This is a genomic window from Burkholderia cepacia (assembly GCF_001039005.1).
GTDB lineage: Bacteria > Pseudomonadota > Gammaproteobacteria > Burkholderiales > Burkholderiaceae > Burkholderia > Burkholderia theae.
This window is the reverse complement of sequence record NZ_LDWR01000046.1, coordinates 1-57,671: the sequence shown is the minus strand read 5'-3', so window position 1 is coordinate 57,671 and position 57,671 is coordinate 1. Positions and strand designations below refer to the sequence as shown.

Here is a 57,671-nt window from a genome sequence, read left to right as displayed (position 1 = left end):
CGTCCGTCGAAGATCTGGGAAATCGTCCGCGAGATGCTGACGAGCTGGGACATGATGAAGCGCCGCCTGCGCGAAGGTGTCGAGTTCTTCCGCTTCCTGCGTGCACACGAGGCCTGATTCGTGGCGACGCAGCGGGCGGCGCGGGCGCTGATCTTCACCGCGGACGACTTCGGGCTGCACCCGCGCGTCAACGCGGCGGTCGAGCGTGCGCACCGCGACGGCGTGCTGAACGCCGCGAGCCTGATGGTCGGCGCGCCCGCCGCGCAGGATGCGATCGAACGCGCGCGGCGGCTGCCGTCGCTCGCGGTCGGCCTGCATCTCGTCCTCGCGGACGGGCCGGCCACGCTGCCCGCGCATGAGATTCCCGCGCTCGTCGGCCCCGGCGGGCGCTTCGGCGACGCGATGGCGAAGGATGGCTGTCGCTTTTTCTTCCTGCCGCACGTGCGTGCGCAGTTGCGCCGCGAAATCCGCGCGCAGTTCGACGCGTTCGCGGCGAGCGGTTTGCCGCTCGACCACGTGAACGCGCACAAGCATTTCCACCTGCATCCGACCGTGCTGTCGCTGATCATCGAGATCGGCCGCGACTACGGGCTGCGCGCGGTGCGGCTGCCGTACGAGACGACCGCGCCCGCGCTGCTCAAGCCGTGGATCGCGCTGGTGCGCGCGCGGCTCGACCGTGCGGGGCTCGCGCACAACGACTACGTGGTCGGGATCGAACACACGGGCGCGATGGACGAGGCCGTGCTGCTCGACGCGCTCGCGTCGCTGCCGCCGGGTGTCGGCGAGATCTATTGCCATCCGGCCGAGGCCGGCGACGGCCCGATCACGCCGACGATGGCCGGCTACCGTCCGGTCGACGAACTGGATGCGCTGCTGTCGCCGCGCGTCGCGGCCGCGCTGAAGTCTTCGGGCGTCGCGACCGGCGGTTTTGCCGACGTGTTCGGCCAGCCCGCGGCACGGCGGGGCGCGCATGCGCCGCGCGCACCGGGAGCGCAGCCGTCATGACCAAGTGGATCAAGTGGCTCGGCTGGCCGATCGGCATCGGCATCCTGCTCGCGCTGGGGCTGCACGAAGGCGTCGGCGACGTGTCGCAGATGCTCGCGCGCGCCGGTTACGCGCTGCTGTGGCTCGTGCCGTTCCATGCGCTGCCGTTGCTGCTCGATGCGTACGCGTGGCACCTGCTGCTCGACCGGCGCAGTTCGCTGCCGTTCCTGTGGTGGATCGCGACCGTGCGCGAGGCCGTGAACCGGCTGCTGCCCGTGGTCGGGATCGGCGGCGAGCTGGTCGGCATCCGGCTCGCGCGCTGGCAGGTGCCCGACGCGAGCCGCGTGACGGCGTCGGTGATCGTCGAGGTGCTCGTGACGATCGTCGTCCAGTATGCGTTCGCCGCGCTCGGCCTCGTGCTGCTGCTCGCGACGACGGACAACATGGGCGGCGGCACGATCGGCCTCGCGCTGCTGCTGACGCTGCCGCTGCCCGTGCTCGGCGTCGTGCTGATGCGCCGCGGCGGCATCTTCCACGCGATCGAGCGTTTCGCGGGCCGCCTGCTCGGCGATTCGCACCGGCTGCTGCAGGGCGTCGACGGCCGCCGGCTCGACGCCGACATCGACGGGCTGATGTCGCGCACGGGCCTGCTGTTCAGCGCGTTCTTCTGGCAACTGGCCGGTTATGTGCTCGGCGCGCTCGAGATCTACTGGGCGCTCGCGCTGCTCGGCCATCCGGTGTCGATCGGCGGCGCGATCGCGATCGAGGCAATGACGCAGGCCGTGCGGCATGCGGCGTTCATGGTGCCGGGCGGCCTCGGCGTGCAGGAGGCGACCGTCGTGCTGCTCGCGCAGATGTTCGGCGTCGACCGCGAGACCGCGCTGTCGCTTGCGCTGGTCAAGCGCGGCCGCGAGGTGCTGTTCGGCTGCCTGGCGCTTGGTTCGTGGCAGCTCGCCGAACTTGTGCGCACGCGCCGCCGCGTCAATGTGCCGCCGGCCGTGCCGCGCGCGCCGCACGCGGCGAGCCGCGTGACCGAATCCGAAACTGAAACCGAAACGACGCATTGAACACGAGACGGGCCGCGCGCCCGTCTCGCGCTTTTGGCGCCGCACGGGTATGCTTGCCGCGTGTTTTCTCGACGTGCATTTCTTCCGATGATTTTCCGTTTCCGGCTGCTTCCCATGACGATGCTGGCCGCCGCGCTGGCGCTGACTGGCTGCGACGACAAGCAAGGTAACCTCGACGTGCAACGCATCAGGGACTTCTTCAATGCGATCAAGCCCGCGCCGCTGCTGCTGAAGGGGCTGAAGGTCGGCGAATCGACCGAGGCCGACGTGCGCGGCACGATGGGCAAGCCCGAGACCGAGCGCGAGTTCACCGACGGCTCGAAGCGCCTCGAATATCCGCGCGGCCCGATGGGCAACCAGACGTGGTTCGTCGATCTCGATGCGAACGGGCGCTATACGGGCGCGACGCAGGTGCTGACCGCCGAGAATTTCGCGAAGGTGCGCCCCGGGATGAACGAGGACGAGGTGCGGCGCCTGCTCGGCAAGCCCGGCGACATCGCGCAGTACCCGCTGAAGCCCGAGACGGTCTGGAGCTGGCGCTGGCTCGAGGACGGCGTCAACACCGACGCGTTCTTCAATGTCCATTTCGGCCCGGACGGGCTTGTCTATACGACCTCGCGCTCCGACATCCTGAAGGGACGGTAAACCGTCGCCGGCGCTATATCGAAAAAGCGACCGGAAAATTGCAAAAAGTCCGCTTCCCTGAGTGTCATCCGACTGTCAGGAAGCGGCTTTTTTCCTTTTGAAACAGCGGAGTAGATTGCGTCGCAAATGATGGGACGGGTTGTTGCGATGCAGCAATCGCGCGCAAGGTGATTTGAGGCAATCAATTTCGCTTGCGACTATCCGCGTCAACCCGGCGCGGGACAGGCATACGCGCCGGCATCCATTCCAACTCTGGAGACGCGCGTGTTCCTTTACGGCTTTGGTCCTGTCCTCTGGGCTGGCACCGTGCAGACCATCGAGCTGTCGGTGCTGTCGCTCGCCACTGCGGTGGTGCTGGGGCTGATCGGCGCGGTGGCGAAGCTGTCGCCCAACCGGGTGCTGCGAGCGATCGCGACCGGTTATACGACGCTGATCCGCTCGGTGCCCGATCTTGTCCTGATGCTGCTGCTGTTCTACAGCATCCAGATCTGGCTGAACCAGTTCACCGACCTCGTCGGCTGGGACCAGATCGACATCGACCCGTTCGTGGCCGGCGTGCTGACGCTCGGCTTCATTTACGGCGCGTATTTCACCGAGACCTTTCGCGGCGCGTTCCTGTCGGTGCCGCGCGGCCAGCTCGAGGCGGGTGCCGCGTACGGGATGAGCGGCGCGCGCGTGTTCGCGCGGATCATGTTTCCTCAGATGATGCGCTTTGCTCTGCCCGGGATCGGGAACAACTGGCAGGTGCTCGTGAAGGCCACCGCGCTGGTGTCGATCATCGGCCTTGCGGACGTCGTGAAGGCCGCGCAGGACGCCGGCAAGAGCACGTTCAACATGTTCTTCTTCATCCTCGTCGCGGCGCTGATCTATCTCGCGATCACGACCGTTTCCAACCTCGTGCTGATTCAGCTCGAGAAGCGTTATTCCATGGGCGTGCGGCACGCAGAACTATGATCGAGATCCTCCAGGAATTCGGCAAGGCGTTCCTTTACTGGGACGGCCAGCGCCTCTCCGGCCTCACGGTGACGCTGTGGCTGCTCGTTGCGTCGATTTCGCTCGGCTTCGTGTGCGCGGTGCCGCTCGCGGTCGCGCGCGTGTCGAGGAAGAAGTGGGTGTCGATGCCCGTGCGGTTCTACACGTACGTGTTCCGCGGTACGCCGCTCTACGTGCAGTTGCTGCTGATGTACACGGGCATGTACAGCCTCGAGTTCGTGCGTTCGCACTCGCTGCTCGACGCGTTCTTCCGCAGCGGCTTCAACTGCGCGATTCTCGCGTTCGCGCTGAACACCTGCGCGTACACGACCGAGATCTTCGCGGGGGCGATCCGCGCGATCCCGCACGGCGAGGTCGAGGCTGCGCGTGCGTACGGGATGACGCCGTTCACGATGTATCGCCGCGTGATCCTGCCGTCGGCGCTGCGTCGTGCGCTGCCGCTGTACAGCAACGAGGTGATCCTGATGCTGCACGCGACGACCGTGGCGTTCACGGCGACCGTGCCCGACATCCTGAAGGTCGCCCGCGACGCCAATTCCGCGACCTACATGGCGTTCCAGTCGTTCGGAATCGCCGCGCTGATCTATCTTGCGGTATCTTTCGCACTCGTCGCGGCGTTTCGCCGTGCGGAGCGCCACTGGCTTGCGTATCTCGCAGCCGGCCGTCATTGATTTCACTTCGAGGAGAGCCAGTTGGCCGAGATCACTCAAACGAGCGCTTCCGCTTCCACCAAGCTTGCGGCGGTCGATATCCACAAGCGCTACGGCGACAACGAGGTGCTCAAGGGCGTGTCGCTGAACGCGAAGGCCGGTGACGTCATCAGCATCATCGGCGCGAGCGGCTCGGGCAAGAGCACGTTCCTGCGCTGCATCAATTTTCTCGAGCGGCCGAATGCGGGGCAGATCGTCGTCGACGGCGAGACCGTGCGCACCAAGACCGACCGGGCTGGCGCGCTCGAAGTCGCCGATCACAAGCAATTGCAGCGCATCCGCACGAAGCTCGCGATGGTGTTCCAGCACTTCAACCTCTGGGCGCACATGAACGTGCTCGAGAACGTGATGGAAGCGCCGTTGCACGTGCTCGGCATTTCGAAGAAGGAAGCCGAGGATCGTGCGCGCGAGTACCTGGAGAAGGTCGGCTTGCCGCCGCGCGTCGAGAAGCAGTATCCGTCGCACCTGTCGGGCGGCCAGCAGCAGCGTGTCGCGATTGCGCGCGCGCTCGCGATGCATCCGGACGTGATGCTGTTCGACGAACCGACGTCGGCGCTCGACCCGGAGCTCGTGGGCGAAGTGCTGAAGGTGATGCAGAAGCTCGCCGAGGAAGGCCGCACGATGATCGTCGTCACGCACGAGATGGGCTTCGCGCGCAACGTGTCGAACCACGTGATGTTCCTGCATCAGGGGCGGACCGAGGAAGAGGGCGATCCGAAGGAGGTGCTGGTGCGCCCGCAGAGCGAGCGGCTGAAGCAGTTCCTGTCGGGCAGTCTCAAGTAACGCGACAGGGCGGGTTTCATACGTGGTACCGGTGTCTCGTCCCGCAGGCGCCACCCGCACGACGCAGGTGGCGATCGTTGCATTGCCGCCCGTGTCGATGTCGGGCGTGGGCCCGATCGTCGATGCGTTGAATCTTGCGAACGAGATCGACGGGCGGTTGCTGTATCGCTGGCAGGTCTGTTCGTGGGACGGGCGGCCGGTGCCGCTCGCGGGCGGTGCGCAGTGGCATGCCGATGCGGCGTTCAACGATGCGATCGCGTGCGACTGGCTGATCGTCGTCTCCGAGCGGTTCCAGCAGTTTGCCGATTACCGGCTCTTTCTCGCGAGTCTCGCGCGGGTCGGGCAGCGTACGCCGCTCGTCACCGGCATTCACCACGGCGTGTGGTGGCTCGCGATGGCCGGGCAGCTTTCAGGGTATCGCGTGAGCGTGAACTGGGAGACGTATCAGCAGTTCGCCGAGCAGTTCGAGCGGTCGATCGTCACGCAGCAGATCTTCGAGATCGATCGCGATCGGGCGACCTGTGCCGGCGGGCAGACCACCGTTGATTTCATGCTGGCCGTGATTGGCCGGGAACATGGTGTCGATCTCGCCGAGAGAATTGCCGATGCGCTCGGTGCGGGGACGTTGCGGAGCGGTGAGGAACGCCAGCGGATTCCTTTTGTGACCGCGCCCGGCGAGCGGCATCCTCAGTTGAACGATGCGTTGCTGCTGATGGAAGCCAATGTCGAGGATCCGTTGACGACCGATGAGATCGCCGAATTGGTCGGCGTTTCGCGCCGACAGTTGGAGCGGTTGTTTCGGCAGTATCTTGGGGCGATGCCGTCGAAGTATTACCTCAATCTTCGGTTGCTCAAGGCTCGGACGCAGTTGCAGCGCACGAGCAAATCCGTCGTGCAGGTGAGTCTTGCATGTGGGTTCTCTTCTGCTGCGCATTTTTCCAATGCTTATCGGGAGAGGTTCGGGGTGACGCCTCGGGAAGATCGGCGAGCCTGGCTCGAGAAGCAGACCGGGAGTGAGCCTCGCGGGGGCGCGCTGGTTGAGAGGGGGGGGAAGGATTGATTCGTGGTTCGCTTGCGTTTGTCGTGAAGCACCTGTGATCGTGTCGGTCTATTAGCGTCGCCCCTGCGCGGGGCGGCGGTTACTTTTCTTTGTCTTGCCAAAGAAAAGTAACCAAAAGAAAGGCGCTCGGACAACGCATGACTTCCCGGTGCCATGGCCTTCTGAGTGGCCACCGCCTAAGTGTCCGCGCCAGGCCAGAACCCGGAGTGGTTCGAGCAATGGTTCTGACACCACTCACCACCCAACAGAGCGGTATACCTCCCGCTAGCTCCATCCTCGCTACGCTCGGCTGCAAGGTGCTTCAGATTGTGCTGCATGCCTTCTTGCTCCTGCCGAGACATCATGCCGCCGGACACTCCCAGAATCCCCATGCTGGCCAGCTACCTTCATCGGCATTGGCTCAAGGCTGCTCCTTATTCTTTGTGATCACTCATTCATTGCTTCATTGGATTGGGGTGGGGTTGTTTCGTCAGTGGTGCTGGAGGGATGTGTCCCTGTCGGCCGAGCGAAGCGAGGGCGGAGCTAGCGGGCGGTATACCGCTTTGTTGGGTGGTGAGTGGTGTCAGAACCATTGCTCGGACCACTCCGGTTTCGTGACTGGCGCGGACACTTAGGCGAGGACCACTCAGAGGGCCACGGCACCGGGAAGTCATGCGTTGTCCGAGCGCCTTTCTTTTGGTTACTTTTCTTTGGCAAGACAAAGAAAAGTAACCGCTGCCCCGCGCAGGGGCGACGCTAATAGACCGACACGATCACAGGTGCTTCACGACAAACGCAAGCAATCAACCCAAACCCCCAAAAATACCGACACACCAAACAAGAACCCCCGCCGGGAGGGCAAAATAAAGCGGCCTATCCGCTTCCGATAGAACCCGTCGCAATTCCGCAAGACGCTTGCGTCACCCTTACCTAAACTTGATCCTGTTGAACCCTCTTACGAAACCGAAAGGAACGACCATGACGACCTCGACCGTGAACCGCCAGACATTCGACGAAGTGATGGTGCCGGTATTTTCCCCCGCCCCGTTCGTGCCGGATCGCGCAGAGGGCTCCCGCGTGTGGGACACGGCCGGCCGCGAATACGTGGATTTCGCATGCGGCATCGCGGTGACGTCCCTTGGTCACAGCCACCCGGAACTGCTGAAGGTCCTCGATGAACAAAGCCGCAAGCTCTGGCACATCGGCAACGGCTACACGAACGAGCCGGTGCTGCGCCTCGCGAAGCGCCTCGAATCGCTGACGTTCGCCGACCGCGCATTCTTCGCGAACTCGGGCGCGGAAGCGAACGAAGCCGCACTGAAGCTCGCGCGCCGAGTCGCGTTCGATCGCCACGGCGCCGATAAAGCCGAAATCATCTCGTTCGTGCAGTCGTTCCACGGCCGCACGTTCTTCACGGTCAGCGTCGGCGGCCAGCCGAAATACTCGGAAGGCTTCGGCCCCGTGCCGGCCGGCATCACGCACCTGCCGTACAACGACATCGAAGCCGCGAAGGCGGCGATCGGTCCGCAAACCTGCGCGGTGATCGTCGAACCGGTGCAGGGCGAAGGCGGCGTGATCCCGGCCGATCCGGCGTTCCTGAAGGCGCTGCGCGAAGCGTGCGACGCCAACGGCGCACTGCTGATTTTCGACGAAGTGCAAACGGGCGTCGGCCGCACGGGCCAGTTCTACGCGTACATGGACACGGGCGTCACGCCGGACATCCTGACGACCGCGAAGGCGCTCGGCAACGGCTTCCCGATCGGCGCGATGCTGACGACGAACGAACTGGCCGCGCACTTCAAGGTCGGCGTGCACGGCACGACCTACGGCGGCAACCCGCTCGCGTCGGCGATCGCCGACAAGGTCGTCGAACTGATCGGCGACCCGGAACTGCTCGAAGGCGTGCGCGAACGTAGCGTGCGCCTGAAGGGCGCGCTCGAACGCGTCAACGCACGCTTCGGCATCTTCAAGGACATCCGCGGCAAGGGCCTGCTCGTCGGTGCCGAACTCACGGCCGCGTTCGACGGCCGCGCGAAGGACTTCGTCAATGCGGCAGCCGAGCAAGGCCTGATCATGCTGATCGCCGGCCCGAACGTGCTGCGCTTCGTCCCGTCGCTGGTGATCCCGTTCGACCTGCTCGACGAAGGCGTCAAGCGCTTCGAGAAGGCAGTCGAACAAGTGCTCGCCGCGCAGGAAGCCACCGCGCGCTGATCGGCGCACCCATCGCAGACAGGAACGACGATGCTATTTGTTCGCCCCGGCAAACTCACGGATCTCGATGCGCTCGCGCACATGGCGCGCACGGCGCAGCCGGTCCTGCACTCGCTGCCGCACGACCGCGCGGCGCTCGAAGCGCGTGTGGCGCTCTCCGAGGATTCGTTTCGCGCGGACGTCGACTTCGCCGGCGAGGAGTTCTACCTCTTCGTGCTGGAAGATTCGTCGACGGGCAAGCTGCTCGGCACGGCGAGCATCGTGGCCGCGGCCGGCTACTCGGAACCGTTCTACGCGTTCCGCAACGACGCACTGATCCACGCGTCGCGCGAGCTGCACGTGAACCGCAAGATCCACGCGCTCACGATGTCGCACGAGCTGACCGGCAAGAGCCGGCTCGCCGGCTTCTATGTCGATCCGTCGCTGCGCGGCGACGCGGCCGCGCACCTGATCTCGCGCGCACGGATGATGTACATCGCCGCGAACCGCCGCCGCTTCACGCCCGAAGTGTTCACGCTGCTGCTCGGCGTGAGCGACGGCAACGGCGCATCGCCGTTCTGGGAAGCGGTGGGCCGCAAGTTCTTCGGCCGCGACTTCACCGACGTCGACATCGCGTCGGGCGGGCGCAGCCGCACGTTCATCGCGGAAGTGATGCCGGCCTATCCGCTCTACGTGCCGCTGCTGCCGGAAGCCGCGCAGCGCGTGCTCGGCGAGCCGAACGAGACGGCACTGCTCGCGTACGACATCCATCTCGAGGAAGGCTTCGAGCCCGACCGCTTCGTCGACATCTTCGACGCGGGCCCGGTGCTGACCGCGCAGGTCGACCGCACCGCGTGCGTGAAGCACGGCGCCGAGCGCACCGTGCGCGAAGCCGCGCGCGAGCAGGGCGACGTCGCGTACATGGTGTCGACGGGCAGCGGCGAATCGTTCCGCTGCGTGCTGACCGACTTGCCGGGCGAGACGGGTGACGCGCCGCTGGCCGGCGACGTGCGCGCGGCGCTCGACGTGAAGGACGGCGATGTCGTGCGCTGCGTGCCGCTGCACCGCCGCGACGATGAAGATTTGAAGGGAGACGCAGCATGATCGTTGTTCGGGTCGTACAAACGGGCGACGTCGATGCGCTCGTGTCGCTCGCGAAGGAAACCGGGCCGGGCCTGACCACGTTCAAGCCCGACCGCGACGCGCTTGCCGCGCGCATCGAACGCACGCGCCGCACGCTCGCGGGCGAGGCCGAGCCCGGCGAGGCCGGCTACTTCTTCGTGATGGAAGAATCGAAGACGGGCGACATCGCGGGCGTGTGCGGAATCGAGTCGCAGGTCGGCCTCGAACAGCCGTTCTACAACTACCGCGTGAGCACGGTCGTGCACGCGAGCCAGGAGCTCGGCGTGTGGACGCGGATGTCCGCGCTGAACATCTCGCACGACCTGACCGGTTATGCGGAGGTGTGCTCGCTGTTCCTCAGCCCGCGCTATCGCACGGGCGGCGTCGGCGGCCTGCTGTCGCGCTCGCGCTTCATGTTCATCGCGCAGTTCCGCGACCGTTTCCCGGAACGCATCTGCGCGGAATTGCGCGGCCACTTCGACGAAGACGGCACGTCGCCGTTCTGGCGCGCGGTCGGTTCGCACTTCTACCAGATCGATTTCAACGCGGCCGACTATCTCAGCTCGCACGGCCGCAAGTCGTTCCTCGCGGAACTGATGCCGCGCTACCCCGTGTACGTCGATCTGCTGCCGCAGGACGCGCAGGATGCGGTCGGCCTCACGCACCGCGACACGCTGCCCGCCCGCAAGATGCTCGAGGCGGAAGGGCTGCGCTACCAGAATCACGTCGACATCTTCGACGCGGGCCCCGTGCTCGAATGCCACGTGAACGACCTGCGCACCGTGCGCGAGAGCGTCGTCGTGCCGGTCGCGATCGGCGTGCCTGACGCGGGAGGCGAGCGCCCGCCGACGTCGCTGGTGTCGAACACGTCGCTCACCGATTTCCGCGTCGGCGTCGCGCCGGGCGTGGTCACGAACGGCGCGTTCGTGCTGTCGGCCGACGATGCCGCCGCGCTCGACGTGAAGGCCGGCGATCCGGTCCGCGTGCTGCCGCTCAAAGTCAAACAGGGATAAACGAACCATGACGGAACTCTTCATCGACGGCGCCTGGGTCGCAGGCTCGGGCCCCGTCTTCGCTTCGCGCAACTCGGGCACCGACGAAATCGCGTGGCAGGGTGAAAGCGCGTCGGCGGCCGACGTCGACCGCGCGGTTGCGAGCGCGCGCCGCGCATTCGCCGGCTGGTCGGCGCTCGACTTCGAATCGCGCTGCGCGATCGCCAAGCGCTTCGCGGCATTGCTCAACGAACGCAAGGAAGCGATCGCGACCGCGATCGGCCGCGAGACGGGCAAGCCGCTGTGGGAAGCGCGCACCGAAGTCGCGTCGATGGCCGCGAAGGTCGGCATTTCGATCCAGGCGTACCAGGAACGCACGGGCGAGAAGCGCCAGGACATGGCCGACGGTGTCGCGGTGCTGCGCCACCGTCCGCACGGCGTCGTCGCGGTGTTCGGCCCGTACAACTTCCCCGGCCATTTGCCGAACGGCCATATCGTGCCCGCGCTGATCGCCGGCAACGCGGTGGTGTTCAAGCCGTCGGAGCTTGCGCCGGGCGTTGCGCGTGCGACAGTCGAGGTGTGGAAGGAAGCCGGGCTGCCGGACGGCGTGCTGAACCTCGTGCAGGGCGAGAAGGACACGGGCATCGCGCTCGCGAATCATCGGCAGATCGACGGGCTGTTCTTCACGGGCAGCTCGGACACCGGCACGCTGCTGCACAAGCAGTTCGGCGGCCGTCCGGAAATCGTGCTCGCGCTCGAGATGGGCGGCAACAACCCGCTCGTGATCGGCGAAGTCGAGGACATCGACGCGGCCGTGCATCACACGATCCAGTCGGCGTTCCTGTCGGCCGGCCAGCGCTGCACGTGCGCGCGCCGCATCTTCGTGCCGCAGGGCGCGTTCGGCGACCGCTTTCTCGCGCGCTTCGCCGACGTCACGTCGAAGATCACGGCCGACGTGTTCGACGCCGATCCGCAGCCGTTCATGGGCGCGGTGATCTCGGCCCGCGCGGCCGCGAAGCTCGTCGACGCGCAGTCGCGCCTGATCGAGCAGGGTGCGAAGCCGATCATCGCGATGACGCAGCGCGATCCGCGCCTCGGTTTCGTGAACGCGGCGATCGTCGACGTGACGGGGGTGGCCAGCCTGCCCGACGAAGAGCACTTCGGCCCGCTCGCGCAGATCGTGCGCTACGCGACGTTCGACGAAGCGATCGAGCGCGCGAACGACACGGCGTTCGGCCTGTCCGCCGGCCTGCTCGCCGACGACGCGCACGCATGGGAACACTTCCGCCGCACGATTCGCGCCGGGATCGTCAACTGGAACCGGCCGACCAACGGCGCGTCGTCCGCCGCGCCGTTCGGCGGCACGGGCCGCTCGGGCAACCATCGCCCGAGCGCGTACTACGCGGCCGACTATTGCGCGTTTCCGATGGCGTCGGTGGAAAGCACGCAACTGACCTTGCCCGCGAGCCTGTCGCCGGGCCTGCATTTCTGATCGAGGGAGCGACGATGAACGCACAAGAAGCCAATTTCGACGGACTCGTCGGCCCGACCCACAACTACGCCGGGCTGTCGTTCGGCAACGTGGCGTCGCTCAACAACGAGAAGTCGGCCGCGAATCCGAAGGCCGCCGCGAAGCAGGGGCTGCGCAAGATGAAGCAGCTCGCGGATCTCGGTTTCGCACAGGGCGTGCTGCCGCCGCAGGAGCGGCCGTCGCTGCGCCTGCTGCGCGAGCTCGGCTTCTCGGGCAAGGACGCGGACGTGATCGCGAAGGCCGCGAAGCAGGCGCCCGAACTGCTGGCCGCGGCGAGCTCGGCATCGGCGATGTGGACCGCGAACGCGGCCACCGTCAGCCCGTCGGCCGACACGAGCGACGGCCGCGTGCACTTCACGCCGGCGAACCTGTGCAGCAAGCTGCATCGCGCGATCGAGCACGACGCGACGCGCCGCACGTTGTCGACGCTGTTCGCCGATCCCGCGCACTTCGCGGTGCACGAAGCGCTGACGGGCACGCCGGCGCTCGGCGACGAAGGCGCGGCGAACCACACGCGCTTTTGCGCCGAATACGACAAGCCGGGCATCGAGTTCTTCGTGTACGGCCGCGCGGAGTACCGCCGCGGCCCCGAGCCGAAGCGCTTCCCGGCACGCCAGACCTTCGAGGCGAGCCGCGCGGTCGCGCATCGCCACGGGCTCGCCGAAGAAGCGACGGTGTACGCGCAGCAGGATCCGGACGTGATCGACGCGGGCGTGTTCCACAACGACGTGATCTCGGTCGGCAACCGCGACACGCTGTTCACGCACGAGCGCGCGTTCGTCAACAAGCAGGCGATCTACGACACGCTGACCGCCGCGCTCGACGCACGCGGCGCGCGCCTGAACGTGATCGAGGTGCCCGAGGCCGCCGTGAGCGTGAACGATGCGGTGACGTCGTATCTGTTCAACAGCCAGCTGCTGTCGCGCGCGGACGGTTCGCAGGTGCTCGTCGTGCCGCAGGAATGCCGCGAGAACGCGAACGTCGCGGCCTATCTCGACCGTCTCGCGGCCAGCAACGGCCCGATTCACGACGTGCTCGTGTTCGACCTGCGCGAAAGCATGAAGAACGGCGGCGGCCCCGCGTGCCTGCGCCTGCGCGTCGTGCTGAACGAAGCCGAGCGCGCGGCCGTCACGTCGAACGTGTGGATCAACGACACGCTGTTCACGTCGCTCGACGCATGGATCGACAAGCACTATCGCGATCGCCTCGCGCCGGAAGACCTCGCCGATCCGGCGCTGCTCGACGAATCGCGCACGGCGCTCGACGCGCTCACGCAGATCCTGCGCGTCGGGTCGCTGTATGACTTCCAGCGCTGACGCACCGATGTCCGCCGCCGCGCCGCTCGACGACTTTCTCGCGTTCACGCTGGCCGGCGGCGCGCCGGCCGTGAAGGACGGCGCCTGCGCGGGCGGCGCGGTGCGCTGGTCATGGCTCGGCGACGGGCTGCTCGCGCTCGAACCGGCGGCGGCCGCCGACGCGGCGCGTGCGAGCGTGCTCGTGTCGGCCGGCGTGCACGGCGACGAGACGGCGCCGATCGAACTGCTGTCGATGCTCGTGCGCGATCTCGCGTCGGGCGCGCTGCCGCTCGCGTGCCGGCTGCTCGTCGTGCTCGGCAACGTGCCGGCGATGCGGGCCGGCGAGCGTTATCTCGACGACGACCTGAACCGCCTGTTCAGCGGTCGTCACGCGCAGGTGCCCGCAAGCCGCGAAGCGCCGCGCGCCGCGCAGCTCGAAGCGGCCGCTGCCGCGTTCTTCGCGGCGGCGCCTCCGGACGGCGCGCGCTGGCACATCGACATGCATACGGCAATCCGCGCGTCGGTGTTCGAGCAGTTCGCGCTGCTGCCGCACACGGGCACGCCGCCGACGCGCACGATGGTCGAATGGCTCGGCGATGCGCGCATCGCGGCCGTGTTGCTGCATACCGCGAAGGGCAACACGTATTCGCATTTCACGGCCGAGCACTGCGATGCGTTGGCGTGCACGCTGGAACTCGGCAAGGTGCGCCCGTTCGGCCAGAACGACCTGACACGCTTCGCGCCGACCGATCGTGCGGTGCGCAAGCTGGTGTCGGGAGCGTCGGCCGGGCATCCGCCGGGCAGCGATCCGCAGGACGATGCCGCGCTGCCGCGCGTGTTCACGGTGATCGACCAGATCACGAAGCAGAGCGACGCGCTCGAACTGTTCGTCGCGGCCGACGTCGCGAACTTCACCGCGTTCGCGCGCGGCACGGTGCTCGCGCAGGACGGCGACTACCGCTACACGGTGACGCACGACGAGGAACGGATCGTGTTCCCGAACCCGAGCGTGAAGCCGGGCCTGCGTGCGGGCCTGCTCGTCATCGACACGACACGCGAGACGATCGCGGCGCTCGTCTGACCCATCGACGCGGCCGCGGAGCAGTGCGGCCGCGCTTGCGTATTTGCGACATCGTCTTGCAAGTTCCGCGGCCGGCCCGGCCGGCGTCGTGTGCGCACCGCAGCATCGCGCGCCGACGGCCGCTTTGCCATACCGGGCCGCGCGGATTGGTACAATCGCGGCCTTGCGGCTGTTGCGCCGCATCACGGCGCGGTAGCCGCATTGTCCTGGTCATCTGGCCCTGCAATGATGTACGTGCCCGTAGTTCTGGAACATTCGAGTATCGAGGAGAGCACCTGATGAAGTTGGATTGGCGTAAAGTGGCCGCGCATGCGGTGGTGGCGGCATCGGCCGTGGCGGCAGGCAGCGCGTTTGCCGCGGATCTGAAAGAGATCCGGTTCGGCGTCGAGGCCTCGTATGCACCGTTCGAATTCAAGACGCCCGACGGCAAGCTGACCGGCTTCGACATCGACATCGGCAACGCGGTGTGCGCGAAGCTGAAGACGAAGTGCGTGTGGGTCGAGAATGACTTCGACGGCCTGATCCCCGCGTTGCAGGCGCGCAAGTTCGACGCGATCAACTCGGACATGACGATCACCGACCAGCGCAAGCACGCGATCGCGTTCACCGATCCGATCTACACGATTCCGAACCAGCTGATCGCGAAGCAAGGCAGCGGCCTGCTGCCGACCCCGCAATCGCTGAAGGGCAAGCGCGTCGGCGTGCTGCAGGGCACGATCCAGGAATCGTATGCGAAGAAGAAGTGGGCGCCGGCAGGCGTCGAAGTCGTGCCGTACCAGACGCAGGATCTGGCGTATGCCGACCTGAAGTCGGGCCGTCTCGATGCGACGTTCCAGGATTCGGAAGCCGGTTCGAAGGGCTTCCTGACGAAGCCGCAGGGCCAGGGCTTTGCATTCGCGGGCGGCACGGTCAGCGATACCGAGATCCTCGGCTCGGGCGTCGGCTTCGGTCTGCGCAAGAACGACGCGGCGCTGAAGACCGCACTCGATCAGGCGCTGAAGGACCTGAAGGCCGACGGCACGATCGACAACCTCGCGAAGAAGTACTTCAGCGTGCCCGTGACGCTCAAGTAAGCGTTTCGTTTTATCGCACGATGCAGCCGGCCGCTTATGCGGCCGGTTTGCTTTTGGAGGGTGGAAACGGCGGCCGCGTCAGGCAGGAAAGAACCGGCCCAATTCGCGGGCGAGCTCGTTGAGCACGCTCATCTCCTGCTGCGTGATCTTGCGCGCGGGCTGCGCGCCCGCCCAGTCGCCGTACAGCAGCGCGACGCTCGTCGTGCCGACGCGCACGGGCAGCAGCACGAACGCGCGCGTGTCGTCGAACGCGTCGAGATACCACGCGGGCAGGCGCTTGAGCATCTTCGGTTCCTGCGCCTGCTCGATGAAGATGCCGACCGAGTTCGAGATCGCGAGATGAAACACGTCCGGCTCGAAGCGCTCGTCGAAGCGCAGCCGGTCGAGCGCCGTATCGACGCCGGGGCCGAAGCCGAGGCGCGCGGCGAACGTGCCGTCGTCGTGACGCACGAACATCACGGTGCGCGTGAACGCAAGGCCGGCCAGCAGGCTTTCCGACGCGAGCGCGAGCACCGGCGTCAGCACGTGCTCGGACGGCAGCGCGCGCAGGTCCGCGAGGCCGGCTTCGAGGCATGCCTCGGGCTCGGCCTGCGCGCGCGCGATCGCATCGGCGTTCGCGCGCAGTTCGACGATCTCGCGCATCACGGTGTCGCTCGCTTCCTCGCGCGCGAGCCGCTCGGCGATCTCGACGAGCGCGTCGGGCTCCATGTCGAGCTCGGTGCCGTAGTGCTGCGCGAGCGTCGCGATGCGCGCGTCGCGCTGCGGGCTGGCGGGCATCACGAGCGCGCTCGCGACGTCGGTCGAGCAGCGGCTCACCGCGCGCAGCCAGCGGACGCGGTCGGCCGGGCCGTCCTCGGCCGCATGGCCTGCGTTGCGGTCGTCGTCGTCGTATTCGTCGGCGCGGGCCGCGTGGTCGTCATCGGCCATCCCCGCGCGGATCACGTCGGGCAGCCGCCAGCGCGTGGCTGCCTCGAGCCCGATCTCGTCGAAGCCGACGCCGAGCACGTCGGCGCAGGCGGCCGCTTCGTCGCCGTTCAGTTCGGCCGCGCGCCGGCGGATCCGATCCCATTCGCTGTCGAGATAGCAGACCACGAGCAGCTTGCCGACCTGGCGCATCAGCGTGCAGACGACGGCTTCCTCGCCCGCGCGCAGTTCGGCGCGCTCGGTGAGCTTGCGTGCGACGCAGCCGGACAGCAGCGCCCGGTTCAGTTCGAGCTTCGCATCGATGCGCCGCGGCGTGCTGTGGTGGAAATGGTCGACGAGCTTCAGCCCGACGACCAGATGGCCGACCGCGTCCATGCCGAGCACCATCAGTGCGCGGGTCACGGTCGTGATGTTGCCGCCGAACGCCATGTACATCGCGGAGTTCGCGAGCCGCAGCACTTTCTGCGTGAGCGCGAAGTCCGACAGGACGACGCGCACGAGCGCGGTGAAGTCGAGGTCGTCGTTCTTCATCGCGGCCATCGTCGCGCGCAGCGATTCCGACAGCAGCGGGAAATCGCCGCGTTCGCTCATCCGGGCCCACAGCTTGTCGATCAATGCGGTGCGGGGCATGTGTTCGGTGATTGACATACGGATCTATCCGGTTCGCCGCGCGCGTCAGGCGGCGGCGTGCAGGTGCAGCTGGTGCGCCTCGAAGCGCCGTGCGAGCTCCTCGGACGGCAGCGCCTGGCAGACGAGCCAGCCCTGGATATGGTTGCAGCCCATCTCGGTCAGCAGCGCGCGCTGCGCCTCGGTCTCGACGCCTTCGGCGACGAGCTCGAGATCGAGCGTCTGTGCGAGGCCGACCACCGCCGACACGATCGCGCGGTCATTGCGCGACGTCAGCAGGTTCTCGACGAAACTGCGGTCGATCTTCAGCTTCGCGAGCGGGAAGCGCTGCAGGTACGCGAGGCTCGAATAGCCGGTGCCGAAATCGTCGATCGCGAAGCGGATGCCGAGATCGGTCAGCTCCTCGAGCAGCCCCTTCGCATGCGCGGGATCGTGCATCAGCAGGCTTTCGGTGATTTCGAGCACAATGCGGCGCGGGTCGATGCCCGTCAGCGCGATCGCCTCGCGCACGCTTTGCGTGAAGCGCGGGTCGCGGAACTGCTGCGGCGACACGTTGACCGCCACGTACTGGAGCGCGAGCCCCTGGCGGTCCCACGCGACGAGCTGCATGCACGCGGCCTTGAGCACCCAGTTGCCGAGGTAGTTGATCAGGCCGATCGATTCGGCGAGCGGAATGAAGGTCGCCGGCGGCACGAGGCCGTGCACCGGATGGCGCCAGCGGATCAGCGCCTCGACGCCGACCACCGCGCCCGACTGGCTGCGCGTGATCGGCTGGAAATGGAGCGAAAACTCGCCGTTGCGAACCCCGTCGTACAGGTCGGCTTCGAGCTTGAGCCGTTCGGCGTCGGCCGGATCGTCGACGGGCGCATGGAACGCGAGCGCGTTGCCGCCCGACGCCTTCGCCTGCGCGAGCGCGTGGTCGGCGCGGCGCAGCAGCGGGCTGTGGTGCTGCGCGCGATGCGGTGCGGCGCGTTCGTCGGGATAAAGCGCGATGCCGATGCTCGCGGACAGGTGCACGGTCTGCCCCTGGTACACGTAGGGCTCGCGCACCGCGGCCTGCAGCCGGCGTGCGAGCGCATCGGCGGCATTGCTCGCCTGCGTGCGGTTCGCCGCGCCGAGCACGACCGCGAACTTGTCGCTCGCGACGCGCGCGAGCCGTTCGTTCGGCGTGACGAGCGCCTTCAGCCGCTGCGCGGTTTCGCGCAGCAGCGTGTCGCCCGCGTCGTAACCGAGCGCACGGTTGATCCGCTGGTAGTCGTCGAGGTCGAGCAGCAGCAGCGCCGCGCAGGTGCCGTCCTCGTCGGCGGTCTGCTGCGCGCGCATCAGCGCCGGCACGAGCGCGGACAGGTTGTCGAGCCCCGTCATCGGATCGTGGTGCATTTCGTACGTGAGGCGCGCCTCGAGCGCGCGCCACGACGACACGTCGAACGCCGCGATCGCGAAGCCGTCGACCCCGTGGTGTCGGCTCTTGAACGCGCGGACCTCGACGTCCAGCGGGTAGGTGAGCGACTTGACGATGCACATCGTCGCCTTCTCGACCTGGCCGGAACGCGCGGCGCGCGCAAGCAGGCCTTCGAGCGCCGAGGTATCCTGTTCAGCGATCAGGTCGCGCAGCGTCAGCGTGTGAAGGTAGTCGCGGTGGTAGCCGATGAAGCGCAGGCTCGCGTCGGACACGTACAGAAAGCGCAGCTCGCGGTCGACATGGGCGAGGAAGTCCACCGTGCCGACCGTCTGTTCCAGCCAGTTGCGCACGGAGTCGTCGCGTCGCGGCGCACCGGCGCGCGCGGGCATCAGCGCGCCGCCCGACCAGGCGAAGCGGCGCAGCGTATGCAAGGCACTGCGCCAGGAGCCCTTGCGTGACGTCTGTTTCCTGTTGGCTTCCATGTTTCTCGCTGACGTGAAGGGCTGGAACCGGTTGTCCGGAAGGAATAACGGCAGACTGTGCGGAATCTTTAACCGGCCGGGCGCGGATGGCGCTGCCGCTGGGCCGGATTGTACTCGGGGCGTTCGACAGGCGAACGCCGGCGTGGCCTACATCGAGGCTGACTTTATAAGAAATGAGGACGCAGATGAAGCGAAAACTGTTGCTGGGCGCCATGGCGGCGCTGGTGGCCGGCCATGCGCTGATGGCGCAGGCGGAACTGAAGCCGGGTGCCGCGGCGCCCGACTTCACGACGCAGGCGTCGCTGGGCGGCAAGACTTACACGTACTCGCTCGCGGACGCGCTGAAGCAGGGGCCGGTGGTGCTGTATTTCTACCCGGCCGCGTTCACGAAGGGCTGCACGATCGAGGCGCATGCGTTCGCGGATGCCGTCGACCGTTACAAGGCTTACGGTGCGACCGTGATCGGCGTATCGGCAGACAATATCGACACGCTGACGAAGTTTTCGGTGAGCGAGTGCCGGAGCAAGTTCCCGGTCGCGGCCGACCCGGACGCGAAGATCATCCGTGAATACGACGCGAAGCTGCCGGCGATCGACCGCGCGAACCGCGTGTCGTACGTGATTTCGCCGGAAGGGAAGATTCTGTACGAATACACGAGCATGTCGCCCGACAAGCACGTCGAGAACACGCTGGCTGCCGTGAAGGCGTGGGCCGACGCGCATCCGAAGCAGTAAGCCCGGCGCTGCCGGCCCGGCCCGCGCCGCCGCCCGGCAGCGCGCGGCGGGCCGCTACGCGCGCAAGGCCTGCTCGATCGGCACGCTGCCGCCGACGAAGCCGACGGTTTTGCGCGAGATCCCGAGCTTGATCGCCTCGATCGCGGCCCATGCCACGTCCTGCCGCGACACCGGCGGCGCGGGGTCGAGCCACGCGTCGGTCAGTGCGATCTTGCCGACACCCGGCCCGTCCGCGAGCGGGCCCGGGCGCAGGATCACGTAGTCGACACCTGACGCGATCACGCGGTCGTCGCCTTCGCGCTTCATCTGCGAATAGTGGTGTAGCGCGTCCGGGCCGAGTTCTGGCCGGTACGCGGACAGCGAGCTGATCACCACGAGCTTCTGCGCGTTGTAGGCCAGCGCGTAGTCGGCCGCGCGGGCGACCGCGTCGCGGTCGATCTGCTCTTCTTCGGCCGCGCCGTCCGATTCGGCCGAGCCGGCCGCGTAGATCACGTGCGTGATGCCCTGGAATGCGTGCGAGAAATCGTTCGTCAGGTCGGCCTCGACGACCCTTGCGCCGGCCAGCGCATAGCCGTGCCGGCGCACCAGCGCCGTGACCTCGAACTCCGGCTGCTTGAGCAGCAGATCCGCGCAGGCCTGGCCCGTTCGGCCGGTCGCGCCAATCAGCAGTAGCTTCGTCGTCATGAAACCGCTCCTTGCTCGATGCGTCATCCTTCCAGATAGGGACGGACGACCAATATCTCAAGTGTAATGTCGATTTGCCCCGGCGGCGGGTGCGTATTAAGGGGCGTACCGGCTCGGGCATCCTGGCGCGGGCATATTGTTGCGATGGCCGTTCACGCCGTCATTCATTCACACGGATTCGGGAATGACGCGCCGACCGGCTATCATGTGCGCGATGCTTTTTTCGCCGCTACGTCATACAACGCGTCGGCCAACCGGTTGGAGTACACATGGCATTACCCCTGGACAACGTCAGCATGGCCGTGTTCTGCGACTTCGAGAACGTCGCGCTCGGCGTGCGCGACGCGAAGTACGAGAAATTCGACATCCAGCCCGTGCTGGAGCGCTTGCTGCTGAAGGGCAGCATCGTCGTGAAGAAGGCCTATTGCGACTGGGATCGCTACAAGGGCTTCAAGGCGTCGATGCACGAGGCGAGCTTCGAGCTGATCGAGATTCCGCACGTGCGCCAGTCGGGCAAGAATTCGGCCGACATCCGGCTCGTCGTGGACGCGCTCGACCTCTGCTACACGAAGTCGCACGTCGATACGTTCGTGATCATCAGCGGCGACTCGGATTTCTCGCCGCTCGTGTCGAAGCTGCGCGAGAACGCGAAGAAGGTGATCGGGGTCGGCGTGAAGAAGTCGACGTCGGACCTGCTGGTCGCCAACTGCGACGAATTCATCTTCTATGACGATCTGGTGCGCGAGCAGCAGCGCGCGCTCGCGAAGCGCGAACAGCAGCGCACGGGCAACAGCCCGGTGAAGCGGCCCGACGAGCCGTCGCGTAAGCACGAGATGGACGCGCGCAAGGCCGAGGCGATCGCGCTGGCGGTCGAGACGTTCGACGCGCTCGCGTCGGAGCGCGACGACGTCGGCAAGATCTGGGCGTCGGTGCTCAAGAGCGCGATCAAGCGCCGCAAGCCGGATTTCAACGAGTCGTACTACGGGTTCCGCGCGTTCGGCAACCTGCTCGACGAAGCGCAGGCGCGCGGCCTGCTCGAAGTGGGGCGCGACGACAAGTCGGGCGCGTTCGTGTCGCGGGCACGCCAGCAGGCGGCCGCGGACCACGCTGCGACGGCCGGTGACGGCGGCGCCGGGCACCACGGCACGCGCGCGGCGGAGCCGGCGCGGGCCGAACGCCAGTCGCGACGTCGCGGGCAGCGGGCGGAAGCGGTCGTGCACGAAAGCGTGCAGGTCGAGGCGGAGGTGGAGGAGGTGGCGGTTGCCGAGCTCGCCGACGCAGCGGCGCTCGCGCCGGTTGAAACGACCGACGCCACCGAAGCGGCCGATGCGCACGGCGACGCGAAGGATGGCCGCAAGCGCGCACGCAAGAGTGCGGCCAAGAAGGCCGGCGCGAAGAAGGGTGCCGCCGCGAAGAGCGCCGGCCGTCACGCGGCCGGAAAGCCGGACGACGCCACGCAGGGCGGGGCGAAGCACGGTGAAGGGAAGCACGCGCACGGCAAGCATGCCGACGACACGCATCGCGACGCGGAGCAGGGCGCCGAGCGGCACGCCGCAGTGACGCATGTCGAGCCGGCGGCCGGCGATTTCGGCGGCGAGGGTGCGGCCGCCCGGCCGTCGCATGACGCCGTGCCGGTTGAATCGGCTGCCGAGTCGGTTGCTGAAGCGGCGGTCGACGCGCCCGCCGACGCGAAGCCGAAGAAGCCGGCCCGCAAGGCGGCGCCGCGCGCGCGTCGTCCGCGCAAGACGGCGGCGACCACCGAGTAACGGCGGCCGGCCGGGTGTCGTCCGCAACAGGTCGGCACCCGCGCTGCGCCATACCGGCCGGCGCAACGCCGGCTGGCCCGACGCGCTAGCCGTTCAGCACGTACGGCCGGGTCATCACTTCGAGGAAGTGGCCGTCCGGATCGTCGAAATACACGCCGCGGCCGCCATTGTGGCGGTAGATGTCATCGGGTTGCCGCTTGGCCGGATCGGCCCAGTGCGGCAGTCCGCGCTCGCGAATGCGCGCGATCACGCGATCGAAGCCGGCTTCGTCGGTCAGGAACGCGTAGTGCTGCGACGTGATCTCCCCCATCGTTTCGTAGAAATCGAGCGACACGCCGTTGTCGAGCGGCACGACCAGCATCGCGCCGAACGGCGTCGGCGGCGGCAATTCCAGCAGTTCGGTGAGGAAGCGGCTCGACGCGAGCTTGTCGCGGCACCAGACGATCGTATGGTTGAGCTGGACGTCCATGGTGTGTCCCCGTGAAGGGCACGGCGGTGGGCATGGACTCACGATAGTCGATCGCCGCGCGCGGTCAAGGCGGGATCGCGCACAACGCCGTTCGGCGGCCGATGCCGTCGGCGGCGTGGCCGCATCGTTCCCGCGGTGCCGGCCATTCCTCCGCACCGCCCGCCCGTGCCCGCACGGCTTTCGCCCCGAATCGTCAGCGGAAACGATCTGGACGATCGGTGCCTTTTTCTGGAACCAAGGTCATTGGCGTGGCTTTTTGCGCCACGAAGAATCTCCCTCAATCCATCGCCGTCACCCACCGGGTGGCAAACGGGCGATGCGGAACAAGGGAGGTAGACGATGCGCTTCACGCTGAACGGGCAGCCATTCGATTTCGACGGCGATTCCGATACGCCGCTTCTGTGGGTCATTCGCGACGCGGCGAAACTGACCGGCACCAAATTCGGCTGCGGGATCGGCGCGTGCGGTGCCTGTACCGTGCACCTGGACGGCGAGGCAACGCGTTCGTGCGTGCTGCCGGTCGCGAGTGTCGCGGGCCGGTCGATCACGACGATCGAGGGGCTGTCGCACGATCGCTCGCACCCGGTGCAGCGCGCGTGGATCGAAAAGGACGTACCGCAGTGCGGCTACTGCCAGTCGGGCATGGTGATGGCTGCCGCTGCGCTGCTCGCGCAGCACCGCAAGCCGACCGACGCGCAGATCGACCAGGCCGTCACGAACCTGTGTCGCTGCGCGACCTATCAACGCATCCGCGAGGCGATCCATGTCGCGGCGGGCTGACGCGGTGCGAGCGGCGCGCGTGCCGAACGCGTCGCGGCGGATGTTCCTGAAGAGCGGCGCGGCGCTGGCGGGCAGCCTGTTGCTGCCGCTGTCGATCAGCGACGTCGTGCAGGCGGCCGGCGACGGCGCACGCTTTCGCGAGATCAACGACTGGGTGCGCGTCGATGCCGACGGCAGAACGATCATCGGCCTGTCGCAGGCGGAGGTCGGGCAGGGCGTGTACACCGGGTTGCCGCAGGTGCTGGCCGACGAGATGGATGCAGACTGGCGCAGCGTGACGGTCGAGTTCGTCACCGGGCGCGACGCGTACCGGATCCACGCGGCGAACGAGCCGCCGCAGCAGTTCGTCGGTGCATCGATGTCGGTGACGATGTTCTACACGCGGCTGCGAATCGCTGGCGCGCAGGCGCGCACGGCATTCCTGAAGGCGGGCGCTGCGCGGCTCGGCGTGCGTGCGACGCAATGCATGACGCGCGACGGCCGCGTGATCCACCTGCAGAGCGGCCGTTCGCTGTCGTACGGCGCGCTCGTCGACGACGCGGCGAAGCTCCCGCCCGAACCGAATCCTCGCCTGAAGCCCGCCTCCGCGCATACGCTGATCGGCAAGGCGCTGCACAAGCTCGACGTGCCGGCCAAGGTCGACGGCAGCGCGATCTACGGCATCGACGTGCAGGTGCCCGACATGCTGGTCGGCGCACTGACGATGGCGCCGACGCTGAACGGCAAGCCCGTGGCGGTGAAGAACCGCGACGCGGTGCGCGCGATGCCGGGTGTCGTCGACGTCGTGCTCGCGAAGGATGCGGTGATCGTCGTCGCGCAGAGCTACTGGCAGGCGAAGAAGGCTTGCGACGCGGCCGACGTCGCGTGGGATGCGGGCCCGACGGCGGCATTCGACAGCGCGACGATCCTTGCGCAGTGCAAGGGCGCGCTGCAGGCCGCGCACGCGGTCGTCGCGACGACGATCGGCGAGCCCGAACGCCGTCTTGCCGAGGCCGGCACGGTCGTCGAAGCGGATTACCACACGCCGTACATCGTCCACGCGACGATGGAGCCGGTGAACGCGACCGTGCACGTGCGGGCGAACGACATCGAAGTGTGGGGGCCGGTCCAGGGGCAGGACAAGGTGCGCTGGGCGCTGTCGTCGCTGTTCGGCGTGCCGGCGGATCGGGTCGTCGTCAATACGACGTTTCTCGGCGGCAGCTTCGGCCGCAAGTACGTGCCCGACTTCGTCGTGCACGCGGCCGTTGCGTCGAAGGCGGTTGGCCGTCCGGTGAAGGTGATCCGTTCGCGCGAGGACGATATCCGGCACGGCTTCTATCGGCCGTGCGCGTCCGCGCGCCTGCGCGCGGTGCTCGGCAGCGACGGGCTGCCGGTCGCGCTGCATGCGCGCGTCGCCGGGCATTCGCTATACGCGGCGATCAAGCGCGACATGTACGAGAAGGCCGGCGGCTGGGACGAGACGATGCTCGACGGTCTCTACGACCTCTGCTACGACGTGCCGAACCTGCTCGTCGATTCGGTCACGGTGATGCAGCCGATCCCGGTCAGCTTCATGCGCAGCGTCGGCAGCACGTCGAGCGTGTTCTTTCTCGAAAGCTTCGTGAACGAGCTCGCGCACACCGCGCAGGCCGACCCGGTGCAATACCGGCGCGCGCTGCTCAGGCACGACCCGCTCGCGCTACGCGTGCTCGATGCGACGGCCGCGCGCGCGAACTGGTTCGGCCGCGCGCCGGCGGGCGTGTCGCGCGGTGTCGCGTATTCGCTGTACACCGGGCGCGGCGGCGCGTTCAGCACCTACGTCGCGACGATCGCAGACGTGCGCGTGACGGGCGGCAAGGTGAGTCTCGAGCGGATCGTGTGCGGCATCGACTGCGGCCGCCCGATCAATCCGCTGCTGATCCGCGAGATGGTCGAAGGCGGGATCGGGTTTGCGCTGACCAACACGTTCCGCAGCGAAATCACGTTCGAGCACGGTGCGGTCGTGCAGGGGAATTTTGCCGACTACCCGCTGCTGGGCCTGGCCGACATGCCGAAGGTCGAGGTCGTGATCGTCGACAGCGACCGCGAACCGCAGGGCTGCGGCGAGGTTGCGCTGCCGCCGGTCGCGCCTGCGGTTGCCGACGCGATCTGGCGCGCGACGGGCGAGCGCCCGCGTTCGATGCCGTTTTCCGTGCCGCTCGCGTCCTGAGCGGCCCGTTTCTCCACTCATCCGGTCATCACCATGTTTCGAGCTCAATTACGGGCCGTCTCCGTCATCGCTTCGTGCGCGACGATCCTCGCGACAGCGGCCGTCGCGGCGCCTCCGGCCGACGGCACGCTCGCCCGGCAACTTGCCGAGCGTCATGCGTGCCTGGGCTGCCACGCGATCGACCGCAAGCTGGTCGGCCCCGCCTATCGCGATGTCGCGGCGCGCTACGCGAACGACCCCGGCGCGGCCGACAAGCTTGCATTGCACATCCGCAACGGCAGTGCCGGGGCATGGGGCGCGGTGCCGATGCCGCCGAACCGCATCGACGCCGGCGACGCGAGGTTGCTCGCCGACTGGATCCTGGCCGGCGCGCATACGCCGTAACGACGGTTTGCGCCGGCGCATGCAGGGCCGGCGCGAACCGGGCAGCACGGCAGTCCGAGGTGGCTCGAAAACGGGCTGCCGATCGATATCAAGCATAACTACACGATAGGTCTGGAGATTCCCATGAAACAGTTCCGCACGGCCGCCACGGCCGTTTCGTTCGCGGCGGCCGCCGTCGCGGCGCCGCACGCGTATGCGCAAAGCAGCGTGACGCTGTACGGCATCGTCGACACCGGCGTGCAGTACTACAACCACGCGGCAGGTGGCGGATCGGTCGCCGGCATGCCGTCGCTGACGGGCGAGGTACCGTCGCGCTTCGGCCTGCGCGGCGTCGAGGATCTCGGCGGCGGCTATCGCGCGTTCTTTGTGCTCGAGAGCGGTTTCGCGATGAATTCCGGCGCGCTGAACTACGGCGGCCGGATGTTCGGCCGGCAGGCGAACGTCGGCATCGATTCTCCGTACGGGGCTGTCACGCTCGGGCGGCAGATGAACATGTCGATGCTCGTGCTGCTCAACGCGGACGTAATCGGTCCGTCGATCCATTCGATGGCGAGCTTCGACAGCTACCTGCCGAACGCGCGCAGCGACAGCGCGCTCGGTTATCTCGGCCACTTCGGCGGGGTGACGGTCGGCGGGACCTACAGCACGGGCCGCGACGGCGCGGGCCCGGCCGGCCCGTCGGCGACGAACTGTGCGGGCAACGTGCCGGGCGACCCCGTCGCATGCCGGCAATACACGATGATGGTCGCGTACGACGCACCGCAGTTCGGGGCAGCCGCGTCCTACGACGTCATGCACGGCGGCACCGGCGCGTCGGCGCCGCTGTCGAGCCCCGGATACACGGATACGCGCACCATCGTCGACGCATACGTGAAGTTCGGCGCCGCGAAGCTCGGCGCGGGATGGATTCGCCGCAACACGGCGGCCGCGAGCCACGCCCAGTCCGACATCTTTTTCGCCGGCGGTACGTACGCCGCGACGCCGGCGCTATCATTCGACGCACAGGCGCTGCGCTACCTGCTGCGCGGCCACTCCGATTCGAACCTGTTCGTGGCGCGCGCGAATTACCTGCTTTCCAAGCGCACGATGTTGTACACGTCGGTCGGCTACATGACGAACAGCGCGCTCGGCACGTCGTCGGTCGCGGCGGGCGGCACCGTCGGCGCGGGGCAGAACCAGGTCGGCGTGATGGCCGGCATCCAGCAGCGCTTCTGATGCGGCGCCGCGCACCACGGAGACATCGACGATGGCGACCGATCTTCTCAGCGACGTACTCACGGACCTGCGGGCCGACGCGGTCGTGACGGGACGCTTCACGTTGAGCGCGCCGTGGGCGATCCGCAAGCCGGCTGTCGCGGGCGCGCCGTTTCGCACATGCGCGGGCAATCCGTTCTTCCTGTCGATCGACGGCGTGGCACCCGTGCACATCGAGCCGGGCGACTTCGTGCTGCTGCCGCACGGCGACGAGCACGTGATGGCGTCGTCGCTCGACGAGCCGCCCGTGCCGTTCGATATGTTGATGGCCGACAAGGGGATTCGCCCGCGCTTCGATACGCCGCTCGAATTCGTCGCGGGCGGCGGCGGCGCGACGAGCGAGCTCTACACCGGTATCGTCGTGTATCGCGACATCGTGCGCAGCCCGCTGTTCTCCGTGCTGCCGCCGCTGATCCACGTGCGCGCGAACGACGCGGCCGTCGCGCCGTGGCTCGCGAGCACGCTGCAGAGCTTCATCGAGGAATCGATGGCGTGCCAGCCCGGCTGGGCGGTCGCCGCGACCCGTCTCGCGGACGTGCTGTTCGTGCAACTGCTGCGTGCGCATCTGCAGTCGTCGGCCAATCACACGGGCTGGCTGCGCGGCCTGACCGATCCGCAGATCGGCCGGACGATGGCGCTGATGCATCGCGACCCGTGCCGCGACTGGCATCTGGCGAGCCTCGCGGCCGAGGCCGGCATGTCGCGCTCGCGCTTTTGCGCGCGTTTCGCCGAACTGGTCGGGGAAACGCCGATCGTCCACCTGACCGCGTACCGGATGTATCTCGCGAGCGGCGATCTTGCGCAAGGCAAGCGCCGGCTGATCGAGATCGCCGAGCGGGTCGGCTATACGTCCGAGAAAGCATTCGCGCGGGCGTTTCACCGCTGGTCGGGCATGGCCCCGCGCCGGTATGCACGCAATGCGCAGGATCTGTATGACCTTGCACGGCATGGATGACGGCGCGCCGCGCTATCGGGTGCCGGCGCTTGAACGCGGGCTGGCGATTCTCGAGATGCTGGCGGCCGGGCAGCCGCCCGCGACCTGCGCCGAACTCGCGGTGCGGCTGGGCGCACCGCGCAATTCGGTTGCACGGTTGCTGAAAACGCTCGTTCGGCAGGATTTTCTCGTGGTCGACGTGCGTGGTCGCTATCGGCCGGGAACCGCGGTCGCGCGCGTCGCCGCGGCTTATGTCGGTGCCCGGGCGGAAGTCATGCACGCGCGGCCCGTGTTGCGGGCGCTATGCGAGCGTAGCGGTTTGGCCGCGCAACTGCTTCGGCGCGACGGCGCGCAGGCCGTCGTTCTCGCGCAGGCGGTGCCTGATGCATCCGGGTGCCTCGTCGCGCGCATTGGCGCGCGCTTCGTCGGGCGACCCGCTGAAGCGGGAGACGTTGCACGCGTCGGTGCGCATGAGGTCTGGCGGCTCGGCGGGCATGCGGTGCCGCAGCAGGGGACCGGCATCGTCGCGATGCCGGTCGATGCGGCGGGGCCGCTTGCGATCGGCGTCGCGCTCCGCGAGTCGGACGACGCGCGACGGCAACAGGTGCTCGGGATGATCGACGACGCGGCGCGGCAGTTGTCGTGCGCGCTGGCCGGGCTCGCCGAGCGGGGCTGATCGCGCGTTTGCGGCGATGCGCGCCGCAGGGTCGGCGCCACGGCGCGCGGAGCATCGCAGGCTTGCCGCCGTTCGCCCGGGACTTCGCGGCGGTGCCGGCCAGCACGCGGGGCAGAATAACCCGGCCCGCGCGCCATCACTCCCCGGCGACCGCCGGCCCGCGGGAATTCCCGCGGCGGTTGCGCCGCTTTTCCGCCCGCACGCGCAGCCGGTCCATGTACAGATAGACGACCGGTGTCGTATAGAGCGTCAGCACCTGCGACACGATCAGGCCGCCGGCGATCGCGATCCCGAGCGGCGCGCGCAGCTCGGCGCCGTCGCCGCTGCCGAACGCGAGCGGCAGCGAGCCGAGCAGCGCGGCCATCGTCGTCATCATGATCGGGCGGAAGCGCAGCAGACACGCCTCGTGGATCGCGTCGAACGACGACTTCTGGTTGTTGCGCGTCTGGTCGATCGCGAAGTCGACCATCATGATCGCGTTCTTCTTCACGATGCCGATCAGCAGGATCACGCCGATCAGCGCGATGATGCTGAACTCGGTCTTGAACAGCAGTAGCGCGAGCAGCGCACCGACGCCGGCCGACGGCAGCGTCGACAGGATCGTGATCGGGTGGATGTAGCTCTCGTACAGGATCCCGAGCACGATATACACGGCCAGCAGCGCGGCGAGGATCAGGATCGGCTGGTTGTTCAGCGACTGCTGGAACGCCTGCGCTGTGCCCTGGAAGCTGCCGACGATCGTCGGCGGGACGCCGACCTGTGCCATCGTCTGGTAGATCATCTGGGTCGCCTGCGACAGCGACACGCCCGGCGGCAGGTTGAACGAGATCGTCGTCGCGACGAACAGTCCCTGGTGGTTGACCGACAGCGGCGTCGTGCTCGGCCCGAACGTCGCGATCGCCGACAGCGGGATCATGGTCGACTTCGACGTCGACACGGACGCGCCCGACGACGCGCTCGACTTGCCGCTGGCCGCGATCGCGTTGAGCGCCTGGTTGCGTGCGGAATCAGACGCGATCGCCGCGGCGCTCTGGGTGGCCGTGCCGGCGCTCGACGTGCCGGCCGACGTCGCGACGTAGGTGCCGGCCGCCGCGTTGGTGGTCTGCGAGCCGTTCGCGCTGCCGCCCGACGTGCTGACCCACACCTGGTTCAGCATCTCGGGGCTCTGCCAGTATTTCGGCGCGACTTCCATCACGACGTGGTACTGGTTCAGCGGGTTGTAGATCGTCGAGACCTGGCGCTGGCCGAACGCGTCGTACAGCGTGTTGTCGATCTGCGCGGGCTTGATGCCGAACCGCGCGGCCGTCGCGCGGTCGATCGTCACCATCGCCTCGAGGCCGCCTTGCTGCTGGTCGGAGTTCACGTCGGTCAGCTCCGGGAGCTTCTGCAGCGCCTCGGTCAGGATCGGCCCCCACTTGTACAGGTCGGCGCTCGAATCGCCGAGCAGCGTGAACTGGTACTGCGCGTTGCTCTGCCGGCCGCCGACACGGATGTCCTGCGCGGCCTGCAGGAACGTGCGCGCACCCGCGACGTCCGACAGCGGCGGGCGCAGCTGCTGGATCACCTGGTCGGCCGTCAGCTTGCGCTCGGTGCGATCCTTCAGCGTGACGAACATGAAGCCGGAGTTGGTCTGCGTGCCGCCCGTGAAACCCGCGACGCTCTTCACGTTCGGGTTGCTTTGCACGATCCGCATCATCTCGGAGAACTTCAGCTTCATCGCCTGGAACGACGTCGACTGGTCGGCCTGGATGCCGCCGATCATCAGCCCGGTGTCCTGCTGCGGGAAGAAGCCCTTCGGCACGACGATGTACAGGTAGACGTTCAGCCCGATCGTGGCGAACAGGGTCATCAGAATCAGCAGCGGCCGGCGCAGCGCCCACGACAGCGAGCGCTCGTAGCCACGCTGCATGCGCGCGAAGCAGCGCTCGAGGAAGCGGGCGAAGCGGCCTTCGGTTTGCGGGTCGTGCGATTCGGACAGCAGGCGTGCGCACATCATCGGCGTGACGGTAAGCGATACCGCGAGCGACACGGCGATCGCGAGCGACAGCGTCAGCGCGAACTCGCGGAACAGGCGCCCGACGATGCCGCCCATCAGCAGGATCGGCAGAAACACGGCGACGAGCGAAATGCTCATCGACAACACCGTGAAGCCGACTTCGCGCGCGCCGTCGAACGCGGCCTGCATCCGCGACTTGCCGTTCTCGATGTGTCGCGAGATGTTCTCGAGCACGACGATCGCATCGTCGACGACGAAGCCGGTCGCGACGATCAGCGCCATCAGCGACAGGTTGTCGATCGAGAAGCCGAGCAGGTACATCGCGCCGAACGTGCCGATGATCGAGATCGGCACCGCGACGCTCGGGATCAGCGTCGCGCGCCAGTTGCGCAGGAACAGGAACACGACCATCACGACGAGGCTGATCGCGATCAGCAGCGTGTGCTCGGTATCCTTCAGCGACGCGCGGATCGTCGTCGAGCGGTCGAGCACGGGCGTGACCGTGATGTCCGCCGGCAGCGACGCGGTGAGTTGCGGCAGCGCCGCGCGCACGCGGTCGATCGTCTCGATGATGTTCGCGCCGGGCGAGCGGTAGAGGATCACGAGCACCGCGCGCTTGCCGTTCGACAAACCGAGGTTGCGCAGGTCCTCGACCGAATCGACGACGTCGGACAGGTCGGACAGGCGCACGGCCGCGCCGTTGCGGTAGGCAACCACGAGGTCGCGGTATTGCGACGCATCGGAAGCCTGGTCGTTCGTATAGAGCTGGTAGCGCTGCGGACCGAATTCGATCGCGCCCTTCGGCGCGTTGGCGTTCGCGGACGCGAGCGCCGCGCGCACGTCCTCGAGGCCGATCCCGTAGTGGAACAGCGCTTGCGGTTCGAGCTCGACGCGCACGGCCGGGTTGGCGGACCCGCTCACCGAGACCTGGCCGATCCCGTCGATCTGCGACAGCGACTGCTGCAGCACCGTCGACGCGGCGTCGTACAGTTTCGCGGGCGACGAGGTCTCCGACGTCAGCGACACGATCATGATCGGCGAGTCGGCCGGGTTGACCTTGCGGTAGGTCGGGTTGCTCTTCAGCGCGGCGGGCAGGTCGGCGCGCGCCGCGTTGATCGCGGCCTGCACGTCGCGCGCGGCACCGTCGATGTCGCGGTTCAGGCCGAACTGCAGGGTGATCCGCGCATTGCCGACGGTGCTCGTCGACGTCATCTCGGAGACGTCGGCGATCGAGCCGAGGTGTCGCTCGAGCGGGCTCGTCACGCTGGTCGCGACGGTCTCGGGGCTTGCGCCTGGCAGCGACGCCTGCACCGAGATGGTCGGGAAGTCGACCTGCGGCAGCGGCGACACCGGCAGCTTGATGAACGCGAACAGGCCCGCGAGCGCGACGCCGATCGCGAGCAGCGTCGTCGCGACGGGGCGGGTGATGAAGGGGCGCGACAGGTTCATGTCGGCACTCGCTGGGCCGCCGCGTGTTCCGACGGATGCGTTTTCGGGAGATGGGGGGGCTGCGCCCCCCCACGCGAACGAAGTGAGCGTGGGGGTCGTTTCATTTACGCATCCGTGCGCTTGCCGGCATCGGGGCCGTGGCGTTCGAACCAGCCGCGCACGCGGCGCGCGAGCGAGTCGAAGCCGAGGTAGATCACGGGTGTCGTGAACAGCGTCAGCACCTGCGACACGATCAGGCCGCCGGCGATCGCGATCCCGAGCGGCTGCCGCAGCTCGGAGCCCGCGCCGGAGCCGACGATCAGCGGCACCGCGCCGAGCAGCGCGGCGAGCGTCGTCATCAGGATCGGCCGGAAGCGCAGCAGGCACGCCTGGTAGATCGCCTCGCGCGGCGGCTTGCCTTCGACGCGTTCGGCCTCGAGCGCGAAGTCGATCATCATGATCGCGTTCTTCTTCACGATACCGATCAGCAGCACGATGCCGATGATCCCGATGATGTCGAGATCGTGCCCGGTGATCATCAGCGCGAGCAGCGCGCCGACGCCGGCCGACGGCAGCGTCGACAGGATCGTGATCGGGTGGATGTAGCTCTCGTACAGCACGCCGAGCACGATGTACATCGTGATGACCGCCGCGAGAATCAGGAACAGCTGGTTCGACAGCGATGCCTGGAACGCGAGCGCCGCGCCCTGGAAGCGCGTCTGGAACGACGCGGGCAGGGCGATGTCCTTCTCGGCGGCGTCGATCGCCTTGACGGCCTCGCCGAGCGACGCGCCGGCCGCGAGGTTGAACGAGATCGTCGTCGACGGGAACTGCGACAGGTGCGCGACGAGCAGCGGCGACGGCCGCTCGTGGAACGACGCGATCGACGACAGCGGCACCTGGCCGCCGCCGGCCGACGGCAGGTAGATGTCGTTCAGCGACTGCGCGTAGTGCTGCTCCTTCGGTTCGGACTCGAGAATCACGCGGTACTGGTTCGATTGCGTGAAGATCGTCGACACGATGCGCTGGCCGAACGCGTCGTACAGCGCGTTGTCGACGGTCGCCGGCGTGACGCCGAAGCGCGCGGCGCTCGCGCGGTCGATCTCGATGTAGACGGACTGGCCGTTGCTCTGCAGGTCGGTCGCGACGTCGGCGAGCGACGGCTCCTGCTGCAGCCGCGCGACGAGCTTCGGCACCCAGGTCGCGAATTCGTCCGGGTTCGGGCTCGTCAGCATGAACTGGTACTGCGTCGGGCTGACGGTCGAGTCGATCGTCAGATCCTGCACCGACTGCATGAACAGCGAGATGCCCGTGATGTTCGCGACGCGGTGCTGCAGGTCGCGGATGATCTGCGCAGCGGTTTCGGAGCGGTCGTCGCGCGCCTTCAGGTTGATCAGCATCCGGCCGCTGTTCAGCGTGATGTTGCTGCCGTCGACGCCGATGAACGACGTGAGGCTGTCGACGTTCGGATCCTTCAGGATCTCGGCCGCGAGCGCCTGCTGGCGTTCGGCCATCGCGCCGTACGAGATCGACTGCGGCGCCTGCGTGATCGCCTGGATCACGCCCGTATCCTGCGCGGGGAAGAAGCCCTTCGGCACGTACACGTACAGCAGCCCGGTCAGCACGAGCGTCAGCACGGCGACCACGAGCGTCGAGCCCTGGCGGTTCAGCACCCATTCGAGCGCGACCCCGTAGCGCGCGATCACCCAGTCGATCGCGCGATGCACGCGCGCCTCGAAGCGGTGGCTCTCGGGCGGCGGCGAATGGCGCAGCAGCTTCGCGCACATCATCGGCACGAGCGTGAGCGACACGATCGCCGAGATCACGATCGTCACCGCGAGCGTGATCGCGAATTCATGGAAGAGGCGCCCGACCACGTCGCCCATGAACAGCAGCGGGATCAGCACCGCGATCAGCGACACCGTCAGCGAGATGATCGTGAAGCCGATCTGCTTCGAGCCCTTCAGCGCGGCCTCGAGCCCCGAATCGCCTTCCTCGACGTAGCGCGCGATGTTCTCGATCATCACGATCGCGTCGTCGACGACGAAGCCGGTCGCGATGGTGAGCGCCATCAGCGACAGGTTGTTCAGCGAGAAGCCGGCCATGTACATCACCGCGAGCGTGCCGATCAGCGACAGCGGCACCGACAGGCTCGGGATGATGGTGGCGTAGACGTTCGCGAGGAACAGGTACATCACGAGCACGACGAGCCCGACCGCGAGCAGCAGCTCGAACTGCACGTCGCGCACGGCCGCGCGGATCATCGTCGTGCGGTCGGTGACGATCTGCACGTCGAGCGCGGCCGGCAGCGTTTCCTGCAGCTTCGGCAACTGCGCCTTGATCGCGTCCACCGTCTGGATCACGTTCGCGCCCGGCTGGCGCTGCACGTTCAGGATGATCGCGGGCTCCGAATTCACCCACGCGCCGAGCTTGGTGTTCTCCGAGCCGGCGACGACCGTCGCGACGTCGGTGAGCATCACCGGGCGGCCGTTCTTGTAGGCGACGACGGCGCTGTTGTACTGGTCGGCGCTCGTGAGCTGATCGTTCGCGTTGATCGTGTACGCGCGCGTCGGGCCGTCGAAGTTGCCCTTCGGCGTGTTCACGTTCAGGTTCGAGATCGTCGTGCGCAGGTCGTCGAGGTTCATCCCGTACTGCGCGAGCGCGGTCGGGTTCGCCTGGATGCGCACGGCCGGGCGGTTGCCGCCCGACAGGCTGACGAGGCCGACGCCCGCGACCTGCGAGATCTTCATCGCGAGGCGCGTGTCCGCCAGATCCTGTACCTGCGTGAGCGGCAGCGTCTTCGACGTGACGGCGAGCGTGATCACCGGCGCGTCGGCCGGGTTGACCTTCGCGTAGATCGGCGGGGCAGGGAGGTCGGACGGCAGCAGGTTGCCGGCCGCGTTGATCGCGGCCTGCACTTCCTGTTCGGCGATATCGAGCGGCAGGTCGAGCGAGAACTGCAGCGTGATCACCGACGCGCCGGCCGAGCTTTGCGACGACATCTGGTTCAGCGACGGCATCTGCCCGAACTGCCGTTCGAGCGGCGCGGTGACCGACGAGGTCATCACCTCCGGGCTCGCGCCCGGGTAGAAGGTCTGGACCTGGATGGTCGGATAGTCGACCTCGGGCAGCGCGGCGAGCGGCAGGAAACGTAGTGCGACGAGACCGGCCAGCATGATCGCCGCCATCAGGAGGGCGGTGCCGACCGGCCGGAGAATGAAAAGGCGGGATGGATTCATCGAGCGGCCCGCGCGTTATTGGGCCGCTGCTTGCGACGCACCGTGCTTGTGTTCGCCGCGATGGCCGCCGGCGCCCGATGCACCCGACGCCGCACCGGCGCCGCGCGCGCCTGACGCGCCTTTCGGCTTGTCGGCCGGAATCGAGATCGTCGCGCCTTCGCGCAGGCGGTCGGAACCATCGGTCACCACGCGCTCGCCGAGCGTGACGCCGCTGACGATGCTCGTGCGTTCGCCGTCGACCGGGCCGGGCGTGACCTTGCGTACCGTTACCGTGTTGTCGGGTTTCACGACGTAGACGAACTGGCCGATCGAGCCCGTCAGCACGGCGGACGTCGGCACGATCGTCGCATTGCGCATCACGTCGACGAGCAGCCGCGTGTTCACGAACTGATTCGGGAACAGCATGCCTTCCTTGTTATCGAAGTTCGCGCGCAGCTTGACCGTGCCCGTGCTCGTGTCGATCTGGTTGTCGAGCGTCGCGAGCGAGCCCGTCTCGAGCGGCACCGTGTTGTTGCGGTTGTACGCGGTGACCGACAGCTTCTGGCCCGCGTTCACCTGCTTGAGGATCTGCGGCAGGTTGTCTTCCGACGTCGTGAAGATCACGCTCATCGGCTGCAGCTGCGTGATCACGACGAGCCCGTTGCTGTCGCCCGGCGTCACGTAGTTGCCGGGGTCGACCTGGCGCAGGCCGACGCGGCCCGACACGGGCGCCGTGATGCGTGCATACGTGAGGTTCAGCTTCGCGGAATCGATCGCGGCCTGGTCGGTCTTCACCGCCCCTTCGTATTGCTTGACGAGCGACGCCTGCGTATCGACGGTTTGCGATGCGATCGAATCCTGCGACAGCAGCGTCTGGTAGCGCTTCAGGTCGAGGCGGGCCGTCGCGAGCAACGCCGAGTCGCGCGCGTGGGTACCTTCGGCGTTCTCGAGCGACACCTGGTACGGGCGCGGGTCGACCTGCGCGAGCACGTCGCCTTTCTTGACGATCTGGCCTTCCTGGAACGAGACCGACTGCAGGTAGCCCGACAACTGTGTCTTGACCGTCACGTTCGCGAGCGGTGTCACGGTGCCGAGCGCGGACAGCACGATCGGCATTTCGCCCTGCGTCGCGGTCGCGACCGACACGGGTTGCGGAATGTTCGCCATCGCGGCGGGGCCGCCGCGGCTGTGACGCCCGGCGCCGCCGCTGCTCGCCCCCTGGGCTGCGCTGCCGGCCCCCGGCGTCGCGGCGGGCGTGCGGTTCCACGGATGCCACCACAGCAGGCCGCCGATGACGACGACCGCGATCGTACCGACCAGCAGCGTGCGGCGCGGACGTCGTGCAGCGGGTGCGGCAGGGTCTTTCGAAGGGGGCGTGGGCTTTTGTTCGTTATCCATCGTTTCTGTCAGGAAGACGGCGCGGCGTGCCGGGAAGCGGACTGCTTGCTGGGCTGCGCGTGGGCATGCGGTGTCGGGAGGGCCGGCTCGGTCCGGGGCCCTGCCGACCCGCGCGGGAAAAGAGCGGTGCGCACCGCGAATGCGGCGCGACGATGGGCATGATCCTACGTGCCGTCCCCGTTACAGTCCAGTGGTCTATCTTTCAACGGGTTACGGTCGTTACAGAACACGACAGAACGATGACGAATCGATTACATGCTGACGCGCCGGGCCGGTGCGCCGCCGATCTCGCGCGTGATTTTCGCGATGCATTCGTGCAGTGCGGGCACGACGTGTTCCTGCAGCCATTCGGGCGGGCACTGGTGCGACGCGCCACCGCAATTCACCGAATAGCGCTGGCCCGACGGACCGACGAAACCGGCCGCGACCGCATTCAGGCCTTCGCGCCATTCGCCGATCGCGATCGCGTGACCCTCGCGCATCGCGTCGTCCAGCGCGGGGTTCAGGCGCGCGGACACATGCGGCCAGTCGTCGCCTGCCGTGGTGCGCAGCGAGTCGAGCAGCAGGCGACGCTCGTCGTCCTCGAGTGCGGCGAGATACGCGCGGCCCACCGCGGTGCGCGCGATGTCCATCCGCGAGCCGATCTCGAGGCGCGTGACGAGCACGGCCGAGCGCGGCCGGATCACGTCGATCGCGACCATGTCGAGCCGGTCGCGCACCGCGAGGTGCACGGACAGCGACGTGCGTTCGGCCAGCTCGATCATGAACGGCCGCGACCGCGCGCGGATGTCGAAGTTGCGCAGGAAGCCGTGGCTCAGCTCGAGCACCGACGCGGTGAGCACGAAGCGCTCGCTGTCGGGAAGCTGGAACAGGAAGCCGGCGCTGACGAGCGTCGCGGTGATGCGCGACACGGTCGGCTTCGGGATGCCGGTCAATTCGGTCAGTTCGCGGTTGCTGACGGGGGCGTCGGCAGCCGCGATGCGGCGCAGCACGGCGAGGCCGCGGGCGAGCGCGGTGATCTCGTCGGGCGACGATTCGCGTTCTCGGGATACAGGCGGGGTTACAGTGGTCGACACGAGGGATTCTCTCTAATTCCGAAACTCGATTTCAATTTTGTTGGTATTGTAGGACTATTGTCAAAAGATGCATGTTCCATGGGCAAACCGGTCATTAGATGAGATTTTACGGGTTCACCCTTGGTTTATTAGGAAAACGCTCAAATGAGCATTGCCGGAAAGTGCATGAACCGGTGCAAATACCGCTTGACTTGTCGGGCGGAAACGGAAAGAATGTCTCACGTTTTCGAAACATCGTTTCAAGAGTTTAACCGGCAACGATGTTTCGCGCAGTCTCTCAGGTTCTAGCACGGCCCTCGGAATGGCTAGAACTTTTTTAGCGCCACGGTCTCCGTGGCGCTTTTTTTTGCCCGTTGTTCGGTGAAAGTCCAGTCGGCCGGGATCGAAAGAATACCGTTCCACGGCAGCGAAGTCCGCGCCGTTCGACGCGCCCGACATTGCCCGGCCCATGATTTTAATTAATTTCGGCTATCGGGACGATTTCCACAATACGCCGTCGATCTTCCTTCCCCCGCACCGCGCGCGCCAGTCCGTCGGCGGGCGGCGTGGACAACGGCTGTCGTGACTCCCGCCATGTTCCGTCGCACGCTGCCGTGACCCGGTCCGAGCGCTTGTCGCCCGATGCTCCGTCGCGCGGCACGCCCACCGATCGCAGGTCCGCCAGGTAGCCCCGATCCGTCCGGATCCGCCCGCTGCGCCGGCGCACGACGCCGGTCCGCCGCACGCCCGACTGGCGCCGGCCGGGCGCGACCAGCGGGCCTCGCACCCGCCGCCGTACCGAGCATGACGCCCCCGCTCGCCGGGGGCCCCCTACGCAAAAGTAGGGGGGTGCCCCATGCCGGGCCGACGCGTCCATCTGCAGAATCCAGATACGGGTCAGTGCGATAACGTCGCCAGCCCGCGTCCGCAGCAGAGCATGACGTCCAGCGCGTATCGCTGGTTGACCCCTAGGATGGAGGTCATATGTTCAGTACCCGCGCGTATTGCAGCAGTGTGGCGGCACTGTTGCTCCTCCTGTGCGCCGTTCCTTCGTTTGCCCAGTCGTTTCGTGTTCAGTGCCCGCCCACCACGCCGTCCCATCCGACCGCGCTGGCGCCAGGCGTCGGCGAGCCCGCCTACACGCAGCCGTCCTATACGGGCCAGGGTTCCACGTCGACCGGCGCCGTGAACGGGGCGATCAAGTGCCAGCAGATCTCGGGCGGCGACGGTTACGCCACGATGGCCAACGGCGTGCAGACCTACCTGTTCGCGTTCGGCCCGCTGTCCGGGCTCGCGGACATCAAGGCCGGCCTGCCCGGCACGCAGCTCGCGTCGGTGTTCAACACCGTCGGCGACCCCAGAACCGACCCGACCTACAACGGCGCGGTCGGCCTGGCCCCCGATCCGGATGCGGGCGGCGCGCTGACCGGCCACGTCGACCCGCGCCCGATCATGGACATCGGCGTGATGAACGGTAACCAGCCGGCGCCGATGATGGCGATCGACGAGGACGACGAGTTTTTCCTCACGCTCACGAACGTCGGGATGATCATGCGCCCGGACCTGTTCGAAAAGCACACGGTGCACTTCCACGGCTATCCGAACGCGTCGTCGTTCTATGACGGCGTGCCCGATGCGTCGGTCGCGATCAACATCGGCGCGAGCTTCACCTACTACTATCTCGCGCCGGATGCGGGCACCTACTTCTGGCACTGCCACATCACACCGCCGGAACACCTGCAGATGGGCATGGTCGGCCAGATCTACGTGCGGCCGCGCCAGGACCGCGTGCCCGCGGGCGTGTCGCTGTACGAATCGCTGGTCACCCAGCAGTCCGACCTGCGCACGCGCTGCGGCAACGACATTCTCTGCTCGACGCCGCTACCGAAGCAGGACACCGGGCTCGTGCGCGCGGCCAACCCCGCCATTCCGCCGACCACGCCGGCGACGTTGTCGCTGTACGCGTACAACGATGGCGACGGCTCGACCGCGTATGACGTCGAGTATCCGATTCAGATCCACGGCTTCGATCCGAATTTCCACTTCGTCGGCATGACGTTCAATCCGGAGCCGTTCACCGACATGAAGGACAAGTTCTTTCTGCTGAATGGCCGCAGCTATCCGGACACGGTGACCCAAGGGGCGATGTCGACGCCCGCGTCGGACAGCTCGATGCATCCGTCGCAGCCGCTGGCGACGCTGATCAACATCCCGGCCGGCGGCCGGGCGCTGTTGCGGATCTCGGATCTCGACGTGACCGAATACCAGACGCTGGCGTCGCTCGGCATCCCGATGCACGTGATCGCGATCAATGCCCGCATGCTGCGCGACATGGCCGGCAACAACATGGCCTACGACACGAATTCGATCACGCTCGGAGGCGGCGAGTCGCTCGACCTGATTCTCGACGCCAGCGACAAGTCGAAATACCACTCGGGCCAGATTTTCTACCTGTACACGCCGAACCTCGATCACCTGTCGAACGATCAGGAGAATTTCGGCGGCCTGATGACCGAGGTTCACGTTTGCAGTGCGGTGGATCCGATTACGAAGCATTGCACTCTTTGATGACCGGGGCCTGCCCGAGTCGTCGGGCAGGTCCGGCCGGGAAGTCCTGCACTGAGGAGAAAAGCCGTGGGACACATCACTCACCATGCGTGGACCGCGACGCTCGCCCGCCTTGGACGGCTCGCCCGCGTCGGCGTCGCGACGCTCGCCGCGTTGCTGTCGATGCACGCGCAAGCTGCGGCGCCGGGCATCACCGGCAAGGTATTCAACCTCACTGCCCAGGAGGCGCGCATCACGCAGCCCGATGGTTCGAGTGTCTATTCGTGGGGCTACGGCTGCGCGGCGACCAGCGCGACGCCGCTCGTGTTCTCGCCGGCGACGATTACCGGCGCGACCTGTCCGACGATGCAGATTCCCGGTCCGACGCTGATCGTCAGGCAGGGCGACATCATCACCGTGACGCTCACCAACAACCTGCCGGCGGCGGCCGGCAACACGTCGATGCTGTTTCCCGGCTTCGTCGTGTGCACCGGGACCCTGAGCCCGGACGGCAAGACCTGCACCGGCACCTCCGGCGTTGCCGGGCTGCTGGCGCAGGAAGCGCAGCACGGCGCGACGGTCACCTACACGTTCGTCGCGGCGACGCCGGGCACGCATACGTACTACAGCGGCACGCAGGGCGATCTGCAGATCGAGATGGGGCTGTACGGCGCGATCATCGTGCTGCCGAATACGGCGGTCAACACGGCGGGCTGCATGGCGCTGCCGGATTCGGGCAGACCGTTCGGCCAGCATGATTTCCGCAACGCAGTGGCGGCATTCGACAACAGCGCCGCCTGCTATGACCGTGAGTATCTTTTTCAGTTCTCCGAAATGGATCCGCGCATCCATCAGCAGGCGGAGCAGCAGGTCGCGGCGAATACGTCGTGCACCAGACCGAACGGCTGCATGACCGTCGAGACCGAGCCTTATCACCCGGCCTATTTCATGGTCAACGGCCGTTCGATGCCGGACGACATGGATCCGAACTACGCGCCGCAGTACCCGCACCAGCCGTATAACGGCAACCCGCACATGCATCCGGGCGAACTGGTGCTGCTGCGGATCATCGGCACCGGCCGCTGGCAGCATCCGTTCCACGAGCACGGCAATCACGTGCGCGTGCTGGCGCGCGACGGCAACCTGTTGCTCAGCCCGGTCGACCCGAGCCATCCGGCGAACCCGCGGCAGCCGGCCGGCCCGCTGCTGTTCACGACCACCACGACGCCGGGCGTCACGATGGACGGGATCTTCTACTGGACCGGCAAGGGCCTGAACTGGGACGTCTACGCGCACTACGCGGGCGACGGCTCCGTCTGCGTGCCGGACGCGAACGGCTACTACACGACGGCGTCGAATCCGCCGGCCCCGCGCAACGCGCCGAACTACTACGAGTGGTGCCAGGACCACGGCAAGGCGCTCGAGAAGGCGCCGTTCGGCAAGGTCGCCAGCGGCGGGCCGGTGACGTTGCCGGACTCGAACATCCTGACCAACGGCGCCTGGTATGGCGGCAGTCCGTATCTCGGTCCGGACGCCACGACGCGAGCAACGGCCCCGACGGGAACGACGCCGCCGAGCGGCGTGCAGCTGAACCCGGCAGCAACGGAAGCAGGCTTCGCGTTCATGTGGCACTCGCATAACGAGCGCGAGATCACGACGAACAACATCTTCCCCGGCGGAATGATGATGATGATGCTCGTTGATCCTCCGGTATTTCCGATCGACGAATCCAATTAGGGGTGGGGAGAAAGGCGATGAGATCCACCAAGCTCACGGCGACGCTCCTTGATCTGTTCAAGGTGGGGGTCGCGGCATCCATGTTGCTGACGGCAGGCGAAGCATGTTTCGCGCAATCGGTCGTCAATCTGACGGCGAAGGCGTCCACGGCGTTGATGCCGGACGGGCAGGCCGTGCCGATGTGGGGCTACAGCTGCACGCCGGCCGCCGTCGCGACGGTGCCGGCCGCGAATGCCACCTGCGCGGCGGCGAATCCGGCCGCCGGCGCGAACTGGTCGCCGGTGGTGATCACCGTGCCCGCAGGGCAGTTGCAGATCAACCTGACGAACAACCTGCCGGCGCCCGTACCGACCTCGCTCGTCGTCGTCGGCCAGTTGGGCGGCGGCCTGGGCGACAAGCCGACGACCACGCCGAGCCCGGCCCATCCGACGCAGACCGCCACGACCTGGCCGATCGTCACGGCGACCTCGACCGCGCCGATGGCATCGTTCGTGCCGCCCGCGCAAGGGCCGCGCGTCGAGTCGTTCGGAACCGAGGTGGCGTCGTCGACCGATCCGAAATCGCACACGACGCTCACCTGGGCGAATCTCAAGCCCGGCACCTATCTGCTCGAGTCGGGCACGCACCCGTCGATCCAGGGGCCGATGGGCCTCTACGGGGTGCTGGTGGTGAAGAGCCCGAGCGTCCCGAGTTCGACGTGCGCATCGACGAACCAGGCCTATCCGAACACGGCGTCCTGCTATGACGCCGACGTGCCACTCGTGATGGGCGAGATCGATCCGGTGCAGAATGCCGCGGTCGCCGCGGCCGTCGCGACCAAGGGCTTCAGCGAAACCGCCGCGTGGTCGGGGCAGCCCGGCGGATGCGGCGACTCGAAGTCGATCACGTTCGGCACCTGCTATCCGCCGGTGGTGAACTACGATCCGCGCTATTACATGATCAACGGCGTTGCCTTCGATCGCACCAACCCGAACGCGTCGGCCTTTCCGCCGAGCGCGACGGTGCCGGCGTCGACCGGGCAGGTGCTCGTGCGCCTGGTGAACGCCGGGTTGCGCATGCACGTTCCGGCCGTGGTCGGCGCGCAAACGGGCAATCCGTCCGTTCCCGGCTTCGCGCTGATCGCCGAGGACGGCAACGTGCTGCCCGGCGCCGCGCGCATCCAGAACGCCGTGTTCATGGCGGCCGGCAAGACCTACGACGTGATGGTGAACGCGCCGGCCGCGGGTGCAATGCCGGTGTACGACCGCGAGTTGAGCCTGTCGACCAACAATCAGCGCGATGGCGGGATGCAAGGCTACATCGCGGTCAACAACGCCCAACCGTCGGCGACCGCCGGCATCGGCGAAACGCCGACCGCCGCGGGCGCGAACTACTACTTCGTGCCGGGCACGACGCTCACCGTGTCGGATCCGGCCAAGGGCGTGATCGCGAACGACTCCGGCGTGTACGGCGTGAAGGTCCAGACGCCGCCCGCGAGCGGCACGCTCACGCTGAACTCGGACGGCACGTTCACGTACCTGTCGAGCAGCGCGACGAACGACAGTTTCGTCTATCAGTCGACCAACGGCACGCCGCCGGTGACGGCGAAGGTGACGTTGACCGCCTGCACCACGAGCAACAAGTGCCTGTCGGTCCCCACCGCGGGCAATGCGAGTTTCGCGAGCAACATCGCGTCGCAGATTCAGGTCGGCGCGCCCGGCGTGCTCGCCAGCGCGAGCGATCCGGCCGGGTTGCCGCTCACCGCGCAAATCGTCGCGTCGAGCGCGACGAACGGCACCGTGACGCTGAATCCGGACGGATCGTTTACCGCGGTGCCGACGACGGCGCCGCTGGCCGGCAACGGCGCGGCCGCGCAGACGATGACGTTCCAGTACAAGGTCACCAATACGCAGAGCCAGACGAGCGCGAATGCAGGGACGGTGACCGTGACCTTCAATCCCGGCAGCGGGCTGGTCGTGAACGTGATGGATGCGCCGAGCATGGCGCCGGATGCGACCGCGCCGAACAAGGCGGTCAAGCTCACCGACTATCGCTGGATCATCGAGGAAGACCGCACGATGCAGATCGATACGGCCTGCCAGGTGAATTCGACGACGGCGCGGCCGGCGAACTGCCCGCCGCTGCCGGTCCCGAGTCTCGGCACGAACTTCCACACGAGCTATATGCCGGTGGTGGCGGCGGGCTGCGTCGGCACCGTGGCATGCGAATCCGGGCAGACCGTGTACGACCCGGTGTCCAACACGCACCTGGCGACCGTGTGCGACGTCGGTAACGGCGTGTGCCGCACCGGCCCGAGTGTCTCGCAACAGGCGCCCGTCGATCCGAAGTACGTGGCGCTCGACCCGACCAAGCATTACTACATCTCGATCCTGCCCGGCGATGCCGGCAACACGTTCACGAACGGCGGCGGCGTGCCGCCGAACACCACGCGGCCGTTCAGCATCGCGCTCGACTGCCCGTCGGGTCCGAGCGGCGCGGATTTCGCGCCGGGCACCGGCAAGTGCGGCCACAGCATGGGCGGCGCGCCGATTTCGCCCGCGCAGGTCGCCGCCGCGAAGGCGGGGCAGACTGCCGCCGGACAGGCCGGGCAGCTCAACGTGCTGCTGACGGAAACGCCGTACCAGACCGCGAAGCTGTCGGTGTTCGTGTTCGAGGACGATGCGCCGCTGAACGGCGAAGTGGATGTCAGCGGCGGGTCCGACGGATTCGGCACCGCGCGCGAGCCGGGCCTCGGCGGATTCGAGGTCAAGCTCTGGGACGATGCCGGCGGCACCGGCGACCCGACCGGGCAGATGACCTACGACATGTTCAACATGCCGCTGTCGAATTCGCTGCAGGGCACCATCGACCCGATTTCCGGGCTCAATGCGTGCCCGATCTCGACGGCGACCGACGGCCTGGTCGGCATGATTCCGACCTGCCCGAAATACGAATCGGACGGCAAGACGCTGTCGCCGCTCGTTGGCCAGGCCGTCATCGCCAACCTGATGCCGGGCCGCTACGGCGTGGTCGCGACGCCGGCGGCCGACCGGATCGGCCGCGGCGAGGAATGGCTGCAGACCAACACGCTCGACGGACAGAAGGCGCACGACGCGTTCGTCAAGGTCGGCGGGCCCGCGTACTTCCAGGAGTTCGGGCCGGCCGGCTATCACGTGTCGATCGGCTTCGCGAATCCGAAGATCATCAACGCGCGCAGAACCAACGCGACCAAGACCGGGCTGTGCGACACCGGCGCGTGCCCGAACACGATCACGGGCCGCGTGACGAACCTGCATTACGGTCGCCCGCCGAACGAGAACCTGTACAGCAGCGGGTCGCACGATTCGCTGGCATTCTCGCAATGCTATGTGAGCGTCGGCGATCCTGACGGCGAGGATTACGGCTTCACGAAATGCGACAACCAGGGCCGGTTCACGATCAGCGGTTTGCCGAACGGCACGACGCGCATCACCGTGTTCGATCAATGGAACGACCAGATCGTCGACGGGCTGGCCAAGGCGGTCCAGCTGCCCGCGGCCAACGGGAGCACGACGGTCGACATCGGCGACCTGTCGGTGCTGCAGTGGCAGACGAACCTCTATACGCGGACCTTCATCGACCTGCACGGCGACGGCATCTCGCATCCGGACGACCCCGGCATCGCGCTGGCGTCGGTCAACATGCGGTTCCGCGACGGCAGCTACTCGAACTTCAATTCGACCGACGCCAACGGCTATGCGCCGTTCAACGAGATCTTCCCGCTGTTCAACTGGTATGTGGTCGACGACGACCAGACGCGCTACAAATCGTCCGGCACGCACGTGGTGTATGACGCGGGCGGCCCGGTCGATCGCACCGGCGTGCCCGGCAGCGGGAACTCGACGATCGCCGCGAACTTCGCGAACACGGTCGAAACCGTGCCGCTGCCGTCGAACCTGCAGGTGCCGGGCGCCCGGTATTGCGCGGACGCGGACTGCGCGTCGACCGGCACCGGCTCGACCGGGCGGGTCGATCCGCCCTGGGTGAACTCGGAGGCGTGGCAGGGCTTCTCCGGCCAGAACTCGTTCATCGAGTACGCCAAGACGCCGTTCGGGAAGGGCGAGAACGGCGGGATACGCGGCGAGGTGATCTATGCATCGACGCGGCCGTTCGACGATCCGACGCTGCTGATCCACACGAAGTGGACCCCCAACGTGCCGAACGTCACGGTGAACCTGTACCAGGAAGGCACGGCGACGGACGGCACCACCAACCTGACGCTGGTCGATACGACCAAGACGGCGAGCTGGGACGACTGGGCGCAGGGCTTCCGCGCGGACGGCGTGACGCCGAACATGAACTGCCCGGGCCAGGATCCGAGCGACCCGTTCTACTTCACGCTGAAGAACAGCACCAACTGGCTCGATCAGCAACATCGCCAGCTGCCCGCGAACGCGCAGTACAAGTGCTACGACGGCATGCATGTGTTCAACCAGATCCAGCCGGCGCCGTATGACGGGATGTACAAGTTCCCGAGCGTGACGGCGACGGATGCGAGCGGCAAGCCGGTCGCGTCGAACTGCACGGTCTGCGTCGGGAAAAACCCCGTCGACGGCACGCCGATGCTGCCTGCCGGCAAGTACGTGGTCGAGATCATCGTGCCGCCGGGCTACGAACTGGTGAAGGAGGAAGACAAGAACATCCTGATCGGCGACAACTACATCGCACCGGTGACGCAGCAGTTCGGCGGGATCGGCGCGGTCTTCATCCTGCCCGACCAAGCCGCGGTGAACTCGACGTACAACCGGAACAACCCGCAGAACATGACCACGAACCTCGGTTCGACGCCGCATGCCGAAGGCGACACCGGCAGCGTCGAGCGGTTCTGGCCGTGCGTCGGCGAGTTGCGCATCGTGCCGGACTACATGAGCCTGTTCCCGGGATCGAAGGAAGTCGCGCCGTTCGCGGGTGCTTCCCGGCATCTGTGCGACCGCAAGGAGGTGATGCTCACCGATGAGGAATCGGTGCTCGCGAAGTTCTGGATCTTCAGTTCGACGCATGTCAGTGCGCACTACACGGGCTTCATGCTCGACGACTTCTCGTCGGAGTTCGATCCGTATTCGCCGCAGTTCGGCGAAAAGTTCGCGGTGCCGAACGTGCCGATCTCGTTCAAGGATTTCTCCGGCAACGAAATCTCGCGCACCTACTCGGATCAATGGGGCATCTACAACGGACTGACGTTCTCGACCTGGGAAGTGAACCCCCCGAACCCGACCGGTTATGCACCGACGATGATGGTCGCGTGCATGAACGATCCGGGCCCGATCCCCGATCCGCTGCACCCCGGCAAGACGATGTCGGACCCGCTGTACAACCCGGCATACAGCCAGTTCTGTTACGAGATTCCGTTCATGCCCGGACAGACGCAGTACATGGATACGCCGGTGGTGCCGGTGCAGTCCTTCGCCGACGGCTACAACCAGCCCGACTGCGCGTATCCGGATGCGACGCCGGCGGTCTCGAGCGTGACCGGCGACACGATCGGCGCCGGTGCGGGCCCGTGGGTCAGCGCACCCGGCAAGCAGTTGACGATCAACGCGCTGGGCGACCAGCAGGTGCCGAATCATGCGTACACGGGACCGAACCAGAGCACGGCGCCGTTCAACCAGAAGTTCATTACGCGCCACTACGGCTTCGGCGGTACGCAGGGCACCGGCACGGTCACGATCGCGGGCGTCAATGCGACGGTCGTGTCGTGGAGCGACTCGAAGATCGTCGTTCTCGCGCCCGACCTGAGCCTTCCGTCGCTTCCGTCGCTGACGGTGCCGTCGACCTGCACGATCCAGCAGATGGGCGCGGCCGCGACGCAGTGCGGCGAGCTCGTGATCACGGCCGGCAACGGCAAGCGGTCGATCGATGCGATCACGGTGACGATCGGCGGCAAGGCGCCGACCTACGTGAGCGGCGAGAACGGCGCGAGCAATGCGCTGCAGACCGCGATCAACAATGCGAGCGCGGGCGACATGATCGTCGTCGGCCCGGGCACGTACAACGAGATGCTGGTGATGTGGAAGCCGGTGCGGCTGCAAGGCGTCGGTGCCGCGTCGGTGACGGTCAATGCGAACACGCATCCGTCCGGCAAGCTCGATCCGTGGCGCAGGCTGATCGCGTGCCTGTTCGGCACGTCGCTGGACGGCGGGACGATTTCGGCCGCGTACGACCCGACGAAGCCGATTTCGCCGACCAACAACCCGTACGATCCGTCGGGCACCTATCAATGCTCGACGCAGATGCAGGGGCACGTGGATCCGATCCCGTTCGAGCCGACGGTCGGTTGGGACAGCTCGCAAAACGGCAATCTCGGCGAGCTGCTGATGGAGCCGTCGCTGATGGGCGCGTATGAAGGCGCGGGCATCACGGTGCTGGCCAAGGGCGTGCAGACGAGCGCGAACTGCAGCGCGAACGGCGTCTGCACGCTGCTCACGAAGCACGATTGCACGACGGACCCGAACAACCCGAACTACAGCAACTTCATGTGCAATCCGTCGCGCATCGACGGGATCACGTTCACCAACAGCTCGCAGGGCGGCGGCGGGATCTTCCTGCACGGCTGGAACCACTATACGGAGGTATCGAACAACCGCGTGACCGGCAATGCCGGCACGCTGTCGGGCGGCATCACGGTCGGCCAGGTGGAAGTGCCGGACGGCACCATCGCCGCGGACGGCGTGACGCAGTTGCCGTTCATGTACAACACGTTCGTCAACGTCCACCACAACGCCGTCACAGGAAACGCGTCGTATGGCGACGAGATCAACTCGACCACGCCATCGGCGGCCGGCGGCGTGACCCTGTGCTCGGGCGCCGACTACTACCGCTTCAACTACAACTGGGTCTGCGGCAACATCAGCGGCGGTGACGGCGGCGGCGTGGCGCACTTCGGGTTCAGCTACAACGGCGACCTGTCGCACAACGTGGTGTTGTTCAACCAGAGCAACAACCCGACGTTGCCGACGTATGGCGGAGGGATCATCGCGCAGGGCGTGCCGCCCGACGGCACGTTCTGCGAGAACTCGACCATCGACGTCGATTGCGCGCCGCAGCTGTCCGACGGCATTGGCCCGAATCTCGTGATCGACGGCAACCTGATCATGGGCAATACGGCGGAAAGCGGGAAGGGCGGCGGCCTGCGGCTGCAGAACGTCAACGGCACGGACGTGCAACGCAGCCTCGGCAACCCGAACAACTGGTACCAGGTGCGCGTGATCAACAACATCATCGCGAACAACGTGGCCGGCTGGTCGGGCGGCGGCGTGTCGCTGCAGGATGCGGTGCGCGTGAACTTCATCAACAACACGGTGATCTCGAACGATGCGACGGCGTCGGCGGGCGTGCTCTTCAATACGCCGGCCGCGTCGCAGTCGAACGTGCCGCCGCCGGGATGCACGAGCAGCCCGAACAGCGCGGACTCGACGTGCACGAGCTTCATCGAGGCGTCGACGCAGCAGCCGGCCGGGCTGGAGACGGCGGGTCATACGCAGAACCTGATGGCCGCGTTCGTCCCGCCTGCGGGTTTCACGGGGCAGGTCACCTGTCCCGCGAATTCGCCGAACTGCATGAAGTTCTCGAACCCGGTGCTGGCCAACAACGTGTTCTGGCAAAACCGCTCGTTCTACATCTCGGTGAGTTCGCAGCCGAACCCGAACATACCGGGGGTGCAGAACGCGGTCACGCTGAACCCGATCCTGAACCAGAAGGGGCTGTCGACAGGCACCTGCGTGACGGGCGGCACGACCCCGCCGTTCTATTGGGACATCGGCGCGTACGGCGACACCGGGCCGGCCAATCACCAGTCCGGGCTGACCATGAACCCGCAGTATTCGATCATGACCAGCACGGCGGGTTACGGCGCGACCAACAAGGCGGCGAACCCGCAGACGGTGGGCCAGTACTGCAACGGTTCGCGGGTGCCGCCGGAAGCCGGCGGAAACGGCTTTGCCGTGCCGCCCGGGATTGCCGACGCGGTGATGCCGAACCCGCTGTTCGGCCTGATGCCGACGGCCACGCCCGATGAAGGCAACCAGTGGATCAACATGTCGTACGGGCCGCTGTCGCTGTTCAACGAGGCGCTCACGCAGGGCAGCACGGGTTACAACGTGATGATGGGCAACTACTCGATCAAGGGCACGTCGCCGGCGATCGGGGCGGCCACGGCATCCGGCGCGCCGAATCACGACATCTTCGGCACGCCGCGGCCGCAAGCCAACGGCTACGACATCGGCGCTGTCGAGTACGTGACGCCCGGCCTGCTCGGCGGCCTGCTCGGTGGCGGCACCCCGATCGATCCGCTGGCGCTGGGCAGCCAGCCGACCGGCCTGGCCGCTCTTGTCCCGAGGGGCATCGGCGGAATCCCGGGTGTTGGCGGAATTCCGGGCGTCGGCGGAATCCCGGGCGTCGGCGGAATTCCGGGCCTGTTCAACGGCGGCGTGCCGCTGCCGCCGATCCTCGCCCCGGCACTGCGGCGGCCGCTGGCAGGCGCGCTGCGGCTGGCTCCGCCGGCGCGGCCGCTGCCGGCAGGCGCATTGACGCAGTCTCCGGCGCTGGCGCGGCCGCCGTCAGGCGTGCTGTTGCAGAACCCGGCTCAGACGCCGCTGCGTGCCCGCACGCAGACACCTGGCCAAACGCCTGCGCAAACGCGCGCGCTGCCGCCCGTGCGGCTCCCGGTGCCGACCCCGGCACCGGCGGCGCCCGCGCCGCTCGCGGGAGCGCTGCAATGAAGCCGGCGGCCTTCCGTGCGGCATCGATGCTGCTGCTCGCGTGCGGCGCCTGCCTCGCCGCGGTCCGGCCTCAGCCGGCCGCGGCCGGGCAGGATGCGCCGGCCGAGCCGGCGGCCCGCCGGCACTCGCCTTACCTGCCGGTGAGCCTGCCGCGGCAGGCGAAGGCCTATTACCAGATGGCGAAGGGCATCGACGACCTGCACGTGCGCAGCACCGCGTCGGGCAACCTGATCCGCTTCAGCTACCGCGTGACCGATCCGGAGAAGGCGCGGCTGCTCGGCGACACGAAAGCGACGGTCTATCTGTACGGCGAAACGAGCCACGCGTTGCTCGTGATTCCGGTGATGGACCAGATCGGCGCGCTGCGGCAGACCGGTCAGCTGGAGACCGGACACGAATACTGGATGGTGTTTTCGAACAAGGGAGGGCCGATCAAGCGCGGTGAACGGGTCAGCATCCTGATCGATTCGCTGCATGTCGACGGGCTGGTGGTCGAGTAATCACAACCATGCGCATGCCGCCGCGCATCGACAACAGGCGGCCTGCATGCGGGGAGAGCAGTCATGAACCGGTTTCTTTTCAAGTCGATTTCGGCGGCGTGCGCCGCCGGCTTTTTGACTTGCGGCCAGGTCGCATCCGCGGCCTCGGCGGCGGGGAATGCGCAGGCGGCGTCGGCGTCGCATATGGACGCGGCGCAGATCGCCGAGCGCAATATCGCGGCCCGTGGCGGGCTGCAGGCGTGGCGGGCGGTGTCGTCGATCAGGATGACGGGGCAGCTCGACGCGGGCGGCAAGAAGAACGTCAGGCTGCCGTTCACGCTGACGTTGAAGCGCCCGCACAAGAGCCGGCTCGAAATCCAGTTCGAGCAGCAAACCGCGCTGCAGGTGTACGACGGCTCGCAGGGCTGGCTGGTCAGGCCGTACCTCGGCCGCAACGACGTCGAGCCGTATACGCCGGCGCAACTCAAGTCCGCCGCGTCATCCGCCGAACTCGACGGTCCGCTGATCGACTACGCGAACAAGGGCACCACGATCCAGGCGCTTGGCACGGAGCAGGTGGAAGGGCATCGCGCGTATGTGCTGAAGCTGACGTCGAAGGATGGCGCGTCGCGGCGCCTGTGGGTCGACGCGTCGAGCTTTCTCGAACTGAAGATCGATGGAGAGCCGCGCGTGCTGGACGGCAAGACGCACGGCGTCACGGTTTTCTATCGCGATTACAGGAAGGAGAACGGTCTGGTCATGCCGCACACGCTCGAGACTGTCGTGAGCGGCGTCAAGGAGACGCACCGGATCACGATCGAGCATGTCGCGCTCAACGAGACGGCCGACGACACGATGTTCGGCAAGCCGCCGCTCACCTTCGCGAAGGCGCCGAGTCACCCGGCCGAGATCCGGACGAGGTGACAACCATGGGACGGATCGGATCGTGGGTGCTCGCCGGCTGCGCGATGGCGGCCTTGTGCGGGTGCGAGCAATTGCCGGGGCAGGGCCTCGGCGTGGACCAGATCGTCGAGAAGAATATCGCGGCGAGAGGCGGGCTCGACGCGTGGCGCAAGGTCCAGACGATGGTCTGGTCGGGCCATGTGGACAGCCCGAACGCGCCCGTGCGCGACATGCCGTTCATCCTCGCGATGAAGCGGCCGAACAAGACGCGCTTCGAGATCACCGTGATGAACCAGAAGGCCGTGCGCGTGTTCGACGGTCGCGAAGGCTGGAAGCAGGCCGCGAGCGGCAGCGCCGGCCTGCGGCCGTACACGCCGGGCGAGCTGATGTCCGCGCGCGACGAGCAGGTGATCGACGGTCCGCTGATCGACCACGATGCGAAGGGCATCGGCGTGACGCTGGACGGCGTCGACCCGATCGGCGGGCACGATGCGTACCGCCTTGCGGTGAAGTTGCCGTCCGGCGCGGTACGGCATGTGTGGATCGACGGGCGGACGTTCCTGGACGTGAAGGCCGACCGCCAGGTGCGCGGACCGAGCGGCCCGCTCACGGTGGAGGTGAACTACGGCAACTTCAAGCGCATCGACGGCCTGCAGATCCCGCTCAGGATCGAGAGCGGAACGGCGGCCTCGCCGACCAAGGACACGCTGATCATCGACAAGGTGTCGGTGAATCCGCCGCTCGACGATGCGCTGTTCGCCCGGCCCGCATCGCCGGTCGGACGCCGTCCGGCGTCGATCGATGCGCACGTGTCGCAGGCGCCACCGGTACCGCCGGGCGCCGGCTGGCCGACGGCACGGCCATGAACGGCATCCGGGGGCGATTGCGCGCCCTCGCGGCGGCGTGCCCGCCGGCCTCGCGCGGGCGGTTGGCGCGATGGGTGTTGCTGGCCGCGTTGTGCGCAAGCGCGGGCCATGCGCTCGCCGACGACGCAGCGGCGCCCGTCGTGCCGGCGGATGCCGGAGAAGCGATCTTCCAGCGCGGCATCCTCGGTTCGGGCGCACCGCTCGAAGCCGTGCATCAGGACGGCGTGCGCCTGCAAGGCGCCGCCGCCGCCTGCGTCAATTGCCATCGGCGCAGCGGGCTGGGCTCGAAGGAGGGCAACAACACCATCCCGCCGGTCACGTGGCGCTATCTGGTGCATCCACGCGAGCAGACCGCCGAGGATCTCGACATCCCGTACGTGCCCGGCATGCGCACCGACCGCGAACCTTACACGGAAGAGCGTCTCGCGCGCGCCTTGCGCGACGGGGTCGACCCGGAAGGCAGGCCGCTCGGCAGGCTGATGCCGCAATACGCGCTCGGCGATGCCGACATGGCCGCGCTGACCGGCTATCTGAAGCGTCTCGATCGCCGCACGCCGTCGGGCGTCACGGACACGGTGCTGCATTTCGCGACGATCGTCACGCCGGACGCGGACCCGGTGAAGCGGGCGGGCATGCTCGACGTCCTGCAGCACTACTTCGCGGACAAGAACACGTTTCCGTTCGGCACGACGCCACCGCTGCGTTCCACGCGAAGAATGATGTTCATGGTCAATCGCCACTGGGAACTGCATGTGTGGGAACTGAAGGGTCCGCCGGACACGTGGCGTACGCAATTGACGCAGTTTCTCGCCCGGCAGCCGGTGCTGGCCGTGGTGTCGGGGCTCGGCGGCAGAAACTGGGCGCCGGTCCACGACTTCTGCGAGGCGGAGGCCGTGCCCTGCCTGTTTCCGAACGTCGAGGTGCCGGTCGAAACCGACCACGATTTTTATTCCGTGTACTTCTCGCGCGGCGTGCTGCTCGAGTCGGACCTGATCGCGAAGCGCATCCTGGACGAAGCCGGTGCGCGGCCGCCGCCGCAAGCGGTGAAGACGGTCTGGCAGGTCTATCGCAGCGGCGACAACGGCGAGCGCGGCGCACGCGCGCTGGCTGCCGCGCTGAAGGCGCACGGCATCGCCGTGTCGAATCGCGCGCTTGGATCCGGTGACAGCGTCGCGCGCGCCTTGCGCCGGCTGCCGCGCGACGACGTGCTCGTGCTGTGGCTGCGGCCGCCGGACCTCGCGGCGCTCGCTCACGTGCCGCCCGCGTCGGACACGGTATTCATGTCGGGGCTGCTCGGCGGGCTCGACAATACGCCGCTGCCGACGAGCTGGCGTGGCGTGACGCGCATCGCCTATCCATTCGACCTGCCCGAAGGGCGGCGCGTGCGCGTCGACTATGCGTTCGGCTGGTTCTCGATCCGGCAGATTCCGATGGTCGCGCCGCAGGTGCAGGCGGACACGTATCTCGCATGCGGCCTGCTCGCCGAGACGCTCAGCCATCTGGTCGATGCGTTCGTGCGCGAGTATCTCGTCGAGCGCATCCAGGACATGCTCGAGCGCCGCATCCTGACCGGCTACTACCCGCGCCTGACGCTCGCGCCCGGGCAGCGCTTCGCGTCGAAGGGCGGCTATATCGTCCGCTTCGCCGGGCCGGATCGCCTGAAACTCTCCGCCGACGGGGGCTGGATCGTCCCCTGAGCGGCCGCGCGCGCCGAGATGGAGTAGGGATCAGACCGCGTAAGGAGGGAGTCGCCCCATGTCTGTTTTCATGGGCGCTTCGCACAATGAAGGCATCGTCCGACGTGCGCATGTCGCGTCGGAACGTGGCGACACACGGCATGGGGGAAACAGCCATGACAACGTTCCTAGTCGGCCATCGCGCACGCCCTCGCTGGAGGCGTGGCGGCTGGATGGCCGTGCTCGCGATGCTCGCGTTGCTGCAGGTGTCGGCCGCGCGCGCGCTGCCGATCTTCGCGCGCCAGACCGGGCAGAGCTGCGTCGCGTGTCATGCCGGCGGACAGTTTCCGGAGCTCACGCCGTATGGACGCATGTTCAAGCTGAACGGCTATACGTTCGGCGAGCGCACGATCCCGATCGCCGCGATGGCCATCGGCGACCTGAGCACGACGCGCGGCAACACCGACTCCAGCGGCAACAAGATCAATCCGAAGAACGGGCTGCCGATCTTCGATTTCGCGAGCGTGTTCCTTGCCGGCAAGATTACCGACAAGATCGGCGGTTTTGCTCAGTTTACCTACATAAACTACGATCACCAGGACGGTGACGGAAAATGGAAAGGCCACTGGACGTCGGACAACACCGACTTCCGCTTCGTCGACCGGATCATCTCCAGCGCGAACGACCTGATCCTCGGCCTGACGGTGCACAACAATCCGACCGTGCAGGACGTCTTCAACACCGCGCCGGCCTGGGGCTACCCGTACATTTCGTCGACGATCAGCCCGGCCGCCAAAATCCCGAACCTGCCGCTCCTCGAAGGCGGGAGCCTCGCGACGCAGGCTGTCGGCACAGGCGCCTACCTGTACTGGAACAAGCTGGTGTACGCCGAGCTGACCGCATACAGCACGGCCGACGGCATCTGGTCGTTCCTGAGCCACGGGAACAAGCCGGGGGATCCCGTCCATCCGCAGATCTATCTGCGCGGCTACAACCCGTATGCACGCATCGCGCTGACGCACGACTGGGGACCGCATAGCCTGATGGTCGGCGCGTTTGGCTTCAGTGCCGAAATTTATCCTAACGACCCGAACAATTTCCCGATCTTCGGCACCGGTGTCACGCGTTATCGCGACTACGGTTTCGACGCGCAGTACCAGTACCTGCTGGAGCCGCACACGATTACCGCGCAGGCGCGCTACGTGCGGGAGAACATCCACGATCCGAACAACTTCGTGCTGGGAGACGGTACGTCGGCGAATCTCAACTCGCTGCGGCTCAAGGCGTCGTACATCTACCAGAACACGTACGGCGTGAGCCTGTCGTTCTTCAATACGACCGGCACGCCGGACAGCGCGATGTATTCAGGCAGCGCGAACTTTCATCCGAACACGCAGGGCTGGACCCCGGAAATCTTCTGGATACCGGTTCAGTACGTGCGCGTCGGCCTGCAATACACGCACTTCACCCGATTCCTCGGCGCGGCGACCAACTATGACGGAAGCGGGCGCAATGCGAGGGACAACGACACGCTGTTTCTCTATCTATGGGTCGCATCGTTCTGACATCACGTCCGGCGTTTCCCGCACACCGGACCGACCGAAGCACGCGCGGCGAGCGGGTGTCGCGCATCTCGCATCGCGTCGCGATGCGGGCACGTATCCCTGTCGAACGGAATCGATTCGGCAGGCGAAGGAAGTTGCGGCAAGGAGGTGTCTGACATGAACAAGGTGGCCCATATCGTCTCGCTCGCGATGGTGCTGGCCGGGGCGGGTTGCCACGACCTGGAGCGGTCGCGGCAGGTCGACGACCCGGCGGTGCCGGGCAAGACCATCGCGCTGCAGGTGTGTTCGAACTGCCATGGCGCGACCGGCGTGTCCGTGTCGCCGATGTTTCCGAAGCTGGCCGGACAGCGCAAGGAGTACCTCGTCGATCAGTTGACCGACTTCAAAAGCCACGCGCGTGCCGATCCGAACGCGAAGCGGTACATGTGGGGCTTCACGCATCTGACCGACAAGCAGATCGACGAGCTTGCCGACTATTTTTCGGGCCAGGGGGTGGTGCCGGGCGAAGCCGGCGATCGCACGCTGCTCGACGCGGGCAAGGCGATCTTCGTGGGGGGCCTGCCGGACAAGGGCGTTGCGGCCTGTATCGGGTGTCATGGCCAGCATGGCGAGGGCATGAGCCGGTTCCCCCGTCTCGCCGGTCAGCATGCGGACTACGTGGTGAAGCAGCTCACGATTTTCCGGGAAACCGAGACACGGCCACGCGGCGCGATCATGAAGTCGGTCTGCGCGAACATGACGGAGCAGGACATGCGCGCCGTCGCGGCCTATGTCGAGGCATTTCCGCCGGAAGCCGGCGTACCGGCGAGCCCGTCGGTAGCCGGTGCATCGGCGAGCCCGGCGGAAGGCGGTGCATTGGCAAAACCGGCGGAAGGCGGTGCATTGGCGAGCCCGCCGGAAGTCGGCGCATCCGCGAACCCGCCGGAAACCGGCTTATCGGCGAACCCGCCGGAAACCGGTACATCGGCGGGCCTGCCGGCCGAACAATGAGCAAGCGCCGCCGAATCGGCATCGCATGCGGCACGTGCCGCGCGGCGGGCAGGCAACCGGCGCCGGCAGTGATCATTTAGGTGTCTCGTCTTCCCCGGGACGGGGCGCCTCTTTTTCTTCCAACCCTGCACGGGTCCGTTCAGGTGAATACCATGAAAGCGATGCAATCCTCTCGCGGCGGTGCGGCGCCGGTCGCCAGGCTGCCGCGACAACACGCGTCCGCCGCGGTTCGTGCTTGCGAGCCGGGCGACGACCGTCCGTTCCTCGCG

Annotated in this window: 40 protein-coding genes (1 of these 40 running past the window's edge); 32 read left to right on the top strand and 8 right to left on the bottom strand. The window is 67.2% G+C overall.

What is annotated here, in order from left to right:
* The 15 genes from hpnJ to VL15_RS26040 all read left to right on the top strand — a co-directional run.
* Window positions 1-117, top strand: partial view of a hopanoid biosynthesis associated radical SAM protein HpnJ gene (gene hpnJ, locus VL15_RS26110; RefSeq protein ID WP_048249491.1) — the 3' portion only. It extends 1,305 nt beyond the left edge of the window; 117 of the gene's 1,422 nt are visible here — the last part of the coding sequence; the start codon falls outside the window, past its left edge; the stop codon is at window positions 115-117.
* 3 nt (window positions 118-120) lie between these two features.
* Window positions 121-1,005 carry a hopanoid biosynthesis-associated protein HpnK gene (gene hpnK, locus VL15_RS26105; RefSeq protein WP_048249490.1) on the top strand — a complete coding sequence of 295 codons (885 nt, stop codon included), beginning with the start codon at window positions 121-123 and terminating at the stop codon, window positions 1,003-1,005.
* Complete coding sequence (locus tag VL15_RS26100) at window positions 1,002-2,051, top strand: lysylphosphatidylglycerol synthase domain-containing protein (protein ID WP_048249488.1); 1,050 nt, start codon at window positions 1,002-1,004, stop codon at window positions 2,049-2,051. Before hpnK ends, VL15_RS26100 begins: the two co-directional genes overlap by 4 nt.
* Window positions 2,052-2,138: 87 nt before the next feature.
* Complete coding sequence (locus tag VL15_RS26095) at window positions 2,139-2,696, top strand: lipoprotein (protein ID WP_048249486.1); 558 nt, start codon at window positions 2,139-2,141, stop codon at window positions 2,694-2,696.
* Between the two features lie 264 nt (window positions 2,697-2,960).
* Window positions 2,961-3,650 (top strand): ABC transporter permease, encoded by a 690-nt coding sequence (locus VL15_RS26090; RefSeq protein WP_048249485.1) that lies wholly within the window; start codon window positions 2,961-2,963, stop codon window positions 3,648-3,650.
* Window positions 3,647-4,360 carry an ABC transporter permease gene (locus tag VL15_RS26085; protein WP_048249484.1) on the top strand — a complete coding sequence of 238 codons (714 nt, stop codon included), beginning with the start codon at window positions 3,647-3,649 and terminating at the stop codon, window positions 4,358-4,360. Before VL15_RS26090 ends, VL15_RS26085 begins: the two co-directional genes overlap by 4 nt.
* Before the next feature lie 21 nt (window positions 4,361-4,381).
* Window positions 4,382-5,182, top strand: coding sequence for an ABC transporter ATP-binding protein (locus VL15_RS26080; protein WP_048249483.1), 801 nt, complete (start codon window positions 4,382-4,384; stop codon window positions 5,180-5,182).
* A 22-nt stretch (window positions 5,183-5,204) separates the two neighbouring features.
* Window positions 5,205-6,242, top strand: coding sequence for a GlxA family transcriptional regulator (locus VL15_RS26075; protein ID WP_048249482.1), 1,038 nt, complete (start codon window positions 5,205-5,207; stop codon window positions 6,240-6,242).
* 957 nt (window positions 6,243-7,199) lie between these two features.
* Window positions 7,200-8,432 carry an aspartate aminotransferase family protein gene (locus tag VL15_RS26070; RefSeq protein ID WP_048249480.1) on the top strand — a complete coding sequence of 411 codons (1,233 nt, stop codon included), beginning with the start codon at window positions 7,200-7,202 and terminating at the stop codon, window positions 8,430-8,432.
* 30 nt (window positions 8,433-8,462) lie between these two features.
* Window positions 8,463-9,515, top strand: coding sequence for an arginine/ornithine succinyltransferase subunit alpha (aruF, locus tag VL15_RS26065; RefSeq protein ID WP_048249479.1), 1,053 nt, complete (start codon window positions 8,463-8,465; stop codon window positions 9,513-9,515).
* Window positions 9,512-10,546, top strand: a complete 1,035-nt coding sequence (astA, locus tag VL15_RS26060; RefSeq protein WP_048249477.1) for an arginine N-succinyltransferase — start codon at window positions 9,512-9,514, stop codon at window positions 10,544-10,546. Before aruF ends, astA begins: the two co-directional genes overlap by 4 nt.
* Window positions 10,547-10,553: 7 nt before the next feature.
* Complete coding sequence (astD, locus tag VL15_RS26055) at window positions 10,554-12,017, top strand: succinylglutamate-semialdehyde dehydrogenase (RefSeq protein WP_048249475.1); 1,464 nt, start codon at window positions 10,554-10,556, stop codon at window positions 12,015-12,017.
* A gap of 14 nt (window positions 12,018-12,031) precedes the next feature.
* Window positions 12,032-13,372 (top strand): N-succinylarginine dihydrolase, encoded by a 1,341-nt coding sequence (gene astB / locus VL15_RS26050; RefSeq protein WP_048249474.1) that lies wholly within the window; start codon window positions 12,032-12,034, stop codon window positions 13,370-13,372.
* A gap of 7 nt (window positions 13,373-13,379) precedes the next feature.
* Complete coding sequence (gene astE, locus VL15_RS26045) at window positions 13,380-14,432, top strand: succinylglutamate desuccinylase (protein WP_196319627.1); 1,053 nt, start codon at window positions 13,380-13,382, stop codon at window positions 14,430-14,432.
* A 278-nt stretch (window positions 14,433-14,710) separates the two neighbouring features.
* Window positions 14,711-15,505 carry an ABC transporter substrate-binding protein gene (locus VL15_RS26040; protein WP_048249472.1) on the top strand — a complete coding sequence of 265 codons (795 nt, stop codon included), beginning with the start codon at window positions 14,711-14,713 and terminating at the stop codon, window positions 15,503-15,505.
* 78 nt (window positions 15,506-15,583) lie between these two features.
* Here VL15_RS26040 and VL15_RS26035 read toward each other — a convergent pair whose 3' ends face one another.
* Complete coding sequence (locus VL15_RS26035) at window positions 15,584-17,077, bottom strand: HDOD domain-containing protein (protein ID WP_048249471.1); 1,494 nt, start codon at window positions 17,075-17,077, stop codon at window positions 15,584-15,586.
* A 27-nt stretch (window positions 17,078-17,104) separates the two neighbouring features.
* On the bottom strand, window positions 17,105-18,847 hold the full coding sequence (gene cdpA / locus VL15_RS26030) for a cyclic di-GMP phosphodiesterase CdpA (RefSeq protein WP_196319626.1): 1,743 nt from the start codon (window positions 18,845-18,847) through the stop codon (window positions 17,105-17,107).
* 278 nt (window positions 18,848-19,125) lie between these two features.
* On the opposite strand from cdpA, the gene VL15_RS26025 reads away from it, so the two are divergent.
* The gene (locus tag VL15_RS26025) at window positions 19,126-19,674 is read left to right on the top strand and encodes a peroxiredoxin (protein WP_048249468.1); all 549 of its coding nucleotides are present in this window, start codon (window positions 19,126-19,128) and stop codon (window positions 19,672-19,674) included.
* Window positions 19,675-19,728: 54 nt separating this feature from the next.
* Here VL15_RS26025 and VL15_RS26020 read toward each other — a convergent pair whose 3' ends face one another.
* Window positions 19,729-20,358: an SDR family oxidoreductase gene (locus VL15_RS26020; protein WP_048249467.1), complete on the bottom strand. Its 630-nt coding sequence runs from the start codon at window positions 20,356-20,358 to the stop codon at window positions 19,729-19,731.
* Window positions 20,359-20,627: 269 nt separating this feature from the next.
* Between VL15_RS26020 and VL15_RS26015 the strand changes: the two genes are divergently transcribed.
* Window positions 20,628-22,124 carry an NYN domain-containing protein gene (locus VL15_RS26015; protein WP_048249466.1) on the top strand — a complete coding sequence of 499 codons (1,497 nt, stop codon included), beginning with the start codon at window positions 20,628-20,630 and terminating at the stop codon, window positions 22,122-22,124.
* Window positions 22,125-22,209: 85 nt separating this feature from the next.
* Here VL15_RS26015 and VL15_RS26010 read toward each other — a convergent pair whose 3' ends face one another.
* Complete coding sequence (locus VL15_RS26010) at window positions 22,210-22,593, bottom strand: VOC family protein (RefSeq protein WP_048249464.1); 384 nt, start codon at window positions 22,591-22,593, stop codon at window positions 22,210-22,212.
* 339 nt (window positions 22,594-22,932) lie between these two features.
* Here VL15_RS26010 and VL15_RS26005 point away from each other — a divergent pair, with 339 nt between their 5' ends.
* The 6 genes from VL15_RS26005 to VL15_RS25980 all read left to right on the top strand — a co-directional run bounded on the left by VL15_RS26005 (window position 22,933) and on the right by VL15_RS25980 (window position 28,809).
* Window positions 22,933-23,373 (top strand): (2Fe-2S)-binding protein, encoded by a 441-nt coding sequence (locus tag VL15_RS26005; protein ID WP_048249462.1) that lies wholly within the window; start codon window positions 22,933-22,935, stop codon window positions 23,371-23,373.
* Window positions 23,357-25,561, top strand: a complete 2,205-nt coding sequence (locus VL15_RS26000; protein ID WP_048249461.1) for a xanthine dehydrogenase family protein molybdopterin-binding subunit — start codon at window positions 23,357-23,359, stop codon at window positions 25,559-25,561. The genes VL15_RS26005 and VL15_RS26000 overlap by 17 nt, the downstream gene beginning before the upstream one ends.
* Before the next feature lie 33 nt (window positions 25,562-25,594).
* Window positions 25,595-25,945 carry a c-type cytochrome gene (locus tag VL15_RS25995; protein WP_048249459.1) on the top strand — a complete coding sequence of 117 codons (351 nt, stop codon included), beginning with the start codon at window positions 25,595-25,597 and terminating at the stop codon, window positions 25,943-25,945.
* Between the two features lie 123 nt (window positions 25,946-26,068).
* Window positions 26,069-27,160: a porin gene (locus VL15_RS25990; protein WP_048249457.1), complete on the top strand. Its 1,092-nt coding sequence runs from the start codon at window positions 26,069-26,071 to the stop codon at window positions 27,158-27,160.
* A 31-nt stretch (window positions 27,161-27,191) separates the two neighbouring features.
* A complete protein-coding gene (locus tag VL15_RS25985) occupies window positions 27,192-28,154 on the top strand; it encodes an AraC family transcriptional regulator (RefSeq protein ID WP_048249455.1) in 963 nt (320 codons plus the stop codon).
* Window positions 28,132-28,809: a helix-turn-helix domain-containing protein gene (locus tag VL15_RS25980; RefSeq protein WP_048249453.1), complete on the top strand. Its 678-nt coding sequence runs from the start codon at window positions 28,132-28,134 to the stop codon at window positions 28,807-28,809. The genes VL15_RS25985 and VL15_RS25980 overlap by 23 nt, the downstream gene beginning before the upstream one ends.
* A gap of 136 nt (window positions 28,810-28,945) precedes the next feature.
* Here VL15_RS25980 and VL15_RS25975 read toward each other — a convergent pair whose 3' ends face one another.
* The 4 genes from VL15_RS25975 to VL15_RS25960 form a co-directional block, all read right to left on the bottom strand.
* Window positions 28,946-32,254, bottom strand: a complete 3,309-nt coding sequence (locus VL15_RS25975) for an efflux RND transporter permease subunit (protein ID WP_048249450.1) — start codon at window positions 32,252-32,254, stop codon at window positions 28,946-28,948.
* Window positions 32,255-32,358: 104 nt separating this feature from the next.
* Window positions 32,359-35,472 (bottom strand): MdtB/MuxB family multidrug efflux RND transporter permease subunit, encoded by a 3,114-nt coding sequence (locus VL15_RS25970; RefSeq protein ID WP_048249448.1) that lies wholly within the window; start codon window positions 35,470-35,472, stop codon window positions 32,359-32,361.
* A 15-nt stretch (window positions 35,473-35,487) separates the two neighbouring features.
* Window positions 35,488-36,849, bottom strand: a complete 1,362-nt coding sequence (locus VL15_RS25965) for an MdtA/MuxA family multidrug efflux RND transporter periplasmic adaptor subunit (protein WP_048249446.1) — start codon at window positions 36,847-36,849, stop codon at window positions 35,488-35,490.
* Between the two features lie 251 nt (window positions 36,850-37,100).
* Entirely contained in the window at window positions 37,101-37,925 is an 825-nt protein-coding gene (locus VL15_RS25960) for an IclR family transcriptional regulator (protein WP_048249443.1), read from the bottom strand.
* 963 nt (window positions 37,926-38,888) lie between these two features.
* Here VL15_RS25960 and VL15_RS25955 point away from each other — a divergent pair.
* The 9 genes from VL15_RS25955 (at window position 38,889) to VL15_RS25915 (ending at window position 57,402) form a co-directional block, all read left to right on the top strand.
* On the top strand, window positions 38,889-40,472 hold the full coding sequence (locus VL15_RS25955) for a multicopper oxidase domain-containing protein (RefSeq protein ID WP_048249441.1): 1,584 nt from the start codon (window positions 38,889-38,891) through the stop codon (window positions 40,470-40,472).
* Window positions 40,473-40,538: 66 nt separating this feature from the next.
* Entirely contained in the window at window positions 40,539-42,188 is a 1,650-nt protein-coding gene (locus VL15_RS25950) for a multicopper oxidase domain-containing protein (RefSeq protein ID WP_048249439.1), read from the top strand.
* 17 nt (window positions 42,189-42,205) lie between these two features.
* Window positions 42,206-50,923 (top strand): choice-of-anchor Q domain-containing protein, encoded by an 8,718-nt coding sequence (locus VL15_RS25945; protein ID WP_080970947.1) that lies wholly within the window; start codon window positions 42,206-42,208, stop codon window positions 50,921-50,923.
* Window positions 50,920-51,423: a hypothetical protein gene (locus VL15_RS25940; RefSeq protein ID WP_048249436.1), complete on the top strand. Its 504-nt coding sequence runs from the start codon at window positions 50,920-50,922 to the stop codon at window positions 51,421-51,423. Before VL15_RS25945 ends, VL15_RS25940 begins: the two co-directional genes overlap by 4 nt.
* Window positions 51,424-51,486: 63 nt before the next feature.
* Window positions 51,487-52,326 carry a hypothetical protein gene (locus VL15_RS25935; protein WP_048249435.1) on the top strand — a complete coding sequence of 280 codons (840 nt, stop codon included), beginning with the start codon at window positions 51,487-51,489 and terminating at the stop codon, window positions 52,324-52,326.
* A gap of 5 nt (window positions 52,327-52,331) precedes the next feature.
* Window positions 52,332-53,171, top strand: a complete 840-nt coding sequence (locus tag VL15_RS25930) for a hypothetical protein (protein WP_048249433.1) — start codon at window positions 52,332-52,334, stop codon at window positions 53,169-53,171.
* Window positions 53,168-54,868 carry a c-type cytochrome gene (locus VL15_RS25925; protein WP_155420299.1) on the top strand — a complete coding sequence of 567 codons (1,701 nt, stop codon included), beginning with the start codon at window positions 53,168-53,170 and terminating at the stop codon, window positions 54,866-54,868. Before VL15_RS25930 ends, VL15_RS25925 begins: the two co-directional genes overlap by 4 nt.
* Window positions 54,869-55,023: 155 nt before the next feature.
* Window positions 55,024-56,412: a hypothetical protein gene (locus tag VL15_RS25920; protein ID WP_053077704.1), complete on the top strand. Its 1,389-nt coding sequence runs from the start codon at window positions 55,024-55,026 to the stop codon at window positions 56,410-56,412.
* 156 nt (window positions 56,413-56,568) lie between these two features.
* Window positions 56,569-57,402, top strand: coding sequence for a c-type cytochrome (locus tag VL15_RS25915; protein WP_080970946.1), 834 nt, complete (start codon window positions 56,569-56,571; stop codon window positions 57,400-57,402).
* The last annotated feature ends 269 nt before the right edge of the window (window positions 57,403-57,671 follow it).

Coding starts and splice junctions, on each gene's coding strand:
- VL15_RS26020 (WP_048249467.1), bottom strand. CDS start 20,358: ATGACGACGAAGCTACTGCTGATTGGCGCGACCGGCCGAACGGGCCAG.
- VL15_RS26040 (WP_048249472.1), top strand. CDS start 14,711: ATGAAGTTGGATTGGCGTAAAGTGGCCGCGCATGCGGTGGTGGCGGCA.
- VL15_RS25985 (WP_048249455.1), top strand. CDS start 27,192: ATGGCGACCGATCTTCTCAGCGACGTACTCACGGACCTGCGGGCCGAC.
- astE (WP_196319627.1), top strand. CDS start 13,380: ATGTCCGCCGCCGCGCCGCTCGACGACTTTCTCGCGTTCACGCTGGCC.
- astA (WP_048249477.1), top strand. CDS start 9,512: ATGATCGTTGTTCGGGTCGTACAAACGGGCGACGTCGATGCGCTCGTG.
- VL15_RS25940 (WP_048249436.1), top strand. CDS start 50,920: ATGAAGCCGGCGGCCTTCCGTGCGGCATCGATGCTGCTGCTCGCGTGC.
- VL15_RS25955 (WP_048249441.1), top strand. CDS start 38,889: ATGTTCAGTACCCGCGCGTATTGCAGCAGTGTGGCGGCACTGTTGCTC.
- VL15_RS26035 (WP_048249471.1), bottom strand. CDS start 17,077: ATGTCAATCACCGAACACATGCCCCGCACCGCATTGATCGACAAGCTG.
- VL15_RS26025 (WP_048249468.1), top strand. CDS start 19,126: ATGAAGCGAAAACTGTTGCTGGGCGCCATGGCGGCGCTGGTGGCCGGC.
- VL15_RS25975 (WP_048249450.1), bottom strand. CDS start 32,254: ATGAACCTGTCGCGCCCCTTCATCACCCGCCCCGTCGCGACGACGCTG.
- VL15_RS26005 (WP_048249462.1), top strand. CDS start 22,933: ATGCGCTTCACGCTGAACGGGCAGCCATTCGATTTCGACGGCGATTCC.
- VL15_RS25925 (WP_155420299.1), top strand. CDS start 53,168: ATGAACGGCATCCGGGGGCGATTGCGCGCCCTCGCGGCGGCGTGCCCG.
- VL15_RS26015 (WP_048249466.1), top strand. CDS start 20,628: ATGGCATTACCCCTGGACAACGTCAGCATGGCCGTGTTCTGCGACTTC.
- aruF (WP_048249479.1), top strand. CDS start 8,463: ATGCTATTTGTTCGCCCCGGCAAACTCACGGATCTCGATGCGCTCGCG.
- VL15_RS25970 (WP_048249448.1), bottom strand. CDS start 35,472: ATGAATCCATCCCGCCTTTTCATTCTCCGGCCGGTCGGCACCGCCCTC.
- astD (WP_048249475.1), top strand. CDS start 10,554: ATGACGGAACTCTTCATCGACGGCGCCTGGGTCGCAGGCTCGGGCCCC.
- VL15_RS26085 (WP_048249484.1), top strand. CDS start 3,647: ATGATCGAGATCCTCCAGGAATTCGGCAAGGCGTTCCTTTACTGGGAC.
- VL15_RS25990 (WP_048249457.1), top strand. CDS start 26,069: ATGAAACAGTTCCGCACGGCCGCCACGGCCGTTTCGTTCGCGGCGGCC.
- VL15_RS26010 (WP_048249464.1), bottom strand. CDS start 22,593: ATGGACGTCCAGCTCAACCATACGATCGTCTGGTGCCGCGACAAGCTC.
- VL15_RS25945 (WP_080970947.1), top strand. CDS start 42,206: ATGAGATCCACCAAGCTCACGGCGACGCTCCTTGATCTGTTCAAGGTG.
- VL15_RS26000 (WP_048249461.1), top strand. CDS start 23,357: ATGTCGCGGCGGGCTGACGCGGTGCGAGCGGCGCGCGTGCCGAACGCG.
- VL15_RS25995 (WP_048249459.1), top strand. CDS start 25,595: ATGTTTCGAGCTCAATTACGGGCCGTCTCCGTCATCGCTTCGTGCGCG.
- astB (WP_048249474.1), top strand. CDS start 12,032: ATGAACGCACAAGAAGCCAATTTCGACGGACTCGTCGGCCCGACCCAC.
- VL15_RS26070 (WP_048249480.1), top strand. CDS start 7,200: ATGACGACCTCGACCGTGAACCGCCAGACATTCGACGAAGTGATGGTG.
- VL15_RS25965 (WP_048249446.1), bottom strand. CDS start 36,849: ATGGATAACGAACAAAAGCCCACGCCCCCTTCGAAAGACCCTGCCGCA.
- VL15_RS25915 (WP_080970946.1), top strand. CDS start 56,569: ATGAACAAGGTGGCCCATATCGTCTCGCTCGCGATGGTGCTGGCCGGG.
- VL15_RS26095 (WP_048249486.1), top strand. CDS start 2,139: ATGATTTTCCGTTTCCGGCTGCTTCCCATGACGATGCTGGCCGCCGCG.
- VL15_RS25935 (WP_048249435.1), top strand. CDS start 51,487: ATGAACCGGTTTCTTTTCAAGTCGATTTCGGCGGCGTGCGCCGCCGGC.
- VL15_RS25920 (WP_053077704.1), top strand. CDS start 55,024: ATGACAACGTTCCTAGTCGGCCATCGCGCACGCCCTCGCTGGAGGCGT.
- VL15_RS26100 (WP_048249488.1), top strand. CDS start 1,002: ATGACCAAGTGGATCAAGTGGCTCGGCTGGCCGATCGGCATCGGCATC.
- cdpA (WP_196319626.1), bottom strand. CDS start 18,847: ATGCCCGCGCGCGCCGGTGCGCCGCGACGCGACGACTCCGTGCGCAAC.
- VL15_RS25980 (WP_048249453.1), top strand. CDS start 28,132: ATGACCTTGCACGGCATGGATGACGGCGCGCCGCGCTATCGGGTGCCG.
- VL15_RS25930 (WP_048249433.1), top strand. CDS start 52,332: ATGGGACGGATCGGATCGTGGGTGCTCGCCGGCTGCGCGATGGCGGCC.